The sequence below is a fragment of the Pseudanabaena sp. BC1403 genome (assembly GCF_002914585.1).
Taxonomy (GTDB): Bacteria; Cyanobacteriota; Cyanobacteriia; order Pseudanabaenales; family Pseudanabaenaceae; genus Pseudanabaena.
The window spans coordinates 1-53,685 of sequence record NZ_PDDM01000032.1 but is presented as its reverse complement, the minus strand read 5'-3'; the positions used below and the strand labels follow the sequence as shown (position 1 = coordinate 53,685).

Annotated in this window: 52 protein-coding genes and 2 pseudogenes; 40 read left to right on the top strand and 14 right to left on the bottom strand. The window is 42.2% G+C overall.

Going from position 1 to position 53,685, the window contains the following annotated elements; all coding sequences use genetic code 11:
* The first annotated feature begins 478 nt into the window (after positions 1-478).
* Positions 479-1,819: a ferric reductase-like transmembrane domain-containing protein gene (locus CQ839_RS21525; RefSeq protein WP_103670354.1), complete on the top strand. Its 1,341-nt coding sequence runs from the start codon at positions 479-481 to the stop codon at positions 1,817-1,819.
* 417 nt (positions 1,820-2,236) lie between these two features.
* Here CQ839_RS21525 and CQ839_RS21520 read toward each other — a convergent pair whose 3' ends face one another.
* Together CQ839_RS21520 and CQ839_RS21515 are read right to left on the bottom strand one after the other, a co-directional pair.
* Complete coding sequence (locus CQ839_RS21520) at positions 2,237-2,869, bottom strand: response regulator transcription factor (RefSeq protein ID WP_103670353.1); 633 nt, start codon at positions 2,867-2,869, stop codon at positions 2,237-2,239.
* 40 nt (positions 2,870-2,909) lie between these two features.
* Positions 2,910-4,121, bottom strand: a complete 1,212-nt coding sequence (locus CQ839_RS21515; protein ID WP_103670352.1) for a sensor histidine kinase — start codon at positions 4,119-4,121, stop codon at positions 2,910-2,912.
* A 172-nt stretch (positions 4,122-4,293) separates the two neighbouring features.
* Here CQ839_RS21515 and CQ839_RS21510 point away from each other — a divergent pair, with 172 nt between their 5' ends.
* From CQ839_RS21510 to CQ839_RS21505, 3 genes and pseudogenes are all read left to right on the top strand, one after another.
* The gene (locus CQ839_RS21510) at positions 4,294-5,172 is read left to right on the top strand and encodes a sterol desaturase family protein (protein WP_103670351.1); all 879 of its coding nucleotides are present in this window, start codon (positions 4,294-4,296) and stop codon (positions 5,170-5,172) included.
* Between the two features lie 623 nt (positions 5,173-5,795).
* A pseudogene (locus tag CQ839_RS26100) lies at positions 5,796-5,963 on the top strand (pentapeptide repeat-containing protein); the annotation flags it as partial.
* Between the two features lie 189 nt (positions 5,964-6,152).
* Positions 6,153-8,051, top strand: coding sequence for a pentapeptide repeat-containing protein (locus tag CQ839_RS21505; protein WP_258040827.1), 1,899 nt, complete (start codon positions 6,153-6,155; stop codon positions 8,049-8,051).
* Here the strand turns inward: CQ839_RS21505 and CQ839_RS21500 are convergent, their stop codons facing one another.
* Entirely contained in the window at positions 8,052-9,311 is a 1,260-nt protein-coding gene (locus CQ839_RS21500; protein WP_103670358.1) for a class I SAM-dependent methyltransferase, read from the bottom strand.
* Between the two features lie 470 nt (positions 9,312-9,781).
* Between CQ839_RS21500 and CQ839_RS21495 the strand changes: the two genes are divergently transcribed.
* The 10 genes from CQ839_RS21495 (at position 9,782) to CQ839_RS21450 (ending at position 17,429) form a co-directional block, all read left to right on the top strand.
* A complete protein-coding gene (locus tag CQ839_RS21495) occupies positions 9,782-10,270 on the top strand; it encodes an AAC(3)-I family aminoglycoside N-acetyltransferase (RefSeq protein ID WP_103670349.1) in 489 nt (162 codons plus the stop codon).
* Positions 10,271-10,360: 90 nt separating this feature from the next.
* On the top strand, positions 10,361-10,936 hold the full coding sequence (locus CQ839_RS21490; protein ID WP_103670348.1) for a TetR/AcrR family transcriptional regulator: 576 nt from the start codon (positions 10,361-10,363) through the stop codon (positions 10,934-10,936).
* A gap of 36 nt (positions 10,937-10,972) precedes the next feature.
* Positions 10,973-12,154, top strand: a complete 1,182-nt coding sequence (locus tag CQ839_RS21485; RefSeq protein ID WP_103670347.1) for an HlyD family efflux transporter periplasmic adaptor subunit — start codon at positions 10,973-10,975, stop codon at positions 12,152-12,154.
* A 20-nt stretch (positions 12,155-12,174) separates the two neighbouring features.
* A complete protein-coding gene (locus CQ839_RS21480) occupies positions 12,175-12,855 on the top strand; it encodes an N-acetyltransferase (RefSeq protein WP_103670346.1) in 681 nt (226 codons plus the stop codon).
* 16 nt (positions 12,856-12,871) lie between these two features.
* Positions 12,872-13,093, top strand: coding sequence for a hypothetical protein (locus tag CQ839_RS21475; protein ID WP_103670345.1), 222 nt, complete (start codon positions 12,872-12,874; stop codon positions 13,091-13,093).
* 51 nt (positions 13,094-13,144) lie between these two features.
* On the top strand, positions 13,145-14,317 hold the full coding sequence (devC, locus tag CQ839_RS21470) for an ABC transporter permease DevC (RefSeq protein ID WP_103670344.1): 1,173 nt from the start codon (positions 13,145-13,147) through the stop codon (positions 14,315-14,317).
* Between the two features lie 17 nt (positions 14,318-14,334).
* Positions 14,335-15,042 (top strand): GAP family protein, encoded by a 708-nt coding sequence (locus tag CQ839_RS21465; protein ID WP_103670343.1) that lies wholly within the window; start codon positions 14,335-14,337, stop codon positions 15,040-15,042.
* 2 nt (positions 15,043-15,044) lie between these two features.
* A complete protein-coding gene (locus tag CQ839_RS21460) occupies positions 15,045-15,764 on the top strand; it encodes a DevA family ABC transporter ATP-binding protein (RefSeq protein WP_103670342.1) in 720 nt (239 codons plus the stop codon).
* Positions 15,765-15,885: 121 nt separating this feature from the next.
* Positions 15,886-16,656, top strand: coding sequence for an HNH endonuclease signature motif containing protein (locus CQ839_RS21455; protein ID WP_103670341.1), 771 nt, complete (start codon positions 15,886-15,888; stop codon positions 16,654-16,656).
* Between the two features lie 476 nt (positions 16,657-17,132).
* A complete protein-coding gene (locus CQ839_RS21450; RefSeq protein ID WP_103670340.1) occupies positions 17,133-17,429 on the top strand; it encodes an antibiotic biosynthesis monooxygenase in 297 nt (98 codons plus the stop codon).
* 16 nt (positions 17,430-17,445) lie between these two features.
* On the opposite strand, the gene CQ839_RS25275 is transcribed toward CQ839_RS21450, so the two are convergent.
* A complete protein-coding gene (locus CQ839_RS25275) occupies positions 17,446-17,604 on the bottom strand; it encodes a hypothetical protein (RefSeq protein WP_181016284.1) in 159 nt (52 codons plus the stop codon).
* Positions 17,605-17,607: 3 nt separating this feature from the next.
* Here CQ839_RS25275 and CQ839_RS25810 point away from each other — a divergent pair, with 3 nt between their 5' ends.
* From CQ839_RS25810 to tnpA, 7 genes are all read left to right on the top strand, one after another.
* On the top strand, positions 17,608-17,742 hold the full coding sequence (locus tag CQ839_RS25810) for a hypothetical protein (RefSeq protein WP_258040826.1): 135 nt from the start codon (positions 17,608-17,610) through the stop codon (positions 17,740-17,742).
* Positions 17,743-17,810: 68 nt separating this feature from the next.
* On the top strand, positions 17,811-19,028 hold the full coding sequence (locus tag CQ839_RS21445; RefSeq protein ID WP_103670339.1) for a M20 family metallopeptidase: 1,218 nt from the start codon (positions 17,811-17,813) through the stop codon (positions 19,026-19,028).
* A 113-nt stretch (positions 19,029-19,141) separates the two neighbouring features.
* Positions 19,142-19,849, top strand: coding sequence for a Uma2 family endonuclease (locus tag CQ839_RS21440; protein WP_103670338.1), 708 nt, complete (start codon positions 19,142-19,144; stop codon positions 19,847-19,849).
* Positions 19,850-19,861: 12 nt separating this feature from the next.
* Complete coding sequence (locus CQ839_RS21435) at positions 19,862-20,482, top strand: Uma2 family endonuclease (RefSeq protein ID WP_103670337.1); 621 nt, start codon at positions 19,862-19,864, stop codon at positions 20,480-20,482.
* An 11-nt stretch (positions 20,483-20,493) separates the two neighbouring features.
* Positions 20,494-20,994, top strand: coding sequence for a GNAT family N-acetyltransferase (locus tag CQ839_RS21430; protein WP_103670336.1), 501 nt, complete (start codon positions 20,494-20,496; stop codon positions 20,992-20,994).
* Entirely contained in the window at positions 20,985-23,303 is a 2,319-nt protein-coding gene (gene recJ, locus CQ839_RS21425; protein ID WP_103670335.1) for a single-stranded-DNA-specific exonuclease RecJ, read from the top strand. Before CQ839_RS21430 ends, recJ begins: the two co-directional genes overlap by 10 nt.
* A gap of 232 nt (positions 23,304-23,535) precedes the next feature.
* Complete coding sequence (tnpA, locus tag CQ839_RS21420; RefSeq protein ID WP_103670334.1) at positions 23,536-23,946, top strand: IS200/IS605 family transposase; 411 nt, start codon at positions 23,536-23,538, stop codon at positions 23,944-23,946.
* Between the two features lie 224 nt (positions 23,947-24,170).
* Here the strand turns inward: tnpA and dprA are convergent, their stop codons facing one another.
* The 4 genes from dprA to CQ839_RS21400 all read right to left on the bottom strand — a co-directional run bounded on the left by dprA (position 24,171) and on the right by CQ839_RS21400 (position 29,329).
* A complete protein-coding gene (gene dprA, locus CQ839_RS21415) occupies positions 24,171-25,283 on the bottom strand; it encodes a DNA-processing protein DprA (protein WP_103670333.1) in 1,113 nt (370 codons plus the stop codon).
* Positions 25,284-25,354: 71 nt separating this feature from the next.
* A complete protein-coding gene (locus tag CQ839_RS21410) occupies positions 25,355-25,915 on the bottom strand; it encodes a nucleoside monophosphate kinase (RefSeq protein ID WP_103670332.1) in 561 nt (186 codons plus the stop codon).
* Between the two features lie 4 nt (positions 25,916-25,919).
* Positions 25,920-27,170, bottom strand: coding sequence for a SufS family cysteine desulfurase (locus tag CQ839_RS21405; RefSeq protein ID WP_103670331.1), 1,251 nt, complete (start codon positions 27,168-27,170; stop codon positions 25,920-25,922).
* 95 nt (positions 27,171-27,265) lie between these two features.
* Positions 27,266-29,329: a serine/threonine-protein kinase gene (locus CQ839_RS21400; RefSeq protein WP_103670330.1), complete on the bottom strand. Its 2,064-nt coding sequence runs from the start codon at positions 29,327-29,329 to the stop codon at positions 27,266-27,268.
* 305 nt (positions 29,330-29,634) lie between these two features.
* Here CQ839_RS21400 and CQ839_RS21395 point away from each other — a divergent pair, with 305 nt between their 5' ends.
* The gene (locus CQ839_RS21395; protein WP_103670329.1) at positions 29,635-30,063 is read left to right on the top strand and encodes a BlaI/MecI/CopY family transcriptional regulator; all 429 of its coding nucleotides are present in this window, start codon (positions 29,635-29,637) and stop codon (positions 30,061-30,063) included.
* Positions 29,981-30,952, top strand: coding sequence for a M56 family metallopeptidase (locus CQ839_RS21390; protein ID WP_258040825.1), 972 nt, complete (start codon positions 29,981-29,983; stop codon positions 30,950-30,952). Before CQ839_RS21395 ends, CQ839_RS21390 begins: the two co-directional genes overlap by 83 nt.
* A 106-nt stretch (positions 30,953-31,058) precedes the next feature.
* On the opposite strand, the gene CQ839_RS21385 is transcribed toward CQ839_RS21390, so the two are convergent.
* Entirely contained in the window at positions 31,059-31,901 is an 843-nt protein-coding gene (locus tag CQ839_RS21385; RefSeq protein ID WP_103670328.1) for an Rpn family recombination-promoting nuclease/putative transposase, read from the bottom strand.
* A 185-nt stretch (positions 31,902-32,086) separates the two neighbouring features.
* On the opposite strand from CQ839_RS21385, the gene CQ839_RS21380 reads away from it, so the two are divergent.
* The 13 genes from CQ839_RS21380 to CQ839_RS21325 all read left to right on the top strand — a co-directional run bounded on the left by CQ839_RS21380 (position 32,087) and on the right by CQ839_RS21325 (position 46,615).
* On the top strand, positions 32,087-33,907 hold the full coding sequence (locus tag CQ839_RS21380) for a DUF1565 domain-containing protein (RefSeq protein WP_103670327.1): 1,821 nt from the start codon (positions 32,087-32,089) through the stop codon (positions 33,905-33,907).
* A gap of 76 nt (positions 33,908-33,983) precedes the next feature.
* Positions 33,984-34,751: an amino acid ABC transporter ATP-binding protein gene (locus CQ839_RS21375; protein WP_103670326.1), complete on the top strand. Its 768-nt coding sequence runs from the start codon at positions 33,984-33,986 to the stop codon at positions 34,749-34,751.
* Between the two features lie 87 nt (positions 34,752-34,838).
* Positions 34,839-35,255, top strand: coding sequence for a XisH family protein (locus tag CQ839_RS21370; RefSeq protein WP_103670325.1), 417 nt, complete (start codon positions 34,839-34,841; stop codon positions 35,253-35,255).
* On the top strand, positions 35,243-35,578 hold the full coding sequence (locus CQ839_RS21365) for a XisI protein (protein ID WP_103670324.1): 336 nt from the start codon (positions 35,243-35,245) through the stop codon (positions 35,576-35,578). Before CQ839_RS21370 ends, CQ839_RS21365 begins: the two co-directional genes overlap by 13 nt.
* Before the next feature lie 27 nt (positions 35,579-35,605).
* Complete coding sequence (locus CQ839_RS21360) at positions 35,606-37,531, top strand: histidine kinase dimerization/phosphoacceptor domain -containing protein (RefSeq protein WP_103670323.1); 1,926 nt, start codon at positions 35,606-35,608, stop codon at positions 37,529-37,531.
* Between the two features lie 127 nt (positions 37,532-37,658).
* Complete coding sequence (locus CQ839_RS21355) at positions 37,659-39,173, top strand: ATP-binding protein (protein WP_103670322.1); 1,515 nt, start codon at positions 37,659-37,661, stop codon at positions 39,171-39,173.
* 52 nt (positions 39,174-39,225) lie between these two features.
* Complete coding sequence (locus CQ839_RS21350) at positions 39,226-40,350, top strand: response regulator (RefSeq protein WP_103670321.1); 1,125 nt, start codon at positions 39,226-39,228, stop codon at positions 40,348-40,350.
* A gap of 64 nt (positions 40,351-40,414) precedes the next feature.
* Positions 40,415-40,603, top strand: coding sequence for a hypothetical protein (locus CQ839_RS24890; protein ID WP_146048784.1), 189 nt, complete (start codon positions 40,415-40,417; stop codon positions 40,601-40,603).
* Positions 40,572-41,243 carry a Coq4 family protein gene (locus tag CQ839_RS21345; RefSeq protein ID WP_103670320.1) on the top strand — a complete coding sequence of 224 codons (672 nt, stop codon included), beginning with the start codon at positions 40,572-40,574 and terminating at the stop codon, positions 41,241-41,243. Before CQ839_RS24890 ends, CQ839_RS21345 begins: the two co-directional genes overlap by 32 nt.
* A gap of 171 nt (positions 41,244-41,414) precedes the next feature.
* On the top strand, positions 41,415-42,299 hold the full coding sequence (locus CQ839_RS21340; protein WP_181016285.1) for an RnfABCDGE type electron transport complex subunit D: 885 nt from the start codon (positions 41,415-41,417) through the stop codon (positions 42,297-42,299).
* Positions 42,300-42,362: 63 nt separating this feature from the next.
* Positions 42,363-43,838, top strand: coding sequence for a DUF2330 domain-containing protein (locus CQ839_RS21335; protein WP_103670318.1), 1,476 nt, complete (start codon positions 42,363-42,365; stop codon positions 43,836-43,838).
* A gap of 106 nt (positions 43,839-43,944) precedes the next feature.
* Positions 43,945-45,327, top strand: coding sequence for a DUF2330 domain-containing protein (locus CQ839_RS21330; RefSeq protein WP_103670317.1), 1,383 nt, complete (start codon positions 43,945-43,947; stop codon positions 45,325-45,327).
* Between the two features lie 319 nt (positions 45,328-45,646).
* Entirely contained in the window at positions 45,647-46,615 is a 969-nt protein-coding gene (locus tag CQ839_RS21325; protein WP_103670316.1) for a sensor domain-containing diguanylate cyclase, read from the top strand.
* Positions 46,616-46,690: 75 nt separating this feature from the next.
* Here the strand turns inward: CQ839_RS21325 and glmU are convergent, their stop codons facing one another.
* Positions 46,691-48,055 (bottom strand): bifunctional UDP-N-acetylglucosamine diphosphorylase/glucosamine-1-phosphate N-acetyltransferase GlmU, encoded by a 1,365-nt coding sequence (gene glmU, locus CQ839_RS21320; protein ID WP_103670315.1) that lies wholly within the window; start codon positions 48,053-48,055, stop codon positions 46,691-46,693.
* 195 nt (positions 48,056-48,250) lie between these two features.
* Positions 48,251-49,639: an aspartate ammonia-lyase gene (locus tag CQ839_RS21315; protein ID WP_103670314.1), complete on the bottom strand. Its 1,389-nt coding sequence runs from the start codon at positions 49,637-49,639 to the stop codon at positions 48,251-48,253.
* Between the two features lie 215 nt (positions 49,640-49,854).
* Here CQ839_RS21315 and CQ839_RS21310 point away from each other — a divergent pair.
* The 4 genes and pseudogenes from CQ839_RS21310 to CQ839_RS21295 form a co-directional block, all read left to right on the top strand.
* Positions 49,855-50,157, top strand: a pseudogene (locus tag CQ839_RS21310) (DUF5674 family protein); the annotation flags it as partial.
* A complete protein-coding gene (locus CQ839_RS21305) occupies positions 50,157-50,585 on the top strand; it encodes a hypothetical protein (RefSeq protein WP_181016283.1) in 429 nt (142 codons plus the stop codon). The pseudogene CQ839_RS21310 and the gene CQ839_RS21305, both read left to right, overlap by 1 nt.
* A gap of 119 nt (positions 50,586-50,704) precedes the next feature.
* Positions 50,705-50,971 carry a type II toxin-antitoxin system ParD family antitoxin gene (locus CQ839_RS21300; RefSeq protein ID WP_103670356.1) on the top strand — a complete coding sequence of 89 codons (267 nt, stop codon included), beginning with the start codon at positions 50,705-50,707 and terminating at the stop codon, positions 50,969-50,971.
* The gene (locus CQ839_RS21295) at positions 50,968-51,276 is read left to right on the top strand and encodes a type II toxin-antitoxin system RelE/ParE family toxin (RefSeq protein ID WP_103670312.1); all 309 of its coding nucleotides are present in this window, start codon (positions 50,968-50,970) and stop codon (positions 51,274-51,276) included. The genes CQ839_RS21300 and CQ839_RS21295 overlap by 4 nt, the downstream gene beginning before the upstream one ends.
* 85 nt (positions 51,277-51,361) lie before the next feature.
* On the opposite strand, the gene CQ839_RS21290 is transcribed toward CQ839_RS21295, so the two are convergent.
* The 3 genes from CQ839_RS21290 to CQ839_RS21280 form a co-directional block, all read right to left on the bottom strand.
* Positions 51,362-52,135 carry a TIGR02391 family protein gene (locus CQ839_RS21290; RefSeq protein ID WP_103670311.1) on the bottom strand — a complete coding sequence of 258 codons (774 nt, stop codon included), beginning with the start codon at positions 52,133-52,135 and terminating at the stop codon, positions 51,362-51,364.
* A gap of 71 nt (positions 52,136-52,206) precedes the next feature.
* Positions 52,207-53,319 (bottom strand): ImmA/IrrE family metallo-endopeptidase, encoded by a 1,113-nt coding sequence (locus CQ839_RS21285; protein ID WP_103670310.1) that lies wholly within the window; start codon positions 53,317-53,319, stop codon positions 52,207-52,209.
* Positions 53,312-53,626 (bottom strand): type II toxin-antitoxin system RelE/ParE family toxin, encoded by a 315-nt coding sequence (locus CQ839_RS21280; protein ID WP_219817832.1) that lies wholly within the window; start codon positions 53,624-53,626, stop codon positions 53,312-53,314. The genes CQ839_RS21285 and CQ839_RS21280 overlap by 8 nt, the downstream gene beginning before the upstream one ends.
* Positions 53,627-53,685: the final 59 nt, after the last annotated feature.

Here is a 53,685-nt window from a genome sequence, read left to right as displayed (position 1 = left end):
TAAACCTGTCTCCTGTTCTGTTGTTCGTTAATTGTCTATCCTAAGATCCTCCATCTTTTGGCTTCTTTTTATTCATGCAACAACGCCACTTGCAGTAATAGCGATCGCCTTTAGCATATATGGAATAGCCAAGATTTTTGTATGCTACAACCTTGCGAAGATATTGATATTAGCGAATATGAACTCTGGAAAAATGGAGTTAGTCCTAATCAAGATGATAAAACTTTACAATCTTCGGTTACGACAAAATTTTAAAGCGATCGCCTATCGCAAACCCTTTACCATTAATGCAATCAACGATATTAGAGATGCCTTAATGCAATGCAAAGTATCCAAAACTTAACTCAATGCAAATTACCTGTGGGCTAAGATCCGCTAAAACAAGTTGCATAAGTTACATTTTGTTCCTCGACCCATCGCGAAACCCAAAGAACATGAATCGACTTGATCAATAGACTGAAAAAGTAAGGAGATCGAAATGCAAAGATTGTTAACTAAAAGTCCAGTCGCAGTGGCTGCTTTCTGGATCGCTGTTTATCTGGCGATCGCCCTACTGCCTCTTTTTGTTTTACTCCTATACCCTCCCGCTTCGACTGGACGCGGCTTTTGGACGGAGTTTTCAGTTTCTCTGGGGTTTGTGGGGTTGGCAATGTTAGCTCTTCAGTTTGCCATCACCGCTCGAATCCATCGAATTGAGGCATCCTACGGAGTTGATATCATCCTGCAATTCCATCGCTATATATCTCTAGTGGCTTTCGCCCTGATCCTGATTCATCCCCTTATTCTCTTTGTTAATCAACCCGAAACGTTAAAGTTACTGAATATATTTGAGGCTCCGTGGCGAGCCAAATTTGCCGTGACTGGCACTCTAGCACTGATAATACTGGTTTTTACCTCAATTTGGCGGCAGCGCCTCAACATTTCCTATGAGCTATGGCGTACGAGTCACGGTATTCTGGCAGTGGTAGCGGTGACCTTGGGTTTAGCCCATGGACTGGGAGTCAGCTATTATCTGGGACTGTTCTGGAAACAGCTGTTGTGGAGTGCGATCGCCCTAAGCGCTTTATGGTTGCTGATTTATGTCCGCCTCGTCAAACCTTGGATAATGACCAAACGCCCCTACTTCGTAGAAGAAGTCATTCCTCAAAGGGGAAATGTGTGGACTCTAGCTATTCGTCCGAAAGGACATAAGGGATTTCGATTTCAACCTGGACAGTTTGCTTGGATCACCCTCGACATTTCGCCCTTTCGGATGCGCGAACATCCCTTTTCCATGTCTTCGAGTGGCGACCACCCTGAACGGTTGGAATTTACCATCAAAGCTCTAGGAGACTTTACCCACACCATTAAGAATATTGAGGCAGGCACAAAGGCTTATCTTGATGGTCCTTACGGTGTGTTTACGAGCGATCGCTACTGGGATGCCTCAGGATTCGTACTCATTGCTGGTGGGATAGGCATCACCCCAATGATGAGTATGCTGGTTACTGCTGTTGAGCGGAGAGATGATCGCCCGTACTTACTCATTTATGCCAACAAAAGCTGGGAAGATATGACTTTCCGCGAGGAATTAGATGGTCTCGTTAACTCCATAGATCTCATGATCATTTATGTGTTGCGTCAGCCTTCCGAAGACTGGACAGGCGAAACTGGCTATGTTGACAAAGCCCTGTTACAAAAATACATTCCTATCCATCGCGGTAGCCGACAATATTTTATCTGTGCCGCTCCAGTTATGATGGAGCAAGTTGAAGAAGCACTTCATGATTTAGAGGTGCCTATAACCAATATCCAAATGGAACACTTCAATCTAGTTTAGTTCTTAACTACGGAAGGAAGACTTATGCGATACATCATTATGATTCAAATCGTTAGTATTATGGCTTTGATTTTACTTGGATCTGCCGCAATGTTTGCGTGGTTGCAAAATCGATCTTTCCAAGAACCTCCAGAGCTAGAAAAGACTTCTTTATTAAGTAATTGATTTCACCTATCAAATATATAACTGTCTACGAAGTTGAATACAGAGCTTTGCGCTGACTTAAAACTCAGAAAGATTTTTGAGTGTCAATAATTGTTTGCTTTTGCGATCGCTTAGACAAGTCTCACAGTAATACCAAAACACAAAGTGGCTGCGCCACTTTGTGTTTTTAAAACCCTTACAGGGTTTGGTTTTTAATTCACAGAAGTGTTGTCACACTTTTGTGAATTGGTATAATAGCAATCGCTGTGGTGGTTAGGCAAAATCTAGATGATTGTTCATCCAGATCGCTGCTTGGGTGCGATCGCGCAAACCCAACTGACTAAAGATGTTAGTAATATTATTTCTTACCGTCTTCTCGGAAATAAATAACGTATCAGCGATTTCACGATTATTAGCACCTTTGGCAATTAGCCTCAAAATTTCCTGTTCTCTAGGTGTTAATTTTGCAAATTCCGATGGAACTTGGCTGGGAGGTTCAGGAGCAAGCAACTTAGTCGCTAATCCTGGTGATAGCTGCATATAGCCTTTATGGACTAAGCGAATTGCTTGGGTGAGTTCCTCAAAGGGAGTATCTTTGAGCAAATATCCAGCCGCACCGAAACGCAAAGCTTGAGTGATATATTCGCGATCGTCAAAGGTGGTCATAATTAGTACTTTGACCTCTGGAAAAAGCTGACAAATCTCTTTTGTTGCGGCTACGCCATCCATTTCTGGCATTCTCACATCCATTAAAACAACATCAGGTTGTAGGGTTTTAACTAGAGCGATCGCCTCAATCCCATTTTCGCCTTCCCCAACTACTTGTAACTCTTCATCAGACTTCAATAGCGCTTTCATGCCGCGCCGAATTAAGTCTTGATCGTCAATTAAAAGAATCTGTATCATCGCAAATTATAATTTTCATTTGTGGGCAAAATGAAACCTGCTATATATTTCTGAACCTAGCAATGATTTTACAACCATTACCATGTGATGTCTTAATTTCTAAGTTGCCAGATACTGCCATCACTCGTTCTTGCATCCCTTGCAGCCCAAATCCTGATACGTTTTGAGTAATATCGAATCCTTTGCCATTATCTTCGATCGCTATTTCTAGCTCTTGATTTTTTACATGGCAGGAGATATTTACAAAGCTTGCTTGAGAATGCTTGCTAATATTTGTCAGTGATTCTTGAACAATGCGATAAACGATGGTTTTTAGTTGCGGCGAAATCTGGCGATCGCTATCGATGAAATCGTCTATGTCAGTCTGAGAAGTAATCCCCGTCGATCGCTGAAATTCTTCAACTAGTGATTGAATTGCTAATTTAAGCGATCGCCCTTCTAGCGGCTCACTTCGTAACGCACTCACTGATGCTCGAACTTCTTTTAATGCAGTTGATCCAAGTTGTTTTGCTTCCAATAAAAGTTGTTTTGCTTCATCAGGCTCGGATTGCAATAATCGTAAAGCTGCTTCTAGATGCAAATTAAAGCCTGTGAGTGAATGTCCCAAAGAATCATGGATCTCACGGGCTATGCGGTTACGCTCCTGCACAGTGGCAAGTTCTTCTATTTGAGTCGCATATTCTGTCAGTCTCTTGTTCGCAATTAACAGTTCTTCTCGGCTTTTGCGTTCGGATAAAGCTGACTCAACCAATAGTTGTAAAAACAGAAATACTAAGCCCAGCATAATCAGAAATCCAACCCAATAGAGTAGAGTGCGATCGCGATCAATCTGAACCAATAAGCTCTGGCTTCTCATCCGATCTGTAATGCAGATCAGTACTGAGAATAGGGCAAGTCCAGTCACACTCGATCGAGATCGCCCTTCTAGCATCACGCAATTGCGAATCACTAATACAATGAATAGTAATTGAAAAAGTGAAATATTGCCCTTGAGCGTCAACCAAAAAATCAAGGTGAATTCAGCAATAATGTACAGCAATTTATGTAATGGAACCAGAGGAAATGCGACTCCAAGGACTGCAAATATCAATATCCCAATTTCGTTAGAAATAACATCAGTTGGAGAGTTGAATTTATTCGCGACGAGAATTTGCGTAATTGCGACTAGACCAAGCAAAATCCATTCTAGGATTAGTAAAAGCTGCAATAAAGGCGATCGCGTATTTAATCGCGTATTTATCCGAATTTGCATACAGCATTTTTCTCTTTATGGATTTGGGACAAATGTCCCGAAGAGATCGGGACAAACATCACTGGCATGACTACTGGTGTTTGACATAGATTGTAAAGCATCAAAGAAAGCAACAAACACTTGCTACTTGAAAATTTTATTCTGGTTCGTTATTTCATTTGGATAAATTTCTATGCAGGACCTATTCATTCTCAATGTTGCCCCATTTATAGCTATAGCGATCGCGATCGAGTTGACATTTCTATTTTGGCATAACAAATTGCCTCGATATTATTCTTGGAGAGAAAGCCTCGCCTCGCTTGGCGTATTTCTTGGCTATGTCGCATCAGGAAGCATTTCCAAAATATTTCTAGTCGGTTTATCGATGTGGATTTGGGAACATCGATTACTAACAGTCCCGCTTGATACTTGGTGGGGAATCCTTTTGTTGTTTTTAGTGATCGAGTTTTTTTATTATTGGCAGCATCGCGCTTCCCATCGCATTCGTTGGATCTGGGCAAGCCATGCGGTGCATCACTCAGTTAATCATCTCAACCTTTCGGCGGCTTATCGATTGGCATGGACTGGCTGGATATCAGGGAATTTCCTATTCTTTTTACCACCCGTTTGGTTAGGATTTCATCCGATCGCAGTTGGGGTTGGTCTATCACTCAATCTGCTTTATCAATTTTGGATTCACAGCGAATTGATACCGAAACTCGGCTTTTTAGAATGGATATTCAATACTCCATCACACCATCGTGTCCATCATGCTTCTAATCGAGCCTATATCGATCGCAACTACGGCGGGGTTTTAATTATCTTCGATCGCTTATTTGGCACATTCACCGAAGAAAATCTTGCCAATCCACCTGTTTACGGCTTAACGAAGCCAGTTCGTTCGCATAATCCAATTATCATTGCGCTACATGAATGGGCAAGAATGTTTCGCGATATGCAGATGACTCCATCTTGGCGCGATCGCCTTGCGATCGCTTTAGGTTCTCCAAGTGGAGATGATTGGGCAAAATCTCGTAATGTTAAGATGCGATCGCCTTCAGCAAATCCTTGAACAGATAGATTGTTGATGTGATTGCAACCAAAGCCCAAGAGTAAAATAATCTCTCTACTCATAGCCCAGCCTGATATAAGATCTAAAAATTTGCGCGGTTGTGGCTCAACTTACATATTTTTGTATAAATGCTTCAGGATTATATAGCTAAATAATACATGGATGTTTCTGTCTATTACAACGATTTAGGATCTTAGACAGAAACCTTCCGCCTAAGATCCCATTGTGGGATGATTAGACCGAAAGTTTTTGTATAAAATTCTATATTTAAGATCTATAATTAAAACATATAGTATGAAATTTTACTGAATTATATTGCTAGGATAAGGCAAGTTTGTTGGTTACCTTAACAGAATTAAACTTTAGCACTAAAAAACTTGTATTTATTCTCTTGTTAGGTTAAAAATGAATTGGTTAAATTCATTGCAATTTTTGAAATCCAGAAAAGTTACTTAATTTATCTTATTCTTTAGGTGAAGTATCGATTGTAGTCTTCTATAAGGTGTAAAAAACAGATCTTGAAAGTCTTGATATATACCCCCTAGGAAGTTCGACATTTAATATCTTCATGATACAAATATACCTAAAACACAAAAGCAAAATTGTAAAATTGAGGATCTAGTGTGAAATCTCGTGAACTCGTGAGACTTTTTAAAAGTGGAAGACGCGATTTCAGTCGAGAGATTATTCGCGGTCAATCTTTTGCGGATCAAGATCTTTCAGGAATAGATCTGAGTCAGTCTGACGTTCGAGGAGCAAACTTTACCAAAACTGTCCTTAAGGGAGCTAGCTTCATAGGTGTCCAGGCTGGGTTGCAGCGACGTTGGGCAGTTGCTTTGGTTATAGGACTACTAGTTCTTTTAGCTTTGTCGGGATTTCCCCTATCGCTAGCTTACTGGTGGATTCCCTATTATTTTCTTCCAAAAATAATTCAGCAATACACTATTTTTCCTGGGCTATTAGTATCAGCGGGATTTTTGATGCTTATTTGCTTTGCTGCCTGTCAACCGCTAGAAACGGCTTTAGGATTTATAGCTGGCATTGGAGCAATTGTAGTAGCAGGCACTGCAATCTCTGGTGTAAGAGGGGCTGTAGATATTTCTTTAGCCGTAGCTATAACAATAATTGCAGCAGCAGTAGGAACAACAGCTGCTGCATTGGCAGGTGCTGCGGCTGTCACTGCAGCCAGAATTGTTGCAGGCTCTACAATTTCTGTTTTAGTTGTGATTGCGGCTGCAATAGTAGCAGCAGTTTTATCTGCAGCATCCGCTAATACTATTGTCTCAGCTAGAGCCTCAGTAGGTGCAATCGCCATGGTAGATGCTGGTCGTCAAGATCTAGGTACATTTATGGCAGCTAGTGGAGGTGTACTATCTATACTCTTAAGCAGTTATATTAGCCGAAGAACACTTATGGGTGATGAGAATTACAACCTATCTCGTAAATTAGCAGGTGTTCTTGCTGCCGTAAGGGGCACATGCTTTAAAGGAGCTGATTTAACTGATACTAATTTTACTCAAGCAGAACTTAAAAGTTCAGATTTTAGAGGTGCTATCCTAATGCATACCTGTTGGGCTTCTGCTGAGAGTCTTAGTTGGACTCGTCCTGGTGAAAGCTACTTGCAGCATCGCTCAGTGAGACAGCTAATAACTAAGCGGCAAGGAGAAAGAAAAGTATTTGATGGATTTAACTTGCAAGGCATTAACTTGCAAGGAGCCAATCTAGTAAAAGCTATCTTTGTAGGTGCTAACCTTGAGGAAGCTATATTGAAAGATGCTAATTTAAAAGGCGCTAGATTGATCGGAGCTAACCTTAATGAAGCAGACCTACAAAACGCTGATCTTCGTAAGGCGCAGTTAGTGCAAGCGCAGCTTGACAATGCAGACTTGAGAGGAGCTAATCTCACAGCAGCATACATTGAAGATTGGGGTATCACGACAAAAACTAGACTGGACGACGTGAAGTGCGAATTTGCTTATATGCGTTTGCCAGACCCAGATGATTTCGATCAAAATTGTCGTCGCAAACCTGACGATGACAGAAAAAAATTTGCAGAAGGAGAGTTCGCTGATTTCATTGCTCCAATGGTTCACACTCTTGATCTTTACCATAATCAGAATGTTGACCCTCGTGTTTTAGCACTATCTATCAGAGGTTTATACGAAAAACATCCAGACGCAGACATCAGACTTGCTTCTATAGAAAAAAAGGGGAAAAAAGGTAATATATTAACTAGACTTGCAACCTCAGAGCAGTCTAACCACGCTGAGTTAGGAGAAGATTACTCTGACATATTTCAAGAAATGCAGGTATTGCCATCTGAAGAGATTAATTCCCTACTTGAAAAAAGCGGAAATCCAACTCAGACGCTTGCAAACCTTTTGGCTTTTGCGACTAACCAAAAAGAAAAGTATTTTCCAATTATCAACCACAACTATTTTGGAGAAGTTAAGATGAATGAGAATCAGAAGCAAATCAATATTGCTAGCAGTACTTTTGGACAATTCATAGGTGGAGATGCTGCTATTAATGGAATTGTTAATCTTGGGACAATCAATGGCAGTGTGACCAATGCAATCGATCAGTTGCATGATTCTACTCAATCGGACAAACTAGGGCTTAAAGAGATATTGATTGAGCTTCAGAAGGCAGTTTCTAGCGAAACCAGTTTGAGTGATGAAGATAAAGTTGAAGCTCTAGAACAACTTAAAAAACTAGCGGAAGCTGGAAAAAATCCGAGCGATGGAGTCATGAAAAAAATGGCGAAACAAGCAACTACGATGTTAAAAGGGATAGTTACTGGACTTCCAGATGTGACAAAGCTAGTCGAATCTTGTAACAAATTATTACCAATAATATCCAGCATGTTTGGTTTTTAATTAAAAAAGATTTACTACGGATTGTGCTTCTTCACGAATTTTGTCTGCTGGGAAAACGAGTGTTTTACTGAATGGCCATTGCTTGCCTTTAAAGAACAAGATTTGATAAAGTTGCATATTATTGTATCTAAAGCTGGCTTCACAAGCTTGTAGATAGTAGTACCACATTCGAATGAAAGAGTTGTCATAGCCTTTTGAGAGGGCAAGTATTTCATCTCTATTATTTTTGAGATTTACTGACCATCGCTTCAATGTTTCTGCGTAGTGAGGCTTTAAATTATCACAGTGAATAACCGTAAGACCAGCTTCCAACATTGCTTGGGCTAACTCATGAAGCTTCGGTAGATAGCCACCAGGAAAAATATATCTAGCTATCCATGGGTCGTTTCTTACACTTCCAATAGTACCAATAGTATGCAGCAGTCCTATTCCACCAGGTTTTAAAAGGTCTGAAGATTTTTCCATAAATGTGGAAAAGTTAGACTTTCCTACATGTTCAAACATGCCAATACTAACTAGCTTATCGAACTGTCCATGGACTTGGCGGTAATCACAGAGTAATATCTTTAAACGTCCTGAAAGTCCCCTTTTTCTGATTTTTTCCTCAGCCAGTTTTGCCTGTTCTTCGCTGAGCGTAATACCAGTTCCATGAACTCCGTATTTTTCCGCTGCGTATATTAACATTCCTCCCCAACCACAGCCAATGTCGATGATATTATCACTAGGCTGTAAATCTAATTTTTGGCAGATCAACTCGTATTTCTGTAACTGCATCTCTTTAAGGGAGTCAGTCGAGTCAAGCTGATATCCACACGAATAGGTTAAGCTCTCATCAAGAAAAAGTTGATAGAAATCATTTCCAATATCGTAATGGTGTGAAACATTTCGTCTACTGTTTTGGATAAGAAGTGGTAATGTTAACAATCGTTGAGCAAAAATCTTTAAGACTAAAGGAATCTGACCACGAGCATTTGAAGATACGCTACTTCTGAGAAATAAGCCCATTAAGTCTACAATATTATCATTCTCCTCATCCCACCAACCTTCTGTGTAGGATTCACCAACGCCAAGAGAAGCAAAAGCAAAGATGTACTTGTATGTATCAGAGTTTCTAATAAACACACGCAAATTTTGAGAAGACGAAGTTTTCCCAAAGTGAAATTCTTCACCTTGATGATTGACAACTGTAAGACATCCTTCTTCCTCAATTAAACTAAGTAACTGGTAAAGATAGCTTTCTTCTCTTGATATTATATTCATGTTTTCAAGCAGTTTTAGTTTCAAGCAGTTTTAACTTGTGCAGCGCGTTGCTTTTTTCAACCTTAATTCTTACACCATTGGGATTGAGGAAAAAGGGCTTATGACACGGTATCGCTTTTCAATCTATATTAACACGGTCTTTCTATAACTCAAGAAAGCTGCAATACTTTCTATCCTGGCATAGATTAGTTTCCCGTTAAGGTTGTCTGTTTTTAGTCGAGATTGTGCCATCAAAAATGGCTAAATTCGTTATTGAGTTCGGAGAAGTTGTTGGCGACCTCAAAGACAAATAATAGTTACGCGATCACCTAAAAATCACGACTTACAGTAACAGCGATCGCCCTTTGGAGATTGATTTTTGAGGCGATCGCATATAAATCAAGACTCACAATAATAGCGATCGCCTTTAGAAAATAGATTGTTGATGCGATTAGGTTTTACTTAACACAATATCTGGAGTGATTTTCCCAATGACATCTTCTGAACTATTTAGCATTTGTCAGCTTTCCGCCAATGAATTGGCACTTATGGAAGAATTATTGGGTGTCTTTGGTGAAGCTTTTGAGGAAGTTGATACCTATAGCTCATCTTGTCCAAGCGATGCGTATCTCAAGCGTTTACTAAGTAGCGATTATTTCATCGCCCTTGCAGCCTTAAAAAATGGAGCAGTAGTTGCAGGTCTCGCCGCTTATGAACTTCAGAAATTTGAACAAGAGCGAAGTGAAATTTATATTTACGATCTGGCTGTAGCAGCAGAGCATCGACGGGAAGGAATAGCTACGGCATTAATTCAGGAATTAAAGAAAATTGCTGTTGCGCGAGCAGCCTACGTTATTTTTGTACAAGCAGATCATGGAGATGACCCTGCGATCGCACTCTATACAAAGCTTGGTGTACGTGAAGATGTGCTTCATTTCGACATTGCTGTTGACGATAATAGCTATCATCAAAAAATTTAATCTGGTAGTTGACACTAAACCGTCTGGACGGTATAGTTATTTTCAAGACAAGTCTATTGTCTTAATTTTTTAGTATTCGGGCAGAAGGTTATGGCAGAGGCTTTAGAGGTAGGCAAGCGATCGCGATCGGCGACGCGAGAATCACTGCTCAATGCAGCAGGTGAAGTCGTTTTGCGCTTTGGGGCTGACGCTTTGACCCTTGATGCAGTTGCTAAAGAAGCTGGCGTAAGTAAAGGCGGATTGCTCTATCATTTCCCTAATAAAGAAGCTCTACTGACGAGTATGGTCGCAAACCTGATCGCCGAGTTCGAGCAATTATTAGAGCTAGAACTCACTCGCGAAGGTGATCTCACCGCCAAAGGTGCTTGGTTACGGGCTTACATCAGGGCTGGAGATGCATTCGATTGTCAGAGTGCTGCAATTCAATCTGGATTGCTAGCGGCTGTCGCGAAGGATAGTAAACTCCTGCAACCATACCAAGAAGCTTCAATACGGTGGCATCAGCAAGTTAGTAATTGTGGTATTGCTCCACTCAAGGCAGGGGTAATTCTCTTAGCTTCGGATGGACTTTCTTGGAATCAGTTACTAGGGCTTAACTGCATTTCTGATGAGGAGCGATCGCAGGTAATTGCCGAACTAATTCGGATGACTTATACCGATGACTGAAGCTTGCTAAATTTCTTTGAAATAGATTAGTAAAACATGACATCTCAATCTTTCTTTAACTCCCGCCATCTTTGGCTTGGGGGGATTTTCATTGCGACTCTAGCTACAGGAATTTCTATTTATAGCGTTGTCTCTTCGAGCAAGCCTAATATTCCGAATAATACTCCAGCGATCGCAAGTGCGCCTCTGCCCGTAACGGCACTGGGTCGATTAGAACCAGAAGGAGAAGTCATGCGTTTAGCGGCTCCTGTTGTTCTAGATGGCGATCGCCTAAAGGAATTGCGTGTCCAAGTAGGCGATCGGGTGAAAGCAGGGCAAATTATCGCCGTACTAGATGCTAGCGATCGCTTTGCTGATGAAGTGGCGCAAGCCAAGGCACAGGTGGAGATCGCTCAAGCAGAACTCGCCAGAGTTAGGGCTGGCGCAAAACAATCGGAAATACAAGCTCAAGAAGCAACAATCGTGCGCTTGCAAGCAGATTTGCGCGGTGGCGATGCAGCCCAGTCTGCGACTATTTCTCGATGGCAATCGGAAGTTCGCACTGCTGAGACAGAGTTGGCGCGTTTTCAACAACTCTATGCCCAAGGCGCAGTTTCTTCTTCAGTTTTAGATACTAAACGCCTCACGGCGGAAACAACTCGCGCTCAGTTACAGGAAGCTCTGAGCAACCGCGATCGCCTTGCTAATACCCTCCAAGCCCAAGTTCTTGAAGCAACTAGTACTCGCGATCGCATTGCCGAAGTTCGACCCGTAGATATTGCCACCAAAGCAAGAGAAGTAGACAGTGCGATCGCTGCTCTCAAACGGGCAGAGACTAACCTTGCCCAAGCTTATATTCGTGCTCCTAGAGATGGACAAGTCCTCAAAATCCGCACGCGATTAGGGGAAAAGGTTAGCAATGACGGCATCGTCGAATTAGGCGCAACCGATCGCATGGTAGCCGTGCTAGAAATCTATCAAACGGAGATCGATCGCGTCAAAGTTGGACAATCCGCAACAATTACAGGACAAGCATTTCAAGGCGAAGTAAAGGGTATTGTTTCTCAAGTTGGTTTACAAGTTGAACGTCAGCGCCAAGCAACAAACCAAGCAGGAGAGAATCTCGATCGCCGCGTGATTGAGGTCAAGGTACGTTTAAGCCCAGAGGATAGCCGCCGCGTAGCTGCTTTTACCAACTTACAAGTTCAAGGCAAGATCCAGCTTTCATCCACAAATTAATATCATCAGGAGGTATATTTATGAATATTCTCAATGACAAAATGAATGTTAGGAATGAAGAGCCGCAAATCCTTTCTCTTCAACAATCTCAAATTTCTGTTGCCGCAAAAATGATGGCGACAACATTCTTTCCCGATCCCCTATCTTGCTATCTCATTCCCAGTGAACGCCATCGCTTAGAAATCCTCGAAAAAGCTTGGCGCAAAACGATAAATCATGACATTCATTTAGGACATGTCTATTGCAGTGGTCAAGAACATAGCGATACTTCGGCTTCGATGAACGCTCAACTATTAGGGATTGCTAGTTGGTTGCCTCCTAACGTCAAGTCACCTTCATTATTAGAATCACTTCCCTTAATTTTTGAAATATTTCTACAGGGCGGTTTTCGTTCTACAAGCCGAGTACTTAACACCTTGACCAAAACGGAAGCCTATCGCCTGCGTGACTGTCCAACCCCGCACTGGTATCTAGAGGGATTAGCCGTATCACCGAACGCGCAAGGCAAAGGGATTGGCGGCTTGCTATTGCAGCCCGTTCTACAGCAAGCCGATCGCCAAGGTGAGATTTGCTATCTCTTTACTTCCACCGATCGCGCCGTAAAATTCTATCAACGGCATGGATTTGTGGTGCGCGATGAATTACGAGTTCTCAATGATGCACCTCCCTTATGGATGATGATGCGATCACCTCAAGCTTAATCTCAGGAGATAAAAAATGTCATATACATTTTTGTTAGGGCAATTGCCCAATGTCGCCTCAGTTCTAGAAGATGCGATCGCTGAATTTGAATACTACGCCGCTTACGATCCCGATGTCATCAATTGCGCGATCGCCTTTGCGATATTCAAACCGTTAGAAATGACTTTCACTTTCGGAATAGAATGTCTATCTACTTTTTTTAATGGCGATCGCAAACTCATTCAGAAAGCCAGCTAAAAGCTTATTGCCAATCGCTAAAAGCTCCACTACCCCCATTACTGAGAACCTATGCTCCGTAAATTATTAAGAAAAACACCTCTTGCTTGGCTCCAACTGACTCACAATAAAGTTCGCTTTGTCGTGGCGCTATCGGGTATTGCCTTTGCCGATATCTTGATGTTCGTACAGTTGGGATTTGAAGGAGCGCTCTATGATTCGGCGATGAAGCCCTATCGCGAACTGATTCAGGCGGATTTAGCGATCGCAAGTACTCAGTTCCAAACCCTCATCTCTACGCCGAGTTTTCAACGCGATCGCCTTTACCAAACCCTTGCCCATCCCCAAGTTAAATCTGTTTCTCCACTTTATATTTCCGCTGCGGGTCAATGGCGCAATCCTGAAACTCGCCAAAATCGAGCGATTCTCATTTGGGGAGTTGATGCGGGTAATCCAAGCGTCAACTTACCCGATCCCGCCCAACAAATTCCACAAATTCAGCAACTCGATCGCGTTCTCTTCGATCGCGCTGGTCGTCCCGAATATGGTGATGTTGCCAATATGTTTATGCAAAAGGGTGAACTGGAAGCCCAGCTAAATAATAAATTGGTGCAGGTTGGCGGACTGTTTGAGGTTGGTTCTTCCTTTGCGGCGGATGGCAATATTATCACCAGTGATGCGACTTTTTTACGTTTATTTCCAGACCGACGCAGCGATCGCATTGAGATGGGACTAATTCATCTCAAAGAAGGAGCCGACGTTCAGCAAGTCAAAAGGGAACTTGCTATCCTGTTATCTGATGATATGCGCGTTCTGACTACCGAAGAATGGGCAGGTGTCGAAAAAAGCTATTGGGAAACGGGAACCAGTATTGGCTTCATCTTTGGTTTGGGCGTGGCAATGGGCTTTATTGTCGGCATCGTGATTGTCTATCAAATTCTCTATTCCGATGTCTCGGAACACCTTGCGGAATATGCCACTCTCAAGGCGATGGGCTACAGCGATCGCTTTCTCTTGAGCATCCTTTTTCAAGAAGCTCTTTTGTTGGCTTGTCTGGGGTTTCTACCTAGTTTCCTACTTTCTGTCGGACTCTATCAAGTTACCTACGCCGCCACGATGTTACCCATAAAAATGACGCTAGAACGCGCCGCTTCTGTCTTTGTGATGACTGTGGTCATGTGTACGGTTTCGGGTGCGATCGCCATGCGAAAAATTCAAACTGCCGATCCTGCTGATATTTTCTAATCATTTTTTTGAACTTTATGTCAGCCTTACTTCCATCGCTAATTGCGATCGCGGCACTCGATAGCCTTAATCCATCCGCGATCGCTTTACAAGTCTATTTGCTAGGAACGACAAAGCCAATTCCGCGATCGCTCGCCTTTGTGATCGGCATATTTCTTGCCTATTGGACATCGGGATTATTGGCAGTATTAGGCTTAAATCAATTTATTCAGACCGTAATTGCGAACTCTGGAATCTCTTTATCTACGCCATTACTTTATACAATTCAGCTTCTGATTGGCATAATTTTATTGGTAGTGGGCATTACGCTCCGAATTCCTGCTCAAACTGAACCAGTAAAAGCACCGACAAAATTAACCCTAGCAAGAACCTTCCTACTGGGAATGTCCGTAACGGTTTTAGAACTTCCCACCGCTTTACCTTATTTCGCAGCAATCGAACAGATTGCCCGTGCTAACCTAGATCTGCTCTCGATCGCCAGTATTTTAGCACTTTATAACCTAATTTTTGTCTTACCACCGATCGCTCTAGTTGTTCTCTATCTTTTATTTCATCGTCAAAGTTTTGTCCTGTCTCTCCTCCAGCGCATTAACCGCTCCATTGCTATCTATTCACCTCATATTCTTCGTTTCGTGCTTTTGGGATTAGGCATCTTTCTGATTGCTGACTGCTTCTCTCATAGCCTTGCCTTTACCTTTGGAAATCCATCAATCAAACTTCCATAGTTATGAATTCCCCACTTCCCATTGCTACATCTACTCCCGTAATTTCCTCCCAAAATCTCAATCATTATTTTGGCGATGGAGACTTACGCAAACAGGCACTTTTTGATATCAATCTCGATATCCATGCTGGCGAAATCATCATCATGACGGGGCCCTCTGGTTCAGGCAAAACTACGCTCCTGACGCTTATGGGCGGGTTGCGATCGGCTCAGGAGGGTAGTCTTAAAATCTTAAATCAAGAAATTCGTGGCGCTGATAAAAACTCTCTCATACAAATCCGCCGCAATATTGGCTATATCTTTCAAGCCCATAATTTGATGACTTTCCTCACGGCTAGACAAAATGTACGCATGTCTCTAGAACTTCACGATGAGGATGGAACTTCCGATCTTGATGGTAAGGCATCTGCTATGCTCGAAGCAGTCGGACTAGGACATCGCCTCGAATATTATCCCGATAGCCTCTCTGGTGGTCAAAAACAACGGGTAGCGATCGCTCGTGCGCTAGTTTCTCAACCCAAAATCGTCCTAGCCGATGAACCCACGGCAGCCCTTGATAAAAAATCGGGTCGCGAAGTGGTGGAACTCATGCAAACCCTCGCCAAACAAAAAGGCTGCACAATTCTCCTCATCACCCACGACAATCGCATCCTCGACATCGCCGATCGCATTGTCTATATGGAAGATGGCAAACTCGTTCCCAATATTGACGCTGGTCATTAATTAATGGCGATCACAAAACAAAGCAATAATAAATCATTTGAGAGCACTAAAGAGTGATATTTTGATTGTAATCGAAAGATATTCTCAGTCGCTTAATTCAGTCTTTAGGCAGAAAAAGTAAATGATTGACGTTGGAACTACCTTTGAAGATGCGCTTGTCGAGACTTGCGTTGACCCTGACGTTTCTCGTCCGCGGGTTCGACCACTTCATGAGGAGCTTCCGTCCGATTGGCGGGTCGAGTTTCCAAGAACTCTCAGAGAAAAAAATCCGATTGGAACGCGATTCCGATGCAACCTTCGAGTGTGCCAAAAACACAATAAAGACGGTTCGGTTCTAGGTCAGCCCTATCTTCGTGCTGATAAATCATCTATTGTGCGAATTGAAGACTACACACCTGAGAGGGCTATTCATGCCATACTCAATTCTAGCTCCATCAGCGAAAGATCATACAGCTACATTGATCTGGGGGAGTTGACTGGAACCGATCTCGAATCCATCCGCCAAAGTGCCCTCAAAGTAAGCTCAGAGTCCCATGTAACCGAGAGCGCAACCAATCGCTATTCTCGGAGTGATAGGGTCAAGGCATACGTTCGGTTCCGAGCGAATGGAATTTGTGAGTGTTGCGATGAGATTGCGCCGTTTATCAGCCGTAACGGAGAACCTTACCTCGAAGTTCACCATATTAATGATCTCAGCAAAGGAGGCGAAGACTCAATCTTTAATACAGCCGCCATTTGCCCAAACTGCCACTCCGAAATTACTCATGGGGTCGATGGTTCACTCCTCAATGAATCCCTTCGATCACGAATCAACAAGAAGGAAAGTAATGCCGATAGAACGTCAATCAATCCACTCACAAGAGCAGAGAGAGCAAAAGCTGACTGGCTATAAGCTCGAATAATTCACTGCAACCTCAACCCATGTTGTGCATTCATAAGTCCTGCTCGCTGGCATCCGTGCTTAGTAAAGATTGATCGACGACCGCCTTAAAAAACAGATTATTAACAGGATCGCTCCATAAATTACGACTCAAAGTAATAGCGATCGCCTTTAGGAGATAGATTGTTGGTGTGATCGCCTAGAAATCTCGACTCACGGTAATAGCGATCGCCTTTAGGAAATAGATTATTAGTGCGATCGCCTTTATGAGATTGCTTGTTGAGGCGATCGCCTAGAAATCACGACTCACAGTAATAGCGATCGGCTTCAGCAGTAGAATATGATGAATAGGACTTACGCAAAAGAACGAAATGTAGGGGCAATTCATGAATTGCCCCTACGATGAAATGCGGGTTTTAAGCCATTTTTGCGTAAGTCCTAATGAAATCTTTTTGTTTAATTCTGAAATAAGTTTTGATATGTAGATTATGATTTTAGAAGTTGCGATTCTTGATGTTAAATCTGATTTGACGGAAGATTTTGAAAGTGCTTTCAAAGTCGCCTCAAAAATTATAGCTTCCATGTCGGGTTATATTTCCCATGAGTTACAGTGTTGCCTAGAAACTAAAAATCGCTATATTCTCCTTGTGCGTTGGCAAAAATTAGAAGATCATACAATCGGGTTTAGACAGTCGCCACAATATCAAAAATGGCGTTCTCTACTTCACCACTTTTACGATCCCTTCCCGACAGTAGAACATTATAAAAGCATTATGCTGACTTAACTTATGATGTAATCCCCTAAAAATTATGACTCACAGTAATAGCGATCGCTTTTAGGAGATAGATTGTTGATGCGATCGCATAGAAATCATGGCTCACAGTAATGGCGATCGGCTTTAGGAGATAGATTGTTGGTGTGATCGTACTTAACTTAAAACCGATGTAATACCAAAACACAAAATGGCTACGCCACTTTGTGTTTTGGTATTACTAATGGCGATCGCCGATAGTTTAAAAGAGCAAGACTCCGAAGCTCAGGATGTTGTCAATTACCCAGCCTCATTTGCTAATCGCCATTTTCAAACCTTGATATGAATGGTAAAGCTGAGATTGTTATATTGGAGATAGTAATATTGCCTATATAGCGATCGCCCAACAAGATCATGACTTTTGCTACCACCGCCTCACCTACCCATACTAACTTCAAGATTCGCGCTGATATTCTCGAACTGCAAGCTAGCCTTGTCCAATGGCGTAGAGACTTTCACCGCTTTCCTGAGCTTGGATTTAAAGAAAAGCGTACAGCTAATGCGATCGCAGAAAAATTAATGGCATGGGGCATTCCACACCAAACAGGCATAGCCCAAACAGGCATTGTTGCAACGATCGTAGGGACAAAAAAAGGCAATAATAAAGTTTTAGCGATCCGTGCTGATATGGATGCGCTCCCGATTCAAGAAGAAAATATCGTTAGTTATAAATCGCAAATTGACGGACTGATGCACGCCTGTGGTCATGATGGGCATACCGCGATCGCGATCGGTACGGCAAAATATCTGTGGGAAAATCGCGATCGGTTTAGTGGCACTGTGAAAATAATTTTCCAGCCAGCTGAAGAGGGGCCAGGAGGTGCAAAACCGATGATCGAAGCGGGGGTACTCGAAAATCCTAAGGTTGATGCGGTGATTGGGTTACATCTTTGGAATAGCTTGCCCCTTGGCACAGTCGGAGTGCGAGCAGGTGCATTGATGGCAGCTACAGAATATTTTCATTGCAAGATTATTGGACGGGGTGGACATGGTGCTCTTCCACATCAGACGATTGATTCGATTTTAGTAGCAGCCCAAGTCGTAAATACGCTTCATACGATTGTCTCCCGCAATATCAGTCCTCTTGATTCCGCAGTAATTAGTATCGGAGAATTTCACGCAGGTTCTGCTACAAATATCATTGCTGATTCTGCACGAATCAGTGGAACGGTGCGATTCTTTAATCCTGAAGTTGGCGTAAAGCTAGCATTACGTATAGAGGAAGCGATCGCAGGTGTATGTGCAGCGCATGGAGCTACTTACGAGTTGCAATATACAAAGCTCTATCCGCCTGTGATTAATGATTATGCGATCGCAGAATTAGTTCGCTCTGTTGCTGAAACCGTGATCGAAACTCCCGCAGGTATAGTTCCTGAATGCCAAACAATGGGCGGTGAAGATGTATCCTTCTTTTTGGAAGCTGTGCGTGGGTGCTATTTCTTTCTCGGTTCTGCAAATCCTGATAAGGGTTTGGCATATCCTCACCATCATCCTCGATTCAATTTCGATGAGAAGGCTCTAGCAACTGGCGTAGAGATTTTTGCCCGTTGTGTAGAGAAGTTTTTGGGATAGTCAAAACCAAAAGATCGTGAGGTGGCGCAAAGCGCCACCTCACGATCTTTTGGTTTTGGTTTTCGAGAACAGCGATATAATCAAATCAACCTGAGTTTGGACAATGCAAAGCTATGGTTAGTCAATTAAGCAAAAGTCAAAGCACGTCTGAAAGCATAGGAGATACCTTCTATCCTGAAAGTGATGGAAAACCAATGGCAGATAATACAAAACAATTTCGTTGGATTTTGACGATTCAGCAAAATATTGATTGGCTATATGCCAATGATGCTCAGGTATTTGTGGCAGGCGATCTGTTTTGGTATCCCGTCAAGGGACAAAATAAAATCGTGGCAGCTCCCGATACGATGGTGGTGTTTGGTAGACCAAAGGGCGATCGCGGTTCATATCAGCAATGGCTAGAGGATGATATTGCACCGCAAGTTGTATTTGAGATTCTCTCTCCTAGTAATTCTCGAATTGAGATGTCAAAGAAGTTACTATTTTACTCGCTCTACGATGTGGAAGAATATTATGTTTACGATCCTGACACCAATGATTTAGAAGTATGGATTAGAGGCGATCGCAGTCTGGACAGTGTTAGCGAGGCGCATAATTGGGTCAGTCCTAGGCTTGGTATTCGCTTTGATATCAGTGAGGAGTTACAGATTTATCGTCCTGACGGTACTAAGTTTTATTCTTATATCGAGATTAATCAAAAGTTAGCGCAAGAAAGCGATCGGGCTGATCAGGAAAAGCAAAGGGCTGATCTAGCGGCTCAACAGCTTGCAGAAATGGCAGAACAACTCAAACAATATCGCGATCGCTTTGGAGATTTATAGGAGAGTTATGTGATGATTGCTCAACCAAAATACATAAGCCCACAAGATGATCAACTAATCATGTCGCCTACAGAATATCTCGCTTGGGAAAGTGAGCAAGATAGCAGACATGAATACGAAAACGGTAGAATTATTGCGATGACTGGCGGCACAGTTCCCCATAGCCAGATTCCTGCAAATTTATCGGCATTATTAATTCCGCATCTGCGGGGTAAAGGTTGCAAGGTATCTGGCAATGATGCCAAGGTCACCATCAGATCTGGGAAGTATTATTATCCTGATGTGGTTGTTTCCTGTGATGAGCGCGATCGCTTCTCTCGTGATTTCTTGCAATATCCTACTCTCATTGCCGAAGTCTTATCGCCTACAACAGAAGCTCGCGATCGCGGTATTAAGCAGCAAAACTATATGTTGATCGATACGCTGCAAACCTATATCCTTATCAACTCTGAGCATCCCAGAATTGAAATTTACCAGAGGCTTGATCGGGTTTGGGAATATATATCGATTGCGATCGAGCAGACAAATTTTGACCAAGATGATCCGCTTATTCACATCACCAGTATCGATCTCCAGTTTCCTCTATCAGCACTTTACGAAAACATCGATTTTGTTGATGGCGAACAAATTTAAGAGAAAGATTTATGACAATTGAAATAATTAAGGCAGATCTTAGTAAGCAGGATCATGCAGAAGCGTTAATCCAATTGATGAGTGAATATGCTCTTGATTCAATGGGAGGAGGTCAAGATCTGTCAGAATTTGCTAAAAATAATCTAGTTGCCGAATTATCTAGGCGTAGTTCTGTGCATGTCATTATCGCATTCGTCGATCGCATTCCTGCGGGTCTAGCTATCTGTTTGGAAGGTTTCTCTACTTTCGCTTGTAAGCCGCTACTGAATATTCATGATCTGATTGTTTCTGCCCCTTACCGAGGTCAAGGTTTGTCGAAATTAATACTCCAGATGGTAGAGGCGATCGCATTGGATTTAGGCTGTTGTAAAATAACGCTAGAAGTCTTAGATGGCAATCATGTGGCTAAAGCTGCATATAAATCTTTTGGTTTTAGTGGTTATGAACTAAACCCACAAATGGGTCATGCGTTATTTTGGGAGAAGAAGTTATCGATCGCAACATGTCTCTAACCAATTGGCGAATTTTAGAAACAGTTGAAATACCGACTTGGTTAAGCGAAAAAGTTGGTAAATTTGCAGCGCAGTTACTTTGTCAGAGAGGAATCATTGAGCCTGAGCAAGTAGAATCATTTTTAGATATTACTGCTTATCAACCCACTAGTGCCTTTGCTTTTGGTATAGAGATGGAGCAGGCGATCGCCCGAATCCAGAAAGCCTATGAACAGGGAGAAACGATCGCAATTTGGGGGGATTTTGATGCGGATGGGATTACTGCAACATCCGTCTTATGGGAAGGATTAGGACAATTTTTTGCTCAAGGCGATCGTTTAGTGTTTTATATCCCAGATCGGCTCAAAGAGTCGCATGGGATCTCGATTAGAGGTTTAGATGAGCTGCGATCGCAATGTCAATCAGCAGGAAAATCACTAAGCTTAATCATTACTTGTGATACGGGTAGCACTTGTTTTGATGCGTTAACCTATGCTCAGGATTTAGGAATTGATGTGATTGTCACCGATCACCATACTTTGCCAGACGAGCGTCCACCAGTAGCTGCAATTATCAATCCGCGTTACTTACCAAATCAGCATCCATTATTTAATTTGTCGGGGGTAGCAGTTGCCTACAAATTAATGGAAGCGTTATATGAAACCTTACCAGAAATTCCCCAGAAGCCCTTAGAGGACTTGTTGGATTTGGTTGCGATCGGCTTAGTGGCTGACCTAGTGAAACTTACTGGAGATTGTCGATATCTTGCGCAAAAGGGAATAGAAGTATTGCGGCAAAAGCAACGCCTCGGAGTCAAAATGCTCTTGGAGCAATGTAAAAGAGTCGGCGATCGCCCGATAGATATTAGCTTTGGGATTGCTCCGCGTATTAATGCCGTGAGTAGAATTTGGGGCGATGTACGGAAATGCGTAGAATTGCTGACTACTCGCGACGAGAGGGTCTGCAAAGCGCTAATTGAACAGACTGAACTGGCTAACACACAGCGTAAAGCTTTACAAAAAAAGGTTTTTAAACAGGTTCAAGCTAAAATCGAACAACTCGATCTTTCTACGACAGGGCTGATTGTGCTGGCCGATCCGCAATGGTCAGTAGGCGTTTTAGGCTTAGTGGCGGGACAAGTGGTTGCCGAATATGCACGTCCGACGATTCTCTGTACAGTTGAAGATGGAATTGCTAAAGGCAGTGCGCGATCGCTAGAGGGTATAAATCTTTACGATCTCCTCAAAGGGCAAGAACATCTATTGCTCAGCTTCGGCGGACATCCGCTTGCAGGCGGTTTGAGTTTTGCACTTGAGAATTTGCAGTTGCTGACTGAGTCGATCGATCAGAAGTTTTGGAGTCAATATGGTCAATTGCAAAGTAAAGCGATCAACATTGATTTAGAAGTAAATATCGCCGATCTTAGCAAAGAATTATTTAACGAATTTAAACAACTAGAACCTTTTGGTATGGGTAATCCCTACCCCAAGTTGTTAGTTCGTGATTGCCAATTTTCAGAGATATCCAATGCGAATATTCGGACTCAAAAAGGACAGAAAGTTGAATATATTAAGACAGAATTTACTCTAAGCGATCGCAATGGCAATCAGATTTATGGCGATTGGTGGGGGCATTATAGTTATGAGTTGCCTGATACCAGTTGCGATGTGGTGATTGAACTAGTCGATAATGCTTTTCGCCGCCGTTATGATGTGCGACTGCTTGATTTTCATGCTCAGAGTGCGCCTCTGAGCGCTGAGTTGCCATCCCTCGCAACATCAATCAAAAATTCTGATCTAAATCTCAAGATCATTGATTGGCGCGGGCGTAATCCGAGCGATCTTGATTCCCACTTATTAGCAACTAATTCAGCAACTATCTGCGATCGCTGTCCTCAAAGTTGGCAAGATGTCAACACTATTATCGATCGCGCCCATCAAGCTAATCAAGCTATTGCTTTGGTCTATCCTCGCCCTGAACAGATAAATGGAGCGATCGCATGGCAAACCTTAGTGGGAATTGCCAAATATTTAAGTCGAACTGGAAAAGAAATTAGGCGATCGCAACTAATCGCAAAATTAGGAATTGATGATCAAGATGTGTTGCAGATTGGATTTGAGGAGCTTCAACAATATGGTTATGCTATGGATGCGATCGCTGTTTCGTCAGATGATAGAGATTCGATTATCCGTATAAGCTCTATTCTATCAACATATGATGGATTTACCTCAGCAAGCCAATTTATCCAAGCCGCAAATGAGTTAGCTTTCCAGCAACAATTTTTTGATAGTCAGTTGTTGAAGAACGCCCTGCACTCAAGTGCGGGCTAAAAGCAAAAGTCCTCTGAAGAGGACTGGTATTGTCTTGATGATTTGTTAATTATCGATTGTGATTCTCGAAAATGCGATCGTGAATAGCAAGATGCTCTTAATATTAAGTACTCAGTCCTCTTCAGAGGACTTAAGCTCTTAGCCTGCACTTGAGTGCAAGGCTCACATACAAGGCTTAATCTCAAGCTAAAATGCAAAGCAATCCAAAAATTTTGATTGCAACCTTAACCTCATGTCTTTCTGGCAACTTTACTATCATTTTGTTTGGGCAACCAAAGATCGTCTGCCACTCATTAGCCCTGACAAGGAATCGCATCTTTATGATTTTATTATTGGTAAATCTGATTCGCTAGGAGCAATTGTTTACGCAATTAATGGAACAGAAAATCACATTCATCTAGTAGCTTCAGTTCCACCAACCATTGCTTTGTCTGAGTTCATCAAAAGGATTAAAGGAAGTAGCTCCCATGATTGGAATCAGAACTTAGCGATCGCAGGAAATGCCTTTGCATGGCAGGGTGGATATGGCGTTTTTTCTTTTGGGCAAAAACAATTAGACTGGGCGATCGCCTATGTACAAAATCAGAAAATACATCATCAGAATGGCTCTATTGTTTTATCTTTGGAGAAAGATGGCGAATGAAATAAAGCCCTGCACTCAAGTGCGGGCTAAGAGCGAAAGTCCTCTGAAGAGGACTAAAAAATGTACTAACAAGATAGATGAATTCGCTAGATGCAAATAACTGAGCAAAGCAGTTCTATTGCTGCTACGGCAAAAGAAACCCGCCATATTCAGTCCTCTTCAGAGGACTTTAGCTCTTAGCCTGCACTTGAGTGCAAGGCATCCGTCCAAGGCTTCTGCGCAAGTTACACCAAACGTTGATATCGCATTCCAGGATATGGCGCGATCGCACCGACAAGCTCCAAATATGTCAAAGCCCCCAACACCTCACCCGAAGGAATTTGGGTTTGTTCCACAATCCAATCTAAACCAACGGGATCGCCAAACCCGATCGCTTGGAGAATATTTTGTTGCAGGAGTGGTAATTCAGAAATTGCGATCGCAGGTGCTGGCTTATCTAAATTCGGCAACATTCCCAAAGATTCTAACAGCTCATCCACACCTAAAATTGCCTGTGCACCTTTACCCAAAAGATTCAGGCAGCCCTTTGCTTCACTCACTTCGAGGGAATTTGGCAAGGCATAGACATCGCGCCCATATTCATTTGCCTGATAGGCGGTGATTAAGGCTCCCGATCGCTCTGGTGCTTCCATTACTAATGTCACGCGGCTAAGTCCTGCAATAATTCGATTACGGGCAGGGAAATGAGTTTTGTCGGGTGGAGTCCCTTGGGGATATTCACTTACCACTAAGCCTGAAGACACAATCTGCTCGTATAGAGACTTGTGTTTGTATGGATAAATGCGATCGACTCCTGTCCCCACTACAGCAACAGTTTGACCACCAACTTCCAAGCAAGCTTTGTGTGCTTCTCCATCAATACCTTCTGCCATACCAGAGATAATCGTAAATCCACGACTAGCTAACGCTGAGACTAATTTCTTTGTCCACCGTCTTCCATATGGTGTAGCGTTGCGCGTCCCCACGATCGCAACGGTGTTCCGCTCATTCCAATTAGTTAGATTTCCTCGATAATACAAAATTGGTGGTGGATCAGGAATCTCCCAAAGTAACTGCGGATATTCGTGATCGCTTGGAGTCCAGAAGTTAAGATTGTTATGTTCATGTACAGCCAATAGAGCCACAGGTTCTACTTCGCGCTGCGCTTGACGAATTGCTTCGAGGGTCTGACCACCAATACCTTCGACAGCTTGTAAATCACTCGGCATAGCATTCCAAGCCTCAGACATGGAGCCGCCAAAGGCTTGATAAAGTCGCTTCATCAATACTGGCCCAATACCACGTATTTGTGACCATGCTAACCAATAGGCTCTTTCCTGATTTGGGCTAAGGCTCATGAATTCTGTTGTGTTAAGTACTCAAAATAAATTTCTCAAACTTATAGGATTGCGCCCCTGTGAGCACAATCCTATAAGTTTGAGTTTATGCCACGCTCTAGGTGAGCGCTGACCGTGGCTACATCTAACTCACTATCGATAGTGAGTAATTTCTGTTTATAGCCGTAATATTCTAATAAAGGAATAGTCAGATCTAAAAATTGCTCAATTCGTTTTTGAATTATCTCAATCGAGTCATCAGAGCCGCCACGCGATCGCGATCGCTGCATCAATGTCTCTTCAGAAGCTTGTAAATAAATTGCATGGTCAAGAGGACAGCCCAACTCATCCAATAAAAAATCTAACTCCTCGGCTTGAAAAGAAGTGCGGGGATAGCCCTCTAAAATCCACCCCTGTTGAGCATCTTCCATCTCAAGCCGCAATCGCATCAGCTCAATCATCAGCATGTCAGGCACAAATTCACCAGCATCGATGAATTTTTTTACTTCCATACCTAAATCTGTTGCTGTTGCCATCTCTAATCGCAAAATTTCACTAGTTGAGATCACAGGAATATTGAGCAAAGATTGTAGATGTAAAGCTTGCGTAGTACGTCCTGAGCCCGATGCCCCTAATAGAATAATTCTTGCCATAGGTCTATGCCATTACATTCTTAAAAAAGGCGATCGCATCATTTAGGGAAGCGACAAAGGTATCAATTTCGGCTTTGGTATTATAGAAATAGACACTGGCTCTTGCCGTGCCGCTAATTCCTAAAAAGCGATGTAATGGCTGAGTGCAATGGTGTCCTGAACGAATAGCGATACCATCTTGATCGAGCATCGCCGATAAGTCATTGGCATGAATCCCATGGGCGATCGTGAAGGATGCCAAACCTGCGCGGTGATGTCTTGGCCCGTAAACTTTGATGTCAGGAATATCGTCGAGATAATCCATCAAATATTCAATTAATTCCTGTTCATAATCATGGATTTTATCCATGCCGATCGCAGTCAAGTAATCCACCGCTGCACCGAGAGCGATCGCCTCGCCAATTGCAGGAGTCCCTGCTTCAAATTTGTGAGGTAAGCCAGCATAAGTAGAATGATCGAGAAAGACATCCGCAATCATTTCGCCACCACCCATAAACGGAGGCATTTCTAGCAATAGGTCACGCTTACCATAGAGGAACCCAATTCCTGTCGGCGCACACATCTTATGTCCCGAAGCCACTAGCCAATCGCAATCAAGCGCCTGCACATCAATGGGCATATGTGGCACGCTCTGACAAGCATCTAGCAATACCTTTGCGCCTTGAGCATGAGCCAATGGAATCATCTCCTCCACTGGATTCACACAACCAAGAGTATTGGAAACATGGACAATTGATACCAGTTTAGTTTTAGGGTTGAGTAAAGACTTAAATTGCTCTAAACTCAATTCCCCTAAGATGGTTGGTTCTAGGAATTTAAGAACTGCGCCTGTACGCTGAGCAATCAACTGCCAAGGCACAATATTACTGTGATGCTCCATCACTGAGAGAATTACTTCATCCCCTGCTTTCAGGTTTGCCCATCCCCAAGTATAGGCAACGAGATTAATCGCTTCACTGGCATTGCGGGTATAAATGATTTCCTGTGATGACTTAGCATTGACAAATTTAGCGATTTTGTCCCGCGCTCCCTCATAGGCATCGGTGGCTCTAGCACTGAGAGTATGAGCGCCACGATGTACGTTGGCGTTGTCATGCTCGTAATAATATTTCCATGCTGCAAGCACCGATTTTGGCTTCTGAGAACTGGCGGCATTATCAAAATAAATGAGAGGCTTGCCATTGACCTCTTGATCCAAAATCTCAAAATCTGCTCTGACCCGATCTGCTAAGGTCTTTTCATAGGTTAATGTCATGAGTCTTACATAGTTGCTGTCGTAACTGCTATCTGCATTTTAACAGTTCAAAACCCAAAAAGCATGAGACAGCGAGGTGCGCTAACCCATGTTTATCAGTTCGCTAATTTCCAGATTTTCACTTTGCCGTCGAGACTGCCACTTATCAACAGCTTTTGATTAGCACTAAATTTAATCGATGACACGCCACGCTCGTGCTCTGATAAAACTTGAGGCGATCGCTTGTCTTTTAAAAACCAAATCCGAATTGTTTTATCAGCACTGCCGCTAGCCAGTAAACTCCCGTCATTACTGAAAGCGATCGTATGCACCTCACCCGTATGACCTGTAAGAACATCCTTTAACTGCCCCGTCTTTCCATCCCATAGACGCACAGTATTATCTTCCATCGCACTAGCGATCACCTTACCATCATTGCTATAAACAAGCGATCGCACGGGGCTACCACTCTCTACTAAGGTCTTAAGAACTTTTCCTGTCTCCACATTCCATAATCGAATTGCGCCATCTTCACTACCACTTGCTAAGAATTTACTATCGGGTGTAAATGAGACATCGTAGACCCAAGATTTTTCAGTTAACGTGCTGATTAGTTTGCCAGTTTCTACATTCCATAGGCGAATTGTGCGATCAGCTCCAGAACTAGCGATCAACTTGCCATCAGGACTGAAGATAGCAGTATATATGCGATCTTGATGTCCCACTAACGTATTTAAGATTTTGCCAGTGGAAACTTCCCAAATGATTACTTTGCGATCATCGCTGCCACTAACTAAACGCTTGCCATCAGGACTAAAGTACACATCATAGACTCTTCCTGTATGACCTTTGAGTGTCTGTAATTTTTTGCTTTTGGTTAAGTCCCATAGCTCAATAATGCGCTCTGAGCTTGCCACTGCCAAAATTTTATTGTCGGGGCTAATTGTAACTCCATAGATTAAATCCTTTGCTTCATTGATTGTCAATTCCTTCATTACTGATGGAACTGAAGTTGATGGATTTATTGGCTTAGGTGAAGATTCTGGCAATCCAGCTTTTTCTTGTGATTCCTCAAGATTAGTTGGATTTATCGGCTTAGGGGAAGATCCAAATATGAGAATTATTGTCGTGATTGCGATCGCGCCCAGAGTGATGATTCCTAAGCCCAAATGCCAAGGCTGAAAATACTTCCCAATTCTTGATATTGGTAACTCCTGCTTCTGGGCAGAATGAAGATCTCGTATAGGAGTATTTTGCTGACTAAGGTTTTGATTAGTTTTTTGCGCCATCTCACCACTAATCAGTACAGTTGATAAACTGTGATTGACATGGGAGATTGGATAGCGATCGACAAATTCTCGAATTAACTTATAAGCCGCTTCAGCACTAGGGTAACGCTGCCGAAAATCAAACCGCACCATCTGCGAAAGAATATCAGCAAATTCAGGATAGACCTTAGGCGCAGATGCCCGCCATAAAATTTCTAAGTTGTCATCTTTGGCTAAATGACTAGGTGGAATACCTGTTAGAGCTTGAATGCCAATCATGCCGATCGCATAGATGTCACTGGCAAATTTTGGCTCACCATGAGCCTGTTCGCTAGGCATATATCCTGGTGTACCAATTCCCACCGTGTAGCCATCGTCTGGTTGTCCAGCCAAGAGGTCTGTGGGTGTGACAATTTGCTTGACAACACCAAAATCAATTAAAAAAAGCTGTCCATCCCGACGACGAATAATGTTTTCGGGCTTAATATCACGATGAATCACATTGTTCTGATGGACAAAGCTGAGGACGACTAGGAGGTTTTGCAGTAAATCAGCAACTACAAACTGTTCCCAAATCTTGCCGCGCGGCAGTTCATGACTAAGGTCTTTGCCATCAATATATTCTTGAACTAAATAAAATTCTGATAATTCTTCAAAGTGGGCAAACAGTTGCGGAATCTGGGGATGGGTTCCGAGTCGATAGAGAACTTGAGCTTCGGTTTCAAAAAGTCGCCTCGATAGCTGTAAAACACTGGCTTCTTGAATATGTGGACTTAGTCTTTTAATTACTCTAGTGGGGCGATCGGGCAGGTGCAAGTCTCGTGAGAGATAAGTCTCCCCAAATCCACCGCCACCCAAACGTGCTGTAACTTCGTAATGCCCACCGACTATTTGCCCAGTTGTCAGACTCATAAACTATCTCTGTGGATGCCTTGGACTTGATTACAATCTTGCCATAAAGTTAAGTTGTTGGAATTATACGTAGGATGGGTTAGCGATCGCGTAACCCATCATGGACAAATACCATCATGGACAAATAACAAATAATTGATGCGTTACGTTTCACTAACGCATCCTACATTTAATTAAGCTTTCCTACTTAACAAGTATGGCAAGATTGTTGCCAAAACAGGCGCTTTATTGCGATCAAAGCTTTGCTTAGCAAAGCTTTGATCGCAATAAAGCGCTATAGTGATATCAAATAATGCGGCTTGAGTATGACCCCGTTACCGAAATATCGACCGAAACAGCTATCATTAGGCCCGTTAGAGTCAGAAATCCTAAATATTATTTGGGATAGCACAAGGTTAGGTGCGACAGATATTCACGATCGCATCTTGTCTGATCCTGATCGCGAATTAGCCTATGGCTCAGTGATGACTGTATTGCGACGACTGGAGCAAAAGGGCTGGATTCATTGCGAAAAAGAGGGGCGTGCGCTCTATTGGCAAGCAAAAATTTCTCGCGAAGAAGCACAAGCATTAGAGGCGTATCACCAACTCAATCGCTTCTTAGAAGTGGGTGATGCGGATATTGTCGCGGCTTTTGCTAATGATCTCGATCATGCCAGTATGGACAAGCTTGAAGCGATCGCTGTCCGTCTCCAAAATATACGTCAATCGCGAGAACAATCACAGGAAGGTTAAGTCCATGCCATTTTTCTCCATACATTTTGTGATGATATTTGGTTCGCTTTGCCTTGCTTGGGGCTTGCGCTACGGTTGGCAAAATAGCGGCAATGTTGCTTACCCTCTAGGTTGGCAGATGCGTTGGCAGAAAGCGCTCGTATGTTTTGTTCTGCCGCCACTATTAGTACTGGTGACCGCGATCGCTGTGCTCTGCATGGGAGCTGAAGGACAAATGATCGGCTTACAAGCAGGGCGACTCAGCTACGCGATCGCTTTAATATTTTTGATTTACAGCATTTTTCGCAGCGGACAACTTGCCTTGAATGGCTGGCAGTCTTTACAAAAATTGCAAGCTCTTGTTGTCGATTCTCAGGATGTTAACTCAGTTAACCAATCAGTCCGCCTGCTAAATATGCCGATACTATTTGCTGCCCAAATTGGTTTTTGGCGATCGCATCTTTTTGTCAGTCAAGGTTTGCTCGATACACTTGATGCCGAGCATCTTGAAGCCGTGTTATTACATGAAAGCGCCCATGCCCATTACCGCGATACATTTTGGTTTTTCTGGCTTGGTTGCCTCCGCCAAGTGATGCCTTGGCTCCCAAATACCCAAGCTTTATGGGAAGAGTTACTGCTATTGCGAGAACTTCGTGCTGATCGTTGGGCTGCGCAATATGCAGATGGTTTGATAATAGCGGAGTCATTATTGGCGATGGTGAGCAGCAATATGCATCCAACCCAAACCTTTGCGGCGGCATTTGGCGCAACGAATACTAGCGATCGCTTAGAAGAGCGGGTTAACTTTTTGCTAGCCGAACCTGAACCTTTGCCTCAATTTTCTTGGCGATCGCTGTTTTGGATTGGCTTTTCCCTCTTGCCACTCGCTGTATTGCCTTTGCATTATTAACAAAAAATAGAAGAGACTTGTACCGCAACTCTCTTGTGTTTTACTGTTAAGGTTTAGCAGATCGCATTTATAATTCAAAAATAGCGATCACAGCCTGCTTTTAAAACTAGGATTTAGGCGATCGCTTCGGTTTTGAAGACTTTGGCATCTTGGTCTTTTTTGTGGAAATTTTTTGCAGCTTTTGCACTTGCTTAAGAGTCAGTCCTGTAAATTGGGCAACTAAATCTGTAGAGACATTAGAAAGCAACATGTTTAGAGCTATTTGACGGGCAGTTTCAGCTTTACCTTCAGCTTTGCCTTCGGCTTTGCCTTCAGCTTTGCCTTCCAGTAAAATATCCTGATAAATCACTGAGTCTTTCATGATTTCACTCCTTAGTAGTCTTTGAATGATTGCTTTGTCTAAGGCTATACCCGATATTATAGCGGTAGAAGCTGCTACGTTACTTTGTACTCGTTTATCGGCAATATGATCAATTTGTTTCGCCACTTCCCTTAAAGTTTCTTCAGGGTTGCTCGTTTGGGTTAAGACAGCTAGTGGCAATAGTCCAAGGTATTGCCGAAAGATATCAGTGGGTTGTTCCCAGAGACGGATGACATTAAATTCATGGTTTAGCTGCTGCGATTTAAAGCTGGTTTGGTATGCAAGTGGTGATTTTGTTGGCTTTAAATAAATGACAGTTTGATGAATTGCTTTAGTCGGATATTTACCGTAAAGCCTCAACCAATAGTTCGCCATCCGATATGCCATTGCGTCATCGGTTTTGGTCTGGAACTCCAAATGCACAACCATTTCTGAAGACTCCAGAAATATGACAGAATCCGCACGGATAGGCTCGGCGGAGAGTTCCGATGGTTCGAGTTTGGTTAGTGGAATTGGATTCCCCAAGAGCCAACAGGCAAAGTCTTCGGGAAAGGTTTCGGCTAGGAATTTGCAGGTATTGTCATACATTAAAGAATTGTATAGCTTTAATCATATAAATCCCAAAAGGGAGTTGCGGCGCTTCGCGCCGCAACTCCCTTTTGGGATTTGTTAAGGATTTTTTGCAAGTGGCAGAATTTTCGTGTATTTTGATTGGCACAAACACATAATCAACTGTGTAAATTTTTGTCCGTTGGTTAAAGAGGATTTCCTGTATGCGTTGCAAACCTAGTCTCTTCAGCGCGATCGCCACAAGTATCACAGTTTTAGCGATCGCCCCGCCGCTGTTTGCGCGTCCTGCCCTATCACCGACGCAGACGCAAACATGGAAAATTAGCCAATTACCACAGACAGCATCACTGATTTTTGTTGCCCCGCGTGCTAACCCTAACGGTGATGGTTCGCCAAATAATCCCTATCCGTCGATCGCGGCTGCGCTTGCAACTAAACCTGTGGCGGGAACGGTGATCCAGCTACAGGAAGGACTCTACAGCTCTGAAACAGGCGAGTCTTTTCCGATTAAACTTCCCTCAGGTGTGACACTACGCGGTGCGCCGACTGTTAGAGGCGTGAATACTGTGATTCGTGGCGGTGGCAAGTTTATTAGTACCAGCTTTGCCAGTCAAAATATTACGATGCTTGCTGACAATGATGCGCGGATTGAAGGACTTACCGTTATCAACCCCAATATGAGAGGTACTGCGGTTTGGGTTGAGTCGGGTAAGCGCGTGGCGATCGCCAATAATACTTTTATCAATAGCGATCGCGAAGGTTTATTTTTGACTGGGACTGCCGATGCGATCGTTAGTGATAATGTCTTTAAGAAAAATGGTGCAAATGGACTTTCGGCTGTAGGGAGTAGCACGGGCGAAATCCGTAATAATACTTTTGAAAGTACGGGATTTGGACTTGCGATCGGGCAAAAATCGCGTGTGAATGTGAGTGGCAACAATATTCTCAATAATAATGATGGAATTGTAATTTCCAATCTATCAGCTCCGACTTTGCGAAATAATTTGATTTCTGACAATCAACGCGATGGAATTGTGATTCTTAAAGACCGTAAAGGCTATCCCACCCCCGATTTAGGAACTTCTACAAGTCCTGGTAAAAATATATTCCGCAACAATCTTGGCAAAGATCTTAACAATAATTCTGGTGTTACCCAAGTTGCGGTCGGCAATCAAATTGACCCAAAAAAGATTGCAGGAGATATTGCCTTTGTCGGAGAATTTCCAACTGCTCCTGCACCACAAATCGCTAGTACTCCAGTATCTGTGGCTAAAACAGCATTGACATCTGTCCCTAAGACGCCTACTAATGCCAGCAATGTTGATCCTATCGAAATTACAAAACCTCAACCCAGTTTTACTAATCCCGTTAAGCCGCCAACGGCTTTAGCTCCATCTAGCAGTAGCATCTTCATTGAGCCATTGCCTGATGTACCGCAGCCAGTTACACCAGTTAAACCGATTTCTGCTTTCAGCCCTCAGCCTACCGCTTCAGTGACTGCACCTAAACCAGTGACTGCGCCTAAACCAGTGGCTCCAGTTACAAATCTTTCGCAAAGTCCTAGCGAAGTTCTCATTGATCGCGATCCTGTTCCCGTCGTACCACCTAAGCCTGTCACTCCGCCAAAATCAATATTTGTCCCAAGCAATCCACCACTAACTACTCCAGTTACTCCGACTACTCCAGTTACTCCAACAACCTCCATTCCACCAACAATTACTCCTCCCCCAGTCCAGATTACTCCTCCACCAGTCCAAATTCCCTATAATTCTACAATTGCGGCACTAGTGCCGAGACCATCAAGGGATACAGTCCCTTATTTGGTCGTGATTCCATCTTCAGATGCTGAAGCTCTTAATCGAGTCCGCAGCATTGTCCCCAGTGGTAGACTCATTCCTTCACGCTTTGGAAGTATTATTCTGGTGCAAGGATACCCCGATCGCGATCGCGCAGAGGTCTTAAAAGCAATTGTGCGATCGGCAATTGGTCTAGATGCGCGTGTAATTCATCAAAATAGCCTATAGAATGAAATAATTCGCCTTGCGAAGCATTTCATTCTTGGTTTTCGGCTCAGTAATTAGCACAAGCACCCTAATCATCATGCAAGAAACATTAGCTTCAAATCCATCCATGACTGAGCCGATGATTGTCGCCCAAGACGTGCATAAGTGGTATGGCAGTTTTCATGTGCTTAAGGGCGTGAACCTGACGGTAAATCGTGGCGAAGTGGTAGTAATTATGGGGCCATCTGGCTCAGGTAAATCCACGTTTGCGCGAACCTTTAATGCCTTAGAAGAATATCAGCAGGGCAAAATATTTATCGATGGTATTGAGCTATCACCAGAGAACCATCGCAATATCGATGCTATCCGCCGCGAAGTGGGCATGGTATTTCAGCAGTTCAATCTTTTCCCTCATCTCACGGTTTTCCAAAATATTACTCTCGCGCCTTCATGGGTGCGTAAATGGTCAAAGACTAAGGCTTCAGAAGTTGCTACGCAGTTACTAGAGCGAGTTGGCATTTCGCAACAGGCTCACAAGTATCCATTACAGCTATCAGGTGGTCAGCAGCAACGAGTTGCGATCGCGAGAGCATTGGCAATGCAACCAAAAATTATGCTCTTTGATGAGCCGACTTCTTCCCTCGATCCTGAGATGGTACGTGAAGTATTGGATGTGATGCGATCGCTAGCGGATTCAGGAATGACGATGGTGGTAGTAACGCATGAAGTGGGCTTTGCCCGTGAAGTTGCCGATCGCATTGTATTTATGGATGGTGGTGTGATTGTCGAGGAGGCTACTCCAGAGGAGTTTTTCCAAAATCCTAAAGAAGAGCGCACAAAGAAGTTCTTGTCACAGATTTTGTAGCGCATCTATGCCTTAGAAAGGTTACTAGCTGAAGTGCGATCAATGTTAATATCTATACGAACGTTAGAACTTTGACTAAATTACATCATGTCTGCACGCGATATTTTTCATAATGCTGTCAAGATTGCTTTAGAAAAAGATGGTTGGACAATAACTCATGATCCTCTTTCACTTGAGTTTGGTTTAGGTTCTCTCTATGTGGATTTGGGGGCAGAACGAATAATTGCGGCAGAACGTAGAAACGAAAAAATTGCTATTGAGATAAAAAGCTTTTTAAGTGGGTCAGCAGTTTCAGAGTTTCATACAGCGCTGGGACAATATCTTAACTATCGTCTATTGATGCAAGAACAATATACAGAATACAAATTGTATTTGGCTATTCCCTTGAGCACCTATGACTCATTTTTTCAACTTCCATTTATCCAAATGACAATTCAGCAATATCAACTCAAATTGGCAATTTATTTACCTGAAGAGGAGGAAATTGTAAAATGGCAAAGCTAACTGAATACCGTCAAAAAGTCCAAGATTTACTAACAGAGTTAGCAAATTACGGTTCTTCAGATTCTGAAGTTGAGTCACAATTAATTTTTGACACAGAGCGCGATCATTACCAATTAGCGCATGTTGGTTGGCGCAATAAACATCGGATCTATGGCTGTGTACTGCATCTAGATATTAAGGACGGTAAAATCTGGATTCAGCATAATGGCACGGAGTTTGATATTGGTGTTAGACTCGCAGAGATGGGTATTCCTAAACAAAATATCGTTAATGGATTCCATTCAAGCTATATGCGACAGTTTACAGATTTTGCTGTTAGCTAGACAATGCTGTGTAGTAGGTCTAAAAATATGGAATTAATTCATGAGTTTTTTGATTCTGGAGCATTTATTCCCCATGGACATTGCTATTTATGGAATTCTGGGCTGGTTTGGCTGCATATTTTGTCGGACGTACTAACGGCGATCGCCTACTACTCAATTCCCATCGGTTTAGTTTACTTTGTCCGTAAGCGCGAAGACTTACCTTTTAAGTGGATTTTCTTATTATTTGGTCTGTTTATAATTTTCTGTGGAACTACGCACTTAATGGAGGTATGGACACTTTGGTATCCCACTTACTGGGTGTCAGGAACTATAAAAGCACTTACAGCGATTATTTCAGTTTTTACGGCTGCTAGTCTTATCCCTTTGATTCCCCAACTTCTTGCACTCCCTAGCCCATCTCAATTGGCAGCGATCAATGTAACCTTAGCTAGCGAGATTACCGAGCGAAAGAAGACAGAACTTGAATTACTTCGTAGTCGAGAACTTAGAGAAGCAATTTTTAACGAATCCGCTGATGCTATTTTTTTGGTCGATCCCATAAATTTGCTGATTTTTGATTGCAATCAAAGAGCTGTGGAAATGTTTGAAACTGATAGTAAAAATGAGATGATCGGTATTGAGGGACGTACTTTACAAAAGCGGCAGTTTAGCGATGAAGAGATCGTCTCGATTGTTGAACAGATGCATCGGATAGGTTTTTGGAGTAGCGAGATAGAATATATCACTAGAAAAGGTAAGCTTTTTTGGGGGAATATCGCAGCAAAAACAATCAATGTCGCTGGCAAAGCGATCAATATGGTGCGAGTTAAGGATGTCACCGATCGCAAACTGGCTGAAGAATATATCCGCAACCTAAACGTTGAACTAGAAGCAAGAGTGCAAGAGCGCACATTTGAACTTTCCCAAGCGAATGCTGCTTTAGAAATTGAAATCAGTGAACGAAAACTTACAGAAGAGCGTTTCTATCTAGTCTTAAAAAACTCTCCAATTACAGTTTCGATGCAAGATCTAGAGCTACGGTATATTTGGCTATACAACTCGGCTATAGGCAATAGTTTGGAATCAGTATTAGGAAAGCAAGATTCCGAGATTTTAGAGGTTGCAGAAAATGCTCAAAGACTAAGCCACCTCAAACAACAAGTACTCACAAACGGTGTGGGTTTACGGGAAGAGGTGCTGATAACCGCTAATAGTCAAGAGCGATATTTCGATTTGACTATTGAACCCCATTATGATCGCAATGGAGAAGTTAATGGAATTGGTTCTGTCGCTCTAGATATTACTTGGCGCAAACAATCAGAAGCACAACTAAGAGCTGCCTACGAACGCGAAGTTGTTTTGCTAAAGGAGCTTCATCATCGAGTGAAGAATAACTTGCAAATCATCTCAGGATTGCTCTACCTTCAGGCAAGACAAGTAGAAGACCCAAAAACTCGCGAGATCATCAATAGTAGCCGCGATCGCATTCAAGCTATGTCACTGCTCCATGAAAAGTTATATCGCGCTAAGGATCTAGACAATATTGACTTTATTGCTTACATCCAAGGCTTGACTCGAAATTTGACGAATTCCTATGCATCTAATTCTGCTGGGATATCTTTGAATATTAATGCTGATCCTATTACAGTCGATATTGACACGGCGATTTATTGCGGTCTGATTATTAACGAGTTAGTTTCCAACTCTTATAAGTACGCTTTTCCTGAAGGGCGTTCTGGTCAAATTATGATCGAGTTCGCTAGAGATGAAGCCAATAGCTATACTCTAACCGTTCGTGATAATGGTGTAGGGATGGCGGAAGCAATCGATCTCAAATATGCCAAGAACTTAGGACTACAACTCGTCTACTCTCTCGCTACTAAACAACTAAAGGGGAAAGTCGTCTTAGAAAATTGTCATGGCACAGCATTCAAAATTTCAGGTATAATCAAGCCTATGTTAATGACGTAGAAATCATTTAAAAATTGACGATATCCCTCTTAATCCCCCTTTTTAAGGGGGATATCTTAGATCTGTTGACCGCAGAAAATAATTCTTAAATGGTTTCTCAAAGAAAAATATCGAGGGAAACATAGCAATGTCGGCAACCAAAATTTTAGTCGTTGAAGATGAGGTGATTACTGCCAGAGTTATTTCAGAAGAACTAACGTTGTTGGGATATGTTGTTACAGATACAGTTACTTCTTCTGAAGATGCGATCGCTAGTGTTTCTGAAAACATCCCCGACTTAGTGTTAATGGATATCGTTTTAAGAGGATCAGAGCAAGATGGGATTGCGATCGCGACGATCATGCGCCAAGAATTTCAAACTCCAGTAGTTTATATTACGGCTCATACTGATGATGCAACTTTGGAACGCGCAAAAAACTCCGAGCCATTTGGCTATTTGGTGAAGCCATTCAATGAGCAAGATTTACGTGTTGTTATCGAAACGGCGCTGTACAAATGTCAGATGGAAAGACAACTTGCTGAGCGCGAGGATTTTCTCTCTACGATCTTGAAATCAACGAGTGATGCCGTCATTGCCACGGATCGTGTTGCCGCAGTTACTTACATGAATCCTGCCGCCGAAAGTTTAACAGGATGGACTCAATCAGAGGCGTTAGGAAAAGATGTTACTGAAGTTGTACAGCTAATTGATGAAAATAACGGCGACGAAGTTGTGAATCCTGTTTCCCAAGTTTTGCAAACTGGACAAGTAGCTTACCTAAATGACTATACTGCACTCATTGATCGCTATGGCATCAAGAAACCTGTAGGTGATAGTGCGTCGCCTATTCGCAAATTATCAGAGTTAATCGAAGGGACAGTTTTGGTGCTTTGGGATAATAGCGATCGACGTAAAGCAGAATCCTTAGAGGTAGAAAAAAGCAAAATCAATCGAGAGCTAAATAATGAGAAAGAACTTAACAATCTCAAATCACGATTTATTGCTATGGCATCCCATGAAATGCGAACATTTCTCACCAATATTTTGCTCTCCACCGATTTGTTGGAGGAACCTAACTACCCAAATGACAAGAGGGTGGGTCGTTTAAAGCGGATTAAAAATTCAGTCATTCAGATGAATAGTTTGATTGAGAATATGCTAACTCTTGGTATATTTGCTCTAGGATTATCTAATTTCAATCCGACCTTGATAAATCTAGAGAAACTTTGCTTGGAGATAGTGGAAGAGATCAAACTCCTTCCTGCTAATAGACAGAATGAATCAATAGTAATTAATTTTTCCTGTCATGGCGATCTTGAACCAACATATGTAGACCATGATTTAGTTCGTTACATTCTCTCAAATCTTCTGTCCAATGCGGTTAAGTATTCCCAGAATAGTGTCAATATTCAATTTAGACTGATCTATGAGAAAGGCAGAGTCACATTTTGGGTGCAAGATCAAGGTATTGGTATCCCTAAAGCAGATTTGCCTTTTATATTTAATCTATGCCATCGTGCGGCTAATGTCAGAAATATCACAGGCACAGGACTGGGATTAGCAATAGTTAAATATGCCATTGATGCGCATGGTGGTGAAATCGCAGTTGAGAGCGAAGTCAATCAAGGGACTGTTTTTAAAGTTACTTTGCCAATCAGTTAATAGCTCATCCTATCCTCTAAATTATTATATATAGCTATTGGAACAAGTTGTCATGAAACGAATTTTAATTATTGAAGATAATCAACAAGTTTTAGAGGATGTCGAAGAGGTTCTATCCTTAAAAAATTTCCATGCGATTACTGCACAAAATGGGATTGGAGGGTTGCAAATGGCAGAAGAAGAGCATCCAGACTTGATCTTGTGCGATGTTATGATGCCAGAACTAGATGGATTTGATGTTTTGAAAATATTACGTCAAAATCCCCTAACTGCGAATATTCCTTTCATTTTCTTGACGGCAAAAAACTCTCGAACTCATATGCGGGAAGGAATGGAGCTTGGGGCAGATGATTATTTAACAAAACCATTTACGTCTCAAGAATTACTGAAAGCAATTTCTACTCGAATTGAGAAGCAGGAAGTAATTAAGCAAGAAAATGCAGCAAAATTAGATAACTTTAGGTTAAACATTGCTCATTGTTTACCTCATGAATTACTAACTCCACTACATGGCATTTTAGGGATGTCAGACCTCCTATTAAATTATTATGAATCGATGGAACCTAGAGAAACAATTGATTCAATTCAGACTATTTATGATTGTGGTCTGCGTTTGCATAGATTAGCGAAAAATTTTATATTTTTTTCTGAGCTTGAGGCGATCGCTACAAGTCCTAATGTTTGGCAAGATAATCCCGAATTTACTGATGTCAAAGATATAATTTGCTATTCTGCTCATAATTTTGCTGAAAAAGCAAAGAGAAAGAAAGATTTGGAACTAGATTTAGAAGATGCGATCATTAGGATGTCATCCAAATATTTAACTAAATTAGTCGAAGAGATCGTCGAGAATGCCTTTAAGTTTTCCGAATCTGGTACTCCTGTGCGATTAATTAGTAGAGTCAATGAAAAACTTTTCACACTACATATTATTGATCAAGGACGAGGGATGACCGATGAACAAATAACTAATGTCGGTGCATATATGCAGTTTGAGCGCAAGCATTACGAACAGCAAGGTAATGGACTGGGCTTGATCATTGCCAAACGCATTGTGGAAATACATGGAGGGGGATTTTCTATTAAAAGTTCTAGTGAGATTGTTGAGAATATAGTTAGGCATCAAACAGTTATCTGTATTACTTTACCAAGGTTAACGATAGATACAAGCACCTAATCGGAGATGTAAAAAACTCCCAAGATTTAATTGACTCACTGATTAAAATTTATCGGATAGAAGTTTGCCAAACCTGCGATACAAAGTTGATACTGGACAATCGCTATCGTTTGGTCAAGCTATTGGGGCGAGGTGGTATGGGGCAGACATTTTTAGCGATCGCGGAACTACAACCATCGAAGTCATTTTGTACAATCAAGTAATTGCTACCTTAAAAAATTATGACACTAGCAAATTTGCGGCAAAACCTTGACTTTCTCTCAACTCTAAAAGGAGTTGTAACTTTATTGAGAGATCCCACCCAAACTGAATCTGTTTATGATGTAGAAGACGGGCTGCGGCACACTAAAGCTACAGAATTAGCCGTTGAATATGTCAAATCGAAACCCGAAGTGGCGGCACTCTTTCAAGAGCGTTACTTGGCTCCATCGGTTAATCTTGAGGCATTGCTGCAACTATCTCCAGATTCCCTCGGATATACCTATGCTACTTATATCAAAGATTCTGGTTTTGACCCTAACTTCTATCGGCGTGTTAAAGTCGAAGATGATGTCAGCTATTTTCTCTTGCGGATGCGTCAAACCCATGACATTTGGCACATTGTGGCGGGATTTAGTACAGATGTATTTGGAGAATTGGGACTGAAGGCTTTTGAGCTAGCCCAAACCCACCGCACGATGTCAGCAGTGCTAATTGCTGGTGGATTACTCAGCACATTATTCAAACATCCAGAACAATTGGATAAATTGTTGGAGCAAATTGCGATCGGTTATCGACTAGGAGCAAAAGCTAAACCTTTTTTTGCAAAGAAATGGGAAGAAAATTGGGAGAGAGCATTGATAGAGTGGCGGCAAGAATTAGGTATAGAACCAACCAAAGAATATATGCCATAGGGTAAGCGCAACATAGAAAGGAGCGCAAAGCACTCCTTTCTATGTTGCTGGGTTTAGAGTGATCGTTACAAAAAATGCAACAGACTATATTTCTAAAATCTATGAGCTTATACTGATGCAAACTTTATTGTTGGTCAGAAAGCTATGCAGTCATTGAAGTTTCCTTTGGCGATGCCGCGATCGCTTTCCAGATTTTTCGCTTTTAGCACCTCACTCTTCAAAGATGCTCGCGATTATCAGATTATATTTTTATCGGTCTTTTTCCTACTCGGTGTATGTACCCGCGATTGGTCACTGAAACCGATCGCGATCGCAATTACCTTTGCGACTTGTTGGCTAACGCAAATATGTATGGTCAGCATATTTCCGCCAGCAACACCACAAAAGCATGAGCGTTGGCTCTCACTCAAAAGCGCTACAATTACCGCCTTGGGATTAAGTTTGCTATTGCGCTCCGATAGCTATGGCGCGATCGCAGTCGCTTCATTTTTAGCGATCGCAAGCAAATTTATCTTCCGCACCAATAGCAAACATTGGTTCAATCCCGCCAACTTTGGGATTGTTGTAGTTTTGTTGCTAGACAGTTTTGTTGGGAACAGCCACGCATGGGTTTCTAACGGACAATGGGGTGAAGATAGTCTATATGCGCTAGTCTTTCTGGGCTTAGGTGGCATCGTTCTCAAAAAAGTGGGGCGTTGGGATACGAGCTTTATGTTTTTAGCTTCCTATGCGATTTTAGAAGGCTTGCGAAATCTATGGTTGGGTTGGACTTGGGATGTCCTTGCCCATCGCTTAACTAGTGGTTCTCTGTTGCTATTTGCTTTATTTATGATCACCGATCCGCGTTCCATTCCTAATGCTAAAGTGGCGCGGTTAATTTGGGCTTTTGCGATCGCAGTTTTAGCATTCATTTTCCGCAATGTGTTTTTCAATGCTGATGCGATGTTTTATGCATTATTTCTGATCTCACCGTTCACAGTTTTATGCGATCGTATCTGGAATGCACCACGATTCCAATGGTTACCCAAACGCTATAGCGCTTTACCTTCCAACTAAAACCAATATGAGTGAGAGCGCTTCGGGCTCTCACTCATATTACTGATTTTCAAGGATAGATATATGAAAAAATTTCTGATTTGGATGCGTGTACTTTTAAGCACCGCCCTTGCTTGTTTAGTCGTTTTTGCCTACTCACCCGCAGTCTTTGCCTTCTGCGGATTTTATGTATCACAAGCCGATGCCAGTCTCTTTAATAAAGCTTCGCAAGTTGTGATAGCTCGTGATGGCAAGCGGACAGTTTTAACGATGGCAAATGACTATCAAGGAGATGTCAAAGACTTTGCTCTGGTTGTGCCAGTGCCAGTATTACTGAAAGAAAAGCAAGTTCGCATCGGTGAACAGAAAATTATTGATCGCCTTGATTCCTTTAGCGCCCCTCGCTTAGTCGAATACTTTGATTCCGACCCTTGCGCAAGATATGAAGCCTATGACAGAGTAACCCTTGCGGGCGCAACAAGATCTGCTGCTCCTGCAACGGAAGCAAAAACCCGTGGTGGTAATTATCAAGTCACCATCGAGGCTAAGTTTGCAGTTGGAGAATACGACATTCTGATTCTTAGTGCCAAAGACTCTGATGGTTTAGAATCTTGGCTAATAGACAATGATTACAAAATTCCCCAAGGAGCAAAAGAACTACTTCAACCCTATATTCGCCAGAACATGAAGTTCTTTGTGGCAAAGGTAAATATTGCGGAACTAAATAAAACAGGATCGCAATCACTAAGACCTCTGATGATGGCATATGAATCACCAAAGTTCATGCTGCCTATTCGCTTAGGAATGCTAAATGCTAACGGCGATCAAGATTTACTAGTCTATATTCTTTCACCCAAGGGGCAAGCTGAAGTAGCCAACTATCGCACGATCAAAGTGCCATCGGGTGATGATATTCCTGTCTATGTGAAGAGTGAATTTGGTGACTTCTATAAGTCCATGTTCAAGACTTCCTATGAAAAAGAAGGTCGCAAAGTTGCTTTCTTAGAATACGCATGGGATATGTCAAGCTGCGATCCTTGTTCTGCCGAGCCGCTCTCGCAAGAGGAACTTCGCAAAGCAGGTGTCTTTTGGCTGGATTCAAATATAAACACTTCTTCAGGTGGGCGTATTCGTCGCCCTATGCCGTTCCCAAGCAATAATGGTCGAGTATTTATCACACGCTTACATATTCGTTACAACCGCGATAAATTCCCCGAAGACTTAACATTTAAGGAAACCTCAAATCAAGAATCTTTCCAAGGCCGGGGCTTACATATTCGTTACAACCGCGATAAATTCCCCGAAGACTTAACATTTAAGGAAACCTCAAATCAAGAATCTTTCCAAGGGCGCTATGTTCTAAGACATGCGTTTAAAGGCGAAACCAACTGTGACGCAGGTAAAGAATATCAGCGATCGCTACGTCCACGATTTGAGCAAGAAGCTCAAAATCTATCTAAGTTAACAGGTTGGAATATCGCTGATATTCGCCGTAAAATGAACATCTCTAGTCTACCTGATCCTGTCCAAGTTCCCTTCTGGGAAAACATTTGGAAATAGTCACGGCTATTTTGCAAAGCAAAAAACAGTCACAGTAAGGGTTTAGGGTTTTCATTTTGCCGTAGGCAAAATGAAAACCCCTATATTTAATTCTCAAGGCTAGATTATGAAAAAATTTCTTGTTTGGATGCGCGTACTATTGAGTACTGCCATTTCTTGCTTAGTTGTCTTTGCCTATTCCCCAGCAGTCTTTGCCTTCTGTGGCTTTTATGTATCACAAGCCGATGCTAGTCTCTTTAACAAAGCTTCGCAAGTTGTGATAGCCCGTGATGGCAAGCGCACAGTTTTAACAATGGCAAATGACTATCAAGGAGATGTCAAAGACTTCGCTCTGGTTGTGCCAGTGCCAGTATTGTTAAAAAAAGAACAAGTTCGCATCGGCGAACAGAAAATCATCGATCGTCTTGATTCCTTTAGCGCTCCTCGATTAGTCGAATACTTTGACTCCGATCCCTGTGCAAGGTATGAGGACGATGGATTATTAAGTCCTGTGCCACTACCTTCTACTGTTGCTCCTACAAGCAAATCTAGAGCGCGTCGTGATAATTATCAAGTCACCATCGAAGCTAAGTTTGCAGTTGGAGAATATGACATTCTAATTCTCAGTGCCAAAGACTCTGATGGTTTGGAATCTTGGCTAATAGACAATGATTACAAAATCCCCCAAGGAGCAAAAGAAATACTTCAGCCATATATTCGCCAAAACATGAAGTTCTTTGTGGCAAAGGTGAATATTGCGGAACTAAATAAAACAGGATCACAATCACTAAGACCTCTAATGATGGCATATGAATCACCAAAGTTCATGCTGCCAATCCGTTTAGGAATGCTAAATGCTAACGGCGATCAAGACTTGCTAGTCTATATTCTTTCACCCAAGGGGCAAGCTGAAGTAGCCAACTATCGCACGATCAAAGTGCCATCGGGTGATGATATTCCTGTCTATGTGAAGAGTGAATTTGGTGACTTCTATAAGTCTATGTTCAAGACTTCTTATAATAAAGAAGGGCGCAAAGTTGCTTTCTTAGAATACGCATGGGATATGTCAAGCTGCGATCCTTGTTCTGCCGAGCCGCTCTCGCAAGAGGAACTTCGTAAAGCAGGTGTCTTTTGGCAAGACTCTTCAGATTCTGTTCAACCATCAAGCCGCCGTTTTCCTCCTGTCATTACTAATGATGGTCGAGTATTTATTACACGCTTACATATTCGTTACAACCGCGATAAATTCCCCGAAGACTTAACATTTAAGGAAACCTCAAATCAAGAATCTTTCCAAGGGCGCTATGTTCTAAGACATGCGTTTAAAGGCGAAACCAACTGTGACGCAGGTAAAGAATATCAGCGATCGCTACGTCCACGATTTGAGCAAGAAGCTCAAAATCTATCTAAGTTAACAGGTTGGAATATCGCTGATATTCGCCGTAAAATGAACATCTCTAGTCTACCTGATCCTATGGATGTCCCATTCTGGGAAAATATCTGGAAATAATCACCTGCTATAGGGATTTGTTACAAAAGCTTATTTGGATAACTCATGAGTTGTCTCAATAAGCTTTTAGTTTCACTTCAATTTTATTAATTCTTCTATCTTGCTTGATTATAATGATATTGAATTATTTTGATAATTTTTAGCAGTCTTATAGTAATTTAAACCTGCTAGGAATCATGAAATTTTTGTTAAAAATGTTGTAAAGTAACAACTTTAACAAAAGATCTTCGTTCTTATTACAGCGTAAAGCACTGTAATTTTCATGCCACTTATCCTTAAAGCTATTATTTTGCATAAGTGTGCAAAATAGTAAATGTCTATGAAAGCCCCAGATCACCCTGAGAATGAAGAGAGCCGTATTACGATGCTGCGATCTCTAGATATTCTCGATACTGAACCAGAAGAGCGCTTTGATCGCCTAACTAGAATTGCAAAGCGTCTATTTGGAGTACCGATCGCATTGGTTAGCCTCGTCGATGTGAATCGCCAATGGTTTAAATCCTGTCAAGGTTTAGAAGTAACGGAAATGTCCCGCGATACATCCTTTTGTGGTCATGCCATTTTAGGTGACGATATTTTTATAATCTCTGATGCCACATTGGACGATAGATTTTATGATAACCCTCTAGTTGTTAATGAACCGAGAATTCGCTTTTATGCGGGAGTCCCACTAGTAATCTCTAATGGAATTAAGGTTGGTACGCTCTGTTTAATTGATCGAGAACCTCGAAGTCTCAGTGATGAAGACAAAGAGCTACTATGCGACCTTGGGAAGATGGCAGCTCAAGAGCTAGTTTCATCCCAATTAGCAACTATTGATGAGTTGACCCAAATTTCTAATCGACGCGGATTTATTTCTTTAGCGATCCATGCACTAAATCTATGCAAGCGCATGAATAAGCCAGCTTCTCTATTCTTTTTTGATCTAGACTTCTTTAAAGAAATCAATGATCGCTTTGGACATGCGGAAGGAGATATTGCATTAATTAATTTCAGTAAAATCTTGCAAGATGCTTTCCGTCAGTCAGATGTAATCGGCAGATTAGGAGGTGATGAGTTTGTGGCTTTATTGACTAATGCTAATCAGGTTGAAACGAAATTGATTTTACATCGGTTAGAGCAATTACTAGAAGAATTTAATAACCAAAATACAGTCCGAGGGTACGATATTGCTTGCAGTGTTGGTATAGCCGCGTTTGATCCAAGCCGACATCAATCAATTAACGATCTTTTAGCTGATGGCGATAGCATGATGTACGAGCAAAAACGCAACAAGAGGACAAGATAATGTTTTGTAATTCTCTTGATCTCAAATTACGGGCTTATCAGGCAGCACAAAGCGCTGCCTGATAAGCTTTAGGATTTAGTTCTTTTTCCGTCCTTCTGAATCATAATAATCAGGTTTAACAATTTGCTTAGCTCTAGCGATCGCTAAAGCATTATCTTCAACATTCTCGACAATTATCGAACCTGCCGCAATATTCACATTTTCACCAATTTGAATGGGCGCAACGAGAACTGAGTTAGAACCAGTTTTGCTGCGATCGCCGATGACAGTTGGGTGCTTTTTGAAGCCATCATAATTAGCTGTAATCGTTCCTGCACCAATATTTACTTGCTTGCCGAGTGTGACATCACCCAAATAGCTGAGATGGGCGGCATTTGTGCGATCGCCAACTTTGGCATTTTTAAGTTCCACAAAATTACCAATCCGACATTTTTCACCCACATTGGACTCGCCCCGAATTCGCGCAAATGGGCCAATTCGGCAGTTATCTGCAATTTGGCTATCTTCGATCACCGAAAATTGAACAGAACAGTTCTCGCCAATAATACTGTTTGACAATAGACTTGAAGGCCCAATCGTAGTCCCTTCACCAACCTTAGTATTACCCCGTAAATGGGAATGTGGCTCGATAATCACATTCGGCGCAAGTTCCACTTCATCATCAATGGTAATTGTTTCAGGAAGTAGCATGGTGACACCAGCCTTCATCCATTTTTCTCGCGCTCTTTTTTGCAAGATCTCGTAAGCATGAGATAACTGGATGCGATCGTTAATGCCAAGACTTTCATCGGGATCTTCTAAATCACTGGCATAAACTGAGGTGAGATAGTCAAATACTTCAGTCAGATAATATTCCTTTTGAGCATTATTAGTAGTGAGCTTTGGCAGAGCCTGAGCCAATTCTTGCCAATCAAAACAATAGACACCTGTACTAACACGCTGATTGAGAATCTGCTCAGGATTACAGTCGCGATGTTCGATAATTTTTTCGATTCGCATGTCGCGATCGCAAAACACACGACCATAACCAGTTGGATTAGAAAGAATGCCTGTAAGTACTGTTGCAGAAGCCTTGTGTTGGCGGTGGCTATTAATTAAGGCTTGAATAGTTTCTGTACGCATTAAGGGTGAATCCCCTGTTAATACTACTAATTCACCTGTAAAGTCAGACAGAGGTTCCATTAGTTGCTGAATTGCATGACCTGTGCCTAATTGTTCTGTTTGTTCGGCAAATTCCAGTTGGGGATAATCGGCAAGAGCTGCTCGAACTTGATCGCTGCAATAGCCAATGATTGCAATACGGCGATCGGCTTGTAGCGCATCTGTAGCATTGAGAACTCGCTCAACTAATGATTTACCGCCAAGAGGTTGTAGTACTTTGGGTAACGCTGACTTCATGCGCGTTCCTTTGCCCGCCGCCAATACTGCTACTGCTAACATGATTTTTCTATTTCTCCGTTGATAAATTTACTGTACTCAGGGGTTGAGAGGGTATTTGAGAAGCTTTTACCCCCTCTAACTCCCCCTTGCAAAGGGGGAGGATTTAAGTTTCCCCCCTTTGCAAGGGGGGATTAAGGGGGGTAAAAGCAGAGATTTATGCCTAGCTAGGGGACTTCTCAAACATGCTCTAAGATTTCATCCATTTGGACGGCTCATTTGCTCAAGATCAAGAACTTCGGCTAGCTTCTCCTCTGTCATTAATCCCTTGTCCAAAACTACTTGACGTAGGGATTTACCTGTTGCTAGGGATTCCTTCGCGACATCGGCAGCATTGAGATAACCAATGTGAGTATTTAATGCTGTTACCAGTGAAAGGCTACCTTCGGCATAGGCAAGACAGCGATCCTCAACGGCAACGATTCCTCTAATACATTTCGCCGCGAGAGTATCGATCGCATTGCCCAAAATTTCAATACTCTGAATCAAATCATAGGCAATCAAAGGCATCATCACATTTAGTTCCAATTGACCAGCCTGAGCCGCAAAGGCGATCGCCGTGTCATAGCCAATCACCTGATAGCAAACCATATTCGTCATCTCAGCAATCACAGGATTATATTTGCCTGGCATGATTGATGAGCCTGGTTGTACTGGTGGCAATTGGATTTCGCGCAAACCTGTCTTTGGCCCTGAATCCATCAAACGCAAGTCATTAGCAATCTTGCAAGTATCTTGAGCAAGGTTACGGATTGCGCCCGATACATTTACAAAGGGAGCCATGCTTTGCATTGCTGCCATTAGGTTACTAGCTGGTGTTAGCTCAAACCCTGTGATATCGCTGAGCTTTTCGGCAACGCGATCGCAATACTGCGGATGTGTATTTAGTCCAGTACCAGAGGCACTACCACCTAAACCTAAGCTTTTGAGATCATTCGCCGCTAGGTGAATACGTTTGACGTGATCGCTAATAATCTGCGCATAGGCTTGAAACTCATCGCCGAGTCTGACGGGGACAGCATCCTGTAAATGGGTGCGTCCAGATTTAACGATGCCAGCAAATGCGATCGCCTTAATCCGTAGCTGCTCATTGAGATTTGCTAAAGCAGGAAATAGGACGTGATCAAGTGCTAATAATGCCCCAATCCTAATCGCTGCAGGAATCACATCATTAGTAGACTGTCCATAATTCACATGATCATTAGGGTTTACATTTTGGTAATTGCCCTTAACGTCACCCAAAATCTCAAGGGCGCGATTGGCTAATACTTCATTGATATTCATATGATGTGATGTACCAGCACCCGCTTGATAGACATCAACGACAAACTGTTCGCGTAAATGCCCATCTAATATTTCATCTGCTGCTGCCGCGATCGCCATACCCATCCCGACAGGAATACAACCGAGTTCGGCGTTTACTAATGCTGTTGCTTTTTTGATCAGTAAGCAAGCATCCACAAAGGTAGGCAGAGGCTTAAGTCCACTAATTTTAAAGTTATCGATCGCCCTTACAGTTTGGATACCATAGTAAACGTCATCGGGTAGGGACATTTCCCCCATAGAGTCGCGTTCGGTTCTAGTCATAGGAATCTTGGGATCGGCTGTTTTTTTAGATATGCGTTATAGATTAATGTTAACTTGGCAGGTCGAGATTAAATTCATTTATTTGCACTAAAGAATGGCGATCGCTCTAGAACATATCTTTTTGCTATAATCCTAGTGGCTAAGCCATATTCAATCAATTAGCCAAAGATAATGATGTTTTTATGATTATCGTTTGAGAACCTAGTACTTTAGAAAAAATCAGAGAAATGGCGGAACCATTCTTTGACCTGAGAATTAAACTTGCAGTTGATGTATCAAGAGGAATTCTAGCTGGTGGTGGTGAACTTCATTTTGATTGCGAGCAGTTATTGCTAGATGATGGTAGTCAACAAGAAAATACCTGGGGTGCGGATTGGTATTCTCAAACGAAAGAGGTCGGGTTTGAGTCAATTATTAACATTCGTCCTCGTCAACAAAATATGATAATGGAAGTCAGGGATTTACAGCTCAAATCGAGAATTGAAAAAATAGTTCGTTATCTTTTGGAGGTGGTGTAATGGAACGTCAAAGTCTGTATGAAAGATTTAAACTTTTAAGTTGGCAGCAGCAGATTGGCAATATCGCTTCAACTCTTGCTAATATATCGCGCTATGCAAATTCTCCTGCTTATGATGAACTAACAAAACTTTCTCTGCGTGAGGCAGCTTTAGCTATTGATTGGTGCGTGCCGAATGTTCCACAGCAGTTTCTGCTAGAGCTGGCGATGATGCATAGGGAGTTGCTTGCTTGGTGGCAAGTTTTTCCTGTGGAGCCGCGATCGCTGTTATCTTTGCATACTCGCCATCAGTCAGATCGTTTATTGGTGATGGCGGGATTGATGATCGGTGTGGATAGCGATCTGCAATCTAGCGATGTGGTTTCTGAAACTAACAGATTACGTGGTGTTGATATTTCAATTGTAAAAGAAACTGTTGTTTCTGCTTAGTTACAATTGAAAGTAGTGGTATAGATTCGCGATCGCTATATCAGGCGATTGTTTAAATACATCTGCTTTTAATACTTTTGCTATAATTACTGATAATTATATGACTTAGGATGCAAATCATGAGTATTGCCTTAAAAATTGAACAAGAGCAGTTTATTCAAAAAAAGCTGAAAAGTGGTAAGTATAACTCTGCTGATGAGGTGATTTTTGAGGCGTTTCGGTTGCTTGAGGAAAGAGATCGGCATTACGAACAATGGCTGCAAGATACTCGCCAAAAGGTGGCTGATGGTCTAGCTCAACTAGATCGGGGTGAAGGGCTGGATGGTGAAAGTGTGATGGCAAGGTTGAAGGAACGGATTCGTAATGCTCGTGAGAATCATCAATGACAAGCTACATTATTTCTCCATTAGCAAGTCGAGATTTGGATGATATCTTTGACTATTTTGCTGAGTTTAGTGTTGATGCTGGCGAGAGATTTGTTGATGACTTCAATAAGAAATGTCGTAACTTAGCAGCTTTTCCTCATATTGGTCGCGCCTACACTGAGATAGAGGCTTCTTTGCGTGGTATTCCTTTGAGTGGCTATATCATCTTCTATCGAGTGAATGAGAACTCCATAGAGATTGTCCGAGTGGTAAGTGGGTATAGAGATTTAGATTCTTTGTTTACTGAAAGTAATGATACAAATTAGCGATCGCGCTTATCAGACGATCGCAATACTACATCTGCTTTTAAAGCTTTATGCCCCTAAACTTGAGCTTTGGCAACTTGAGAAACTATCTAAGGTCTTCAAGTTTTTTCAATAAAAGATTTACAAACACAATAAAAGCGCCTCCTTCGTCTGGAGAGGGATCGACTAAACGATGAGCAGATGGATTACGAAAAGCGCCTACAATACCAGCATATAAATCTCGATACCCACTTTGTTCTGAAGGGACAGAAAATTTCGACTCTAAAGTTCCATTTTTGCCAAATACTTTGCTCACAAGGCTCTGTCCTGTTTGATTAGGATCAGATATATTCCCAACATCTCGCAATCTTTCCTCTAAAATCACTCCTGCGGTTCTTACGGCAGAATCCCACAGTTTTGGATCACTTCCTCCTGTAGCCAAAATGGGAAAACATCGCTTTGTAAGTGCCTCGTCAAAATCACTAGGATTAGCTAGAGGGTTCAAATAATTGATAAAAGAGGTGTCTGGAGTATTAAAATCATTATCTACAGCAGTATAGATATTACCTGTTAGAGTACAGTACCAAGTTTCAGGGATAAGAAGCCTATAAGCGTCTTCTGAAGTACTGTTATGAGTTGCTCGGTTAGTTTGATAAAGAAGCAGCTTATTTGTAGCCAAAGCATTTAAGCTACCTTTGGTTATGCCTATATCTTTTAATTCTTGCTCTGTACCTTTATAATTCAATATCAAGAATTGATAAACCCCTTCTGTAGGTATGATAGCCCATTGTATGCGAAACTCCTCGTTTAGATTTTCATCTTTAACATTTTTAACTAGCCATTTTGCGACCTTTTTTTGATTGTCTGTTAGGTTATACATTCCAATTTTCTCTTTTAATATAGCAATTGACAGCCATTGTTATGATAGGGAAAAAGCTAAAATAATTAAAACTACAACTCTCTACTTTCAAGATCGAGGCTTACTTTTATAGTATTGAGCTTACTATTATGCTCAATAACCTTATCATACTGTAATCGTCCAACCACAATCCCAGCATGAATCCCAAGCCTCTCAGCAAAATTAATCACATCCTCACGCGATCGCAGCGCAGATAACTCCACATCATACTCTGATGGAATTAAAAACTCCCTTGCCCAAGCATTTGCCTCATCCTCCTGCTGTGACTCAAGGCGATCGCCATGACTAGAATCATCAAGAAAAATATCCTTCTTATCGTGCAGCAAAATATGCGCCGCCTCATGGAAAAAAGTAAACCAAAAGCGATCGTTCTGTTTGCCATACAACGAAAGCTGAATCAAAGCTCTGTGCGGATTTAGCCAACGCGCCACCCCACTTGTATAAGCACAAGGAATCGCAGGGACGATCGCCAAAATCACACCCGCCTCATTACATAAGCGCTGCATCTGCGGCATAAATTCCGCTTGAGATAAAACCGTCAGCTTCCGTATCTCTTGAACTGCCTTCTCAAACTTGGCTTTATTGTATTTAGGAACCTCAGCCTTTTCTGCTTCAATCTCACCCAAACGCAACCAAGTTGAAATAGCACCTACATTACTTTGCTCCTTGCGAGTGCGGCGAAAGGCTACCTGCTTTTGTTCATAACAAGTTTCCCAATTATCAGGAGAAGCCACCCCAAAAAGTTGAAGTAACTCCTTCACAATCTCAGGCTTGTTTTTAGCATCTAATCGTCGCTTGGTGATCGCTCCCTGCTTCATTAAATCCTTAACAGGAAGGCGATCGAGCCAAGGAACCCAAGACTGTAAACGCTCTCTTTCTTCAATTTGTACTAATTGAGCGCGATATTGAGCCTCTCTCCGCAGCCAAAACTCTGGCGTACTGCCAATCACCCGTGATAGCTTTTGGGCAGACTCTTCAGTAATGGGAACCTTGGCATTAATCAATAAACTAACGTGTTTTTCGGTATAGCCCAGACGTTCAGCTAGTTGCGCTTGCGTCCAGTCGCGTTCTTCAATCGCATCAACAATGGTATCCCCTGGCGGTGACACCCATTCTGGAGTAAAGGAAAGATCTTGTTCAGTCATGGTAATCTCCAATAAATACAATACAGACTTCAGTTACTTTTGCCCAGTCAATACCGCCATCTTCCTTATATGGAATTTGAGCATTACTTGGTTCAAATACAAGCCGTTCAGCACCTTCCAGAGATACAGCAAACTGTCCTAAGCGATCGCCTTTTAAAGGGTGAGGCTTTCCATAAACTAGATCCTGCACGGATTCGGCTGCAATGAGGTCAGCTAGTCGGGCGCGTAGTTTTTTGGAACTTGACTTTGATTCGCAAAACTTACGCAGTTTTACGTTTTTACAGCAAATTCCGATCAAACCCGCCACAAGAAGAGTAAACTAGAAGCATCACCAAATTGAAATAAAATATGGCAGCATATTCGCTT

Coding starts and splice junctions, on each gene's coding strand:
- CQ839_RS21525 (WP_103670354.1), top strand. CDS start 479: ATGCAAAGATTGTTAACTAAAAGTCCAGTCGCAGTGGCTGCTTTCTGG.
- CQ839_RS21520 (WP_103670353.1), bottom strand. CDS start 2,869: ATGATACAGATTCTTTTAATTGACGATCAAGACTTAATTCGGCGCGGC.
- CQ839_RS21515 (WP_103670352.1), bottom strand. CDS start 4,121: ATGCAAATTCGGATAAATACGCGATTAAATACGCGATCGCCTTTATTG.
- CQ839_RS21510 (WP_103670351.1), top strand. CDS start 4,294: ATGCAGGACCTATTCATTCTCAATGTTGCCCCATTTATAGCTATAGCG.
- CQ839_RS21505 (WP_258040827.1), top strand. CDS start 6,153: ATGCTTATTTGCTTTGCTGCCTGTCAACCGCTAGAAACGGCTTTAGGA.
- CQ839_RS21500 (WP_103670358.1), bottom strand. CDS start 9,311: ATGAATATAATATCAAGAGAAGAAAGCTATCTTTACCAGTTACTTAGT.
- CQ839_RS21495 (WP_103670349.1), top strand. CDS start 9,782: ATGACATCTTCTGAACTATTTAGCATTTGTCAGCTTTCCGCCAATGAA.
- CQ839_RS21490 (WP_103670348.1), top strand. CDS start 10,361: ATGGCAGAGGCTTTAGAGGTAGGCAAGCGATCGCGATCGGCGACGCGA.
- CQ839_RS21485 (WP_103670347.1), top strand. CDS start 10,973: ATGACATCTCAATCTTTCTTTAACTCCCGCCATCTTTGGCTTGGGGGG.
- CQ839_RS21480 (WP_103670346.1), top strand. CDS start 12,175: ATGAATATTCTCAATGACAAAATGAATGTTAGGAATGAAGAGCCGCAA.
- CQ839_RS21475 (WP_103670345.1), top strand. CDS start 12,872: ATGTCATATACATTTTTGTTAGGGCAATTGCCCAATGTCGCCTCAGTT.
- devC (WP_103670344.1), top strand. CDS start 13,145: ATGCTCCGTAAATTATTAAGAAAAACACCTCTTGCTTGGCTCCAACTG.
- CQ839_RS21465 (WP_103670343.1), top strand. CDS start 14,335: ATGTCAGCCTTACTTCCATCGCTAATTGCGATCGCGGCACTCGATAGC.
- CQ839_RS21460 (WP_103670342.1), top strand. CDS start 15,045: ATGAATTCCCCACTTCCCATTGCTACATCTACTCCCGTAATTTCCTCC.
- CQ839_RS21455 (WP_103670341.1), top strand. CDS start 15,886: ATGATTGACGTTGGAACTACCTTTGAAGATGCGCTTGTCGAGACTTGC.
- CQ839_RS21450 (WP_103670340.1), top strand. CDS start 17,133: ATGATTTTAGAAGTTGCGATTCTTGATGTTAAATCTGATTTGACGGAA.
- CQ839_RS25810 (WP_258040826.1), top strand. CDS start 17,608: ATGGCTACGCCACTTTGTGTTTTGGTATTACTAATGGCGATCGCCGAT.
- CQ839_RS21445 (WP_103670339.1), top strand. CDS start 17,811: ATGACTTTTGCTACCACCGCCTCACCTACCCATACTAACTTCAAGATT.
- CQ839_RS21440 (WP_103670338.1), top strand. CDS start 19,142: ATGGTTAGTCAATTAAGCAAAAGTCAAAGCACGTCTGAAAGCATAGGA.
- CQ839_RS21435 (WP_103670337.1), top strand. CDS start 19,862: ATGATTGCTCAACCAAAATACATAAGCCCACAAGATGATCAACTAATC.
- CQ839_RS21430 (WP_103670336.1), top strand. CDS start 20,494: ATGACAATTGAAATAATTAAGGCAGATCTTAGTAAGCAGGATCATGCA.
- recJ (WP_103670335.1), top strand. CDS start 20,985: ATGTCTCTAACCAATTGGCGAATTTTAGAAACAGTTGAAATACCGACT.
- tnpA (WP_103670334.1), top strand. CDS start 23,536: ATGTCTTTCTGGCAACTTTACTATCATTTTGTTTGGGCAACCAAAGAT.
- dprA (WP_103670333.1), bottom strand. CDS start 25,283: ATGAGCCTTAGCCCAAATCAGGAAAGAGCCTATTGGTTAGCATGGTCA.
- CQ839_RS21410 (WP_103670332.1), bottom strand. CDS start 25,915: ATGGCAAGAATTATTCTATTAGGGGCATCGGGCTCAGGACGTACTACG.
- CQ839_RS21405 (WP_103670331.1), bottom strand. CDS start 27,170: ATGACATTAACCTATGAAAAGACCTTAGCAGATCGGGTCAGAGCAGAT.
- CQ839_RS21400 (WP_103670330.1), bottom strand. CDS start 29,329: ATGAGTCTGACAACTGGGCAAATAGTCGGTGGGCATTACGAAGTTACA.
- CQ839_RS21395 (WP_103670329.1), top strand. CDS start 29,635: ATGACCCCGTTACCGAAATATCGACCGAAACAGCTATCATTAGGCCCG.
- CQ839_RS21390 (WP_258040825.1), top strand. CDS start 29,981: ATGCCAGTATGGACAAGCTTGAAGCGATCGCTGTCCGTCTCCAAAATA.
- CQ839_RS21385 (WP_103670328.1), bottom strand. CDS start 31,901: ATGTATGACAATACCTGCAAATTCCTAGCCGAAACCTTTCCCGAAGAC.
- CQ839_RS21380 (WP_103670327.1), top strand. CDS start 32,087: ATGCGTTGCAAACCTAGTCTCTTCAGCGCGATCGCCACAAGTATCACA.
- CQ839_RS21375 (WP_103670326.1), top strand. CDS start 33,984: ATGCAAGAAACATTAGCTTCAAATCCATCCATGACTGAGCCGATGATT.
- CQ839_RS21370 (WP_103670325.1), top strand. CDS start 34,839: ATGTCTGCACGCGATATTTTTCATAATGCTGTCAAGATTGCTTTAGAA.
- CQ839_RS21365 (WP_103670324.1), top strand. CDS start 35,243: ATGGCAAAGCTAACTGAATACCGTCAAAAAGTCCAAGATTTACTAACA.
- CQ839_RS21360 (WP_103670323.1), top strand. CDS start 35,606: ATGGAATTAATTCATGAGTTTTTTGATTCTGGAGCATTTATTCCCCAT.
- CQ839_RS21355 (WP_103670322.1), top strand. CDS start 37,659: ATGTCGGCAACCAAAATTTTAGTCGTTGAAGATGAGGTGATTACTGCC.
- CQ839_RS21350 (WP_103670321.1), top strand. CDS start 39,226: ATGAAACGAATTTTAATTATTGAAGATAATCAACAAGTTTTAGAGGAT.
- CQ839_RS21345 (WP_103670320.1), top strand. CDS start 40,572: ATGACACTAGCAAATTTGCGGCAAAACCTTGACTTTCTCTCAACTCTA.
- CQ839_RS21340 (WP_181016285.1), top strand. CDS start 41,415: ATGCCGCGATCGCTTTCCAGATTTTTCGCTTTTAGCACCTCACTCTTC.
- CQ839_RS21335 (WP_103670318.1), top strand. CDS start 42,363: ATGAAAAAATTTCTGATTTGGATGCGTGTACTTTTAAGCACCGCCCTT.
- CQ839_RS21330 (WP_103670317.1), top strand. CDS start 43,945: ATGAAAAAATTTCTTGTTTGGATGCGCGTACTATTGAGTACTGCCATT.
- CQ839_RS21325 (WP_103670316.1), top strand. CDS start 45,647: ATGAAAGCCCCAGATCACCCTGAGAATGAAGAGAGCCGTATTACGATG.
- glmU (WP_103670315.1), bottom strand. CDS start 48,055: ATGTTAGCAGTAGCAGTATTGGCGGCGGGCAAAGGAACGCGCATGAAG.
- CQ839_RS21315 (WP_103670314.1), bottom strand. CDS start 49,639: ATGACTAGAACCGAACGCGACTCTATGGGGGAAATGTCCCTACCCGAT.
- CQ839_RS21305 (WP_181016283.1), top strand. CDS start 50,157: ATGGAACGTCAAAGTCTGTATGAAAGATTTAAACTTTTAAGTTGGCAG.
- CQ839_RS21300 (WP_103670356.1), top strand. CDS start 50,705: ATGAGTATTGCCTTAAAAATTGAACAAGAGCAGTTTATTCAAAAAAAG.
- CQ839_RS21295 (WP_103670312.1), top strand. CDS start 50,968: ATGACAAGCTACATTATTTCTCCATTAGCAAGTCGAGATTTGGATGAT.
- CQ839_RS21290 (WP_103670311.1), bottom strand. CDS start 52,135: ATGTATAACCTAACAGACAATCAAAAAAAGGTCGCAAAATGGCTAGTT.
- CQ839_RS21285 (WP_103670310.1), bottom strand. CDS start 53,319: ATGACTGAACAAGATCTTTCCTTTACTCCAGAATGGGTGTCACCGCCA.